This window comes from Microbacterium sp. MMO-10, assembly GCF_037148715.1.
In the GTDB taxonomy this organism is placed as follows: Bacteria; Actinomycetota; Actinomycetes; order Actinomycetales; family Microbacteriaceae; genus Microbacterium.
In genome coordinates this window covers 1-56,488 of the sequence record NZ_JBBCSV010000002.1, presented here as the reverse complement: position 1 = coordinate 56,488, position 56,488 = coordinate 1, and the positions used below count along the sequence as shown (strand labels likewise).

Annotated in this window: 53 protein-coding genes and 1 riboswitch (1 of these 54 cut by a window edge); of the genes, 34 read left to right on the top strand and 19 right to left on the bottom strand. The window is 71.1% G+C overall.

Annotation, left to right across the window (positions count from 1 at the left end; genetic code table 11):
- Together WFJ17_RS04810 and WFJ17_RS04805 are read left to right on the top strand one after the other, a co-directional pair.
- On the top strand, positions 1–200 hold the 3' end of the coding sequence (locus WFJ17_RS04810) for an acyl-CoA carboxylase subunit beta (protein WP_251438436.1). Its footprint begins 1,390 nt before the window's first position; only the last 200 of its 1,590 coding nucleotides appear in the window; its start codon lies off the left edge, out of view; its stop codon occupies positions 198–200.
- The gene (locus tag WFJ17_RS04805) at positions 197–421 is read left to right on the top strand and encodes an acyl-CoA carboxylase subunit epsilon (RefSeq protein WP_251438437.1); all 225 of its coding nucleotides are present in this window, start codon (positions 197–199) and stop codon (positions 419–421) included. Before WFJ17_RS04810 ends, WFJ17_RS04805 begins: the two co-directional genes overlap by 4 nt.
- 306 nt (positions 422–727) lie before the next feature.
- On the opposite strand, the gene WFJ17_RS04800 is transcribed toward WFJ17_RS04805, so the two are convergent.
- The 4 genes from WFJ17_RS04800 to WFJ17_RS04785 all read right to left on the bottom strand — a co-directional run bounded on the left by WFJ17_RS04800 (position 728) and on the right by WFJ17_RS04785 (position 5,003).
- Entirely contained in the window at positions 728–1,738 is a 1,011-nt protein-coding gene (locus WFJ17_RS04800) for a hypothetical protein (protein ID WP_336647812.1), read from the bottom strand.
- Positions 1,735–2,961 carry a sensor histidine kinase gene (locus WFJ17_RS04795; RefSeq protein WP_251438439.1) on the bottom strand — a complete coding sequence of 409 codons (1,227 nt, stop codon included), beginning with the start codon at positions 2,959–2,961 and terminating at the stop codon, positions 1,735–1,737. Before WFJ17_RS04795 ends, WFJ17_RS04800 begins: the two co-directional genes overlap by 4 nt.
- Before the next feature lie 43 nt (positions 2,962–3,004).
- On the bottom strand, positions 3,005–3,670 hold the full coding sequence (locus WFJ17_RS04790; protein ID WP_292881537.1) for a response regulator transcription factor: 666 nt from the start codon (positions 3,668–3,670) through the stop codon (positions 3,005–3,007).
- A 73-nt stretch (positions 3,671–3,743) separates the two neighbouring features.
- Entirely contained in the window at positions 3,744–5,003 is a 1,260-nt protein-coding gene (locus WFJ17_RS04785) for a class I SAM-dependent RNA methyltransferase (RefSeq protein ID WP_336647811.1), read from the bottom strand.
- A 56-nt stretch (positions 5,004–5,059) separates the two neighbouring features.
- On the opposite strand from WFJ17_RS04785, the gene WFJ17_RS04780 reads away from it, so the two are divergent.
- On the top strand, positions 5,060–5,719 hold the full coding sequence (locus WFJ17_RS04780; protein ID WP_336647810.1) for a Maf family protein: 660 nt from the start codon (positions 5,060–5,062) through the stop codon (positions 5,717–5,719).
- Between the two features lie 127 nt (positions 5,720–5,846).
- Positions 5,847–7,616, top strand: coding sequence for an acetyl/propionyl/methylcrotonyl-CoA carboxylase subunit alpha (locus WFJ17_RS04775; protein ID WP_336647809.1), 1,770 nt, complete (start codon positions 5,847–5,849; stop codon positions 7,614–7,616).
- Positions 7,617–7,701: 85 nt separating this feature from the next.
- Here WFJ17_RS04775 and WFJ17_RS04770 read toward each other — a convergent pair whose 3' ends face one another.
- Positions 7,702–9,150 (bottom strand): NAD(P)H-quinone dehydrogenase, encoded by a 1,449-nt coding sequence (locus WFJ17_RS04770; RefSeq protein WP_251438444.1) that lies wholly within the window; start codon positions 9,148–9,150, stop codon positions 7,702–7,704.
- A 95-nt stretch (positions 9,151–9,245) separates the two neighbouring features.
- Here WFJ17_RS04770 and WFJ17_RS04765 point away from each other — a divergent pair, with 95 nt between their 5' ends.
- Genes WFJ17_RS04765 through WFJ17_RS04755 form a run of 3 tightly spaced genes read left to right on the top strand, consistent with a single transcriptional unit; the run spans position 9,246 to position 12,024 of the window.
- Positions 9,246–10,076: a purine-nucleoside phosphorylase gene (locus tag WFJ17_RS04765; RefSeq protein WP_251438445.1), complete on the top strand. Its 831-nt coding sequence runs from the start codon at positions 9,246–9,248 to the stop codon at positions 10,074–10,076.
- Complete coding sequence (locus WFJ17_RS04760) at positions 10,073–11,767, top strand: phospho-sugar mutase (protein WP_336647808.1); 1,695 nt, start codon at positions 10,073–10,075, stop codon at positions 11,765–11,767. The genes WFJ17_RS04765 and WFJ17_RS04760 overlap by 4 nt, the downstream gene beginning before the upstream one ends.
- Before the next feature lie 2 nt (positions 11,768–11,769).
- The gene (locus WFJ17_RS04755; protein WP_292881552.1) at positions 11,770–12,024 is read left to right on the top strand and encodes an HPr family phosphocarrier protein; all 255 of its coding nucleotides are present in this window, start codon (positions 11,770–11,772) and stop codon (positions 12,022–12,024) included.
- Positions 12,025–12,031: 7 nt separating this feature from the next.
- Here WFJ17_RS04755 and WFJ17_RS04750 read toward each other — a convergent pair whose 3' ends face one another.
- Positions 12,032–13,966 (bottom strand): BglG family transcription antiterminator, encoded by a 1,935-nt coding sequence (locus tag WFJ17_RS04750; RefSeq protein ID WP_251438448.1) that lies wholly within the window; start codon positions 13,964–13,966, stop codon positions 12,032–12,034.
- Between the two features lie 158 nt (positions 13,967–14,124).
- Between WFJ17_RS04750 and WFJ17_RS04745 the strand changes: the two genes are divergently transcribed.
- The 10 genes from WFJ17_RS04745 (at position 14,125) to WFJ17_RS04700 (ending at position 23,622) form a co-directional block, all read left to right on the top strand.
- Positions 14,125–14,436 (top strand): PTS sugar transporter subunit IIB, encoded by a 312-nt coding sequence (locus WFJ17_RS04745; protein ID WP_292881558.1) that lies wholly within the window; start codon positions 14,125–14,127, stop codon positions 14,434–14,436.
- A complete protein-coding gene (locus WFJ17_RS04740) occupies positions 14,433–14,714 on the top strand; it encodes an HPr family phosphocarrier protein (RefSeq protein WP_336647807.1) in 282 nt (93 codons plus the stop codon). Before WFJ17_RS04745 ends, WFJ17_RS04740 begins: the two co-directional genes overlap by 4 nt.
- Positions 14,714–16,366, top strand: coding sequence for a phosphoenolpyruvate--protein phosphotransferase (ptsP, locus tag WFJ17_RS04735; RefSeq protein WP_336647806.1), 1,653 nt, complete (start codon positions 14,714–14,716; stop codon positions 16,364–16,366). Before WFJ17_RS04740 ends, ptsP begins: the two co-directional genes overlap by 1 nt.
- A gap of 77 nt (positions 16,367–16,443) precedes the next feature.
- On the top strand, positions 16,444–18,054 hold the full coding sequence (locus WFJ17_RS04730) for a PTS mannitol transporter subunit IICB (protein WP_336647805.1): 1,611 nt from the start codon (positions 16,444–16,446) through the stop codon (positions 18,052–18,054).
- Between the two features lie 24 nt (positions 18,055–18,078).
- Positions 18,079–18,510: a PTS sugar transporter subunit IIA gene (locus WFJ17_RS04725; RefSeq protein WP_336647804.1), complete on the top strand. Its 432-nt coding sequence runs from the start codon at positions 18,079–18,081 to the stop codon at positions 18,508–18,510.
- Entirely contained in the window at positions 18,510–19,661 is a 1,152-nt protein-coding gene (locus WFJ17_RS04720) for a mannitol-1-phosphate 5-dehydrogenase (RefSeq protein ID WP_336647803.1), read from the top strand. The genes WFJ17_RS04725 and WFJ17_RS04720 overlap by 1 nt, the downstream gene beginning before the upstream one ends.
- A gap of 50 nt (positions 19,662–19,711) precedes the next feature.
- Positions 19,712–20,299, top strand: coding sequence for a GNAT family N-acetyltransferase (locus WFJ17_RS04715; RefSeq protein ID WP_251438455.1), 588 nt, complete (start codon positions 19,712–19,714; stop codon positions 20,297–20,299).
- A gap of 97 nt (positions 20,300–20,396) precedes the next feature.
- Positions 20,397–21,722 (top strand): flavin-containing monooxygenase, encoded by a 1,326-nt coding sequence (locus WFJ17_RS04710; RefSeq protein ID WP_336647802.1) that lies wholly within the window; start codon positions 20,397–20,399, stop codon positions 21,720–21,722.
- Positions 21,719–22,672, top strand: coding sequence for a bile acid:sodium symporter family protein (locus tag WFJ17_RS04705; RefSeq protein ID WP_251438457.1), 954 nt, complete (start codon positions 21,719–21,721; stop codon positions 22,670–22,672). Before WFJ17_RS04710 ends, WFJ17_RS04705 begins: the two co-directional genes overlap by 4 nt.
- Positions 22,669–23,622 (top strand): SDR family oxidoreductase, encoded by a 954-nt coding sequence (locus tag WFJ17_RS04700; RefSeq protein WP_251438458.1) that lies wholly within the window; start codon positions 22,669–22,671, stop codon positions 23,620–23,622. The genes WFJ17_RS04705 and WFJ17_RS04700 overlap by 4 nt, the downstream gene beginning before the upstream one ends.
- A gap of 15 nt (positions 23,623–23,637) precedes the next feature.
- Here WFJ17_RS04700 and WFJ17_RS04695 read toward each other — a convergent pair whose 3' ends face one another.
- The 11 genes from WFJ17_RS04695 to WFJ17_RS04645 all read right to left on the bottom strand — a co-directional run bounded on the left by WFJ17_RS04695 (position 23,638) and on the right by WFJ17_RS04645 (position 34,426).
- Positions 23,638–24,075: a VOC family protein gene (locus WFJ17_RS04695; RefSeq protein WP_336647801.1), complete on the bottom strand. Its 438-nt coding sequence runs from the start codon at positions 24,073–24,075 to the stop codon at positions 23,638–23,640.
- A gap of 49 nt (positions 24,076–24,124) precedes the next feature.
- Positions 24,125–24,445 carry a DMT family transporter gene (locus WFJ17_RS04690; protein ID WP_336647800.1) on the bottom strand — a complete coding sequence of 107 codons (321 nt, stop codon included), beginning with the start codon at positions 24,443–24,445 and terminating at the stop codon, positions 24,125–24,127.
- Complete coding sequence (locus WFJ17_RS04685) at positions 24,442–24,828, bottom strand: DMT family transporter (protein WP_251438461.1); 387 nt, start codon at positions 24,826–24,828, stop codon at positions 24,442–24,444. Before WFJ17_RS04685 ends, WFJ17_RS04690 begins: the two co-directional genes overlap by 4 nt.
- Positions 24,829–24,866: 38 nt before the next feature.
- Positions 24,867–25,982 (bottom strand): adenosine deaminase, encoded by a 1,116-nt coding sequence (locus WFJ17_RS04680; protein ID WP_251438462.1) that lies wholly within the window; start codon positions 25,980–25,982, stop codon positions 24,867–24,869.
- Positions 25,983–26,069: 87 nt separating this feature from the next.
- Positions 26,070–27,362 carry a thymidine phosphorylase gene (locus tag WFJ17_RS04675; protein ID WP_251438463.1) on the bottom strand — a complete coding sequence of 431 codons (1,293 nt, stop codon included), beginning with the start codon at positions 27,360–27,362 and terminating at the stop codon, positions 26,070–26,072.
- A complete protein-coding gene (locus tag WFJ17_RS04670) occupies positions 27,359–27,754 on the bottom strand; it encodes a cytidine deaminase (RefSeq protein ID WP_251438464.1) in 396 nt (131 codons plus the stop codon). The genes WFJ17_RS04675 and WFJ17_RS04670 overlap by 4 nt, the downstream gene beginning before the upstream one ends.
- A 10-nt stretch (positions 27,755–27,764) precedes the next feature.
- Positions 27,765–29,051, bottom strand: a complete 1,287-nt coding sequence (locus tag WFJ17_RS04665) for an ABC transporter permease (RefSeq protein ID WP_251438465.1) — start codon at positions 29,049–29,051, stop codon at positions 27,765–27,767.
- Complete coding sequence (locus WFJ17_RS04660) at positions 29,048–30,355, bottom strand: ABC transporter permease (RefSeq protein WP_374208742.1); 1,308 nt, start codon at positions 30,353–30,355, stop codon at positions 29,048–29,050. The genes WFJ17_RS04665 and WFJ17_RS04660 overlap by 4 nt, the downstream gene beginning before the upstream one ends.
- The gene (locus tag WFJ17_RS04655; RefSeq protein WP_251438466.1) at positions 30,352–31,866 is read right to left on the bottom strand and encodes an ABC transporter ATP-binding protein; all 1,515 of its coding nucleotides are present in this window, start codon (positions 31,864–31,866) and stop codon (positions 30,352–30,354) included. Before WFJ17_RS04655 ends, WFJ17_RS04660 begins: the two co-directional genes overlap by 4 nt.
- Before the next feature lie 115 nt (positions 31,867–31,981).
- A complete protein-coding gene (locus tag WFJ17_RS04650) occupies positions 31,982–33,100 on the bottom strand; it encodes a BMP family lipoprotein (protein ID WP_251438467.1) in 1,119 nt (372 codons plus the stop codon).
- Between the two features lie 210 nt (positions 33,101–33,310).
- Entirely contained in the window at positions 33,311–34,426 is a 1,116-nt protein-coding gene (locus WFJ17_RS04645; RefSeq protein ID WP_251438468.1) for a mannose-1-phosphate guanylyltransferase, read from the bottom strand.
- 233 nt (positions 34,427–34,659) lie between these two features.
- On the opposite strand from WFJ17_RS04645, the gene sdhC reads away from it, so the two are divergent.
- From sdhC to trpS, 7 genes are all read left to right on the top strand, one after another.
- Entirely contained in the window at positions 34,660–35,094 is a 435-nt protein-coding gene (sdhC, locus tag WFJ17_RS04640) for a succinate dehydrogenase, cytochrome b556 subunit (protein WP_251438469.1), read from the top strand.
- Positions 35,094–35,549 (top strand): succinate dehydrogenase hydrophobic membrane anchor subunit, encoded by a 456-nt coding sequence (locus tag WFJ17_RS04635; protein WP_251438470.1) that lies wholly within the window; start codon positions 35,094–35,096, stop codon positions 35,547–35,549. Before sdhC ends, WFJ17_RS04635 begins: the two co-directional genes overlap by 1 nt.
- A 156-nt stretch (positions 35,550–35,705) precedes the next feature.
- On the top strand, positions 35,706–37,532 hold the full coding sequence (gene sdhA, locus WFJ17_RS04630; RefSeq protein WP_251438471.1) for a succinate dehydrogenase flavoprotein subunit: 1,827 nt from the start codon (positions 35,706–35,708) through the stop codon (positions 37,530–37,532).
- Positions 37,532–38,305, top strand: a complete 774-nt coding sequence (locus tag WFJ17_RS04625; RefSeq protein ID WP_251438472.1) for a succinate dehydrogenase iron-sulfur subunit — start codon at positions 37,532–37,534, stop codon at positions 38,303–38,305. Before sdhA ends, WFJ17_RS04625 begins: the two co-directional genes overlap by 1 nt.
- Positions 38,306–38,457: 152 nt before the next feature.
- Complete coding sequence (locus WFJ17_RS04620) at positions 38,458–39,675, top strand: YihY/virulence factor BrkB family protein (RefSeq protein ID WP_336647799.1); 1,218 nt, start codon at positions 38,458–38,460, stop codon at positions 39,673–39,675.
- Between the two features lie 9 nt (positions 39,676–39,684).
- Positions 39,685–40,578, top strand: coding sequence for an exodeoxyribonuclease III (locus WFJ17_RS04615; RefSeq protein ID WP_336629543.1), 894 nt, complete (start codon positions 39,685–39,687; stop codon positions 40,576–40,578).
- Between the two features lie 58 nt (positions 40,579–40,636).
- Entirely contained in the window at positions 40,637–41,641 is a 1,005-nt protein-coding gene (gene trpS, locus WFJ17_RS04610; protein ID WP_292881609.1) for a tryptophan--tRNA ligase, read from the top strand.
- A gap of 402 nt (positions 41,642–42,043) precedes the next feature.
- Here the strand turns inward: trpS and WFJ17_RS04605 are convergent, their stop codons facing one another.
- The gene (locus WFJ17_RS04605; RefSeq protein WP_251438475.1) at positions 42,044–42,826 is read right to left on the bottom strand and encodes a hypothetical protein; all 783 of its coding nucleotides are present in this window, start codon (positions 42,824–42,826) and stop codon (positions 42,044–42,046) included.
- A gap of 427 nt (positions 42,827–43,253) precedes the next feature.
- Here WFJ17_RS04605 and WFJ17_RS04600 point away from each other — a divergent pair, with 427 nt between their 5' ends.
- The 10 genes from WFJ17_RS04600 (at position 43,254) to WFJ17_RS04555 (ending at position 54,504) form a co-directional block, all read left to right on the top strand.
- The gene (locus WFJ17_RS04600) at positions 43,254–43,823 is read left to right on the top strand and encodes a GNAT family N-acetyltransferase (RefSeq protein ID WP_336647798.1); all 570 of its coding nucleotides are present in this window, start codon (positions 43,254–43,256) and stop codon (positions 43,821–43,823) included.
- A gap of 128 nt (positions 43,824–43,951) precedes the next feature.
- Positions 43,952–44,827, top strand: a complete 876-nt coding sequence (locus WFJ17_RS04595; RefSeq protein ID WP_251438477.1) for an Fpg/Nei family DNA glycosylase — start codon at positions 43,952–43,954, stop codon at positions 44,825–44,827.
- Positions 44,828–44,909: 82 nt separating this feature from the next.
- A riboswitch (FMN riboswitch) is annotated at positions 44,910–45,059 on the top strand.
- Positions 45,060–45,110: 51 nt separating this feature from the next.
- Positions 45,111–46,193 carry a bifunctional diaminohydroxyphosphoribosylaminopyrimidine deaminase/5-amino-6-(5-phosphoribosylamino)uracil reductase RibD gene (gene ribD / locus WFJ17_RS04590; protein WP_251438478.1) on the top strand — a complete coding sequence of 361 codons (1,083 nt, stop codon included), beginning with the start codon at positions 45,111–45,113 and terminating at the stop codon, positions 46,191–46,193.
- Positions 46,193–46,897: a riboflavin synthase gene (locus WFJ17_RS04585; protein ID WP_336647797.1), complete on the top strand. Its 705-nt coding sequence runs from the start codon at positions 46,193–46,195 to the stop codon at positions 46,895–46,897. Before ribD ends, WFJ17_RS04585 begins: the two co-directional genes overlap by 1 nt.
- A complete protein-coding gene (ribA, locus tag WFJ17_RS04580) occupies positions 46,894–48,183 on the top strand; it encodes a GTP cyclohydrolase II (RefSeq protein WP_336647796.1) in 1,290 nt (429 codons plus the stop codon). Before WFJ17_RS04585 ends, ribA begins: the two co-directional genes overlap by 4 nt.
- Positions 48,180–48,653: a 6,7-dimethyl-8-ribityllumazine synthase gene (ribH, locus tag WFJ17_RS04575; RefSeq protein ID WP_251438481.1), complete on the top strand. Its 474-nt coding sequence runs from the start codon at positions 48,180–48,182 to the stop codon at positions 48,651–48,653. The genes ribA and ribH overlap by 4 nt, the downstream gene beginning before the upstream one ends.
- A gap of 132 nt (positions 48,654–48,785) precedes the next feature.
- A complete protein-coding gene (locus WFJ17_RS04570) occupies positions 48,786–49,142 on the top strand; it encodes a Fe-S protein (protein ID WP_251438482.1) in 357 nt (118 codons plus the stop codon).
- A 215-nt stretch (positions 49,143–49,357) separates the two neighbouring features.
- Positions 49,358–50,815: an MFS transporter gene (locus tag WFJ17_RS04565; RefSeq protein ID WP_251438483.1), complete on the top strand. Its 1,458-nt coding sequence runs from the start codon at positions 49,358–49,360 to the stop codon at positions 50,813–50,815.
- 169 nt (positions 50,816–50,984) lie between these two features.
- Positions 50,985–52,532 (top strand): APC family permease, encoded by a 1,548-nt coding sequence (locus WFJ17_RS04560; RefSeq protein WP_336647795.1) that lies wholly within the window; start codon positions 50,985–50,987, stop codon positions 52,530–52,532.
- A gap of 25 nt (positions 52,533–52,557) precedes the next feature.
- On the top strand, positions 52,558–54,504 hold the full coding sequence (locus tag WFJ17_RS04555; RefSeq protein ID WP_336647794.1) for a primary-amine oxidase: 1,947 nt from the start codon (positions 52,558–52,560) through the stop codon (positions 54,502–54,504).
- Between the two features lie 323 nt (positions 54,505–54,827).
- Here the strand turns inward: WFJ17_RS04555 and WFJ17_RS04550 are convergent, their stop codons facing one another.
- Positions 54,828–56,171 (bottom strand): HNH endonuclease, encoded by a 1,344-nt coding sequence (locus WFJ17_RS04550; RefSeq protein WP_336647793.1) that lies wholly within the window; start codon positions 56,169–56,171, stop codon positions 54,828–54,830.
- Positions 56,172–56,488 lie beyond the last annotated feature (317 nt).

Genomic DNA, 56,488 nt, shown 5'->3' with positions numbered 1-56,488 from the left:
ACGTCGCCGCCGTGCGCACGCGCCTCGCGAACGAGTACACCTACAACGTCACCAGCCCGTTCCTGGCCGCCGAGCGCGGCGAGATCGACGGGATCATCGAGCCGGCGAACACCCGCGTCTCCATCGCGAAGGCGCTGCGCGCCCTGCGCGGAAAGCGCGCCGAGCTGCCCCCGAAGAAGCACGGGAACATCCCGCTGTGAGCGGCGAGGACGCGGCCGACGCGGTCGAGATCCAGGTGCTCCGCGGCTCCGCCACCGAGGAGGAGCTCGCGGCGCTCATCGCCGTGCTCTCCGAGGCCTTCGTGGCCGAGGAGGCCGATGCGGTGGCCGCCGAGAAGCCCGTCTCCGCCTGGGGGCGCACGCAGCGCGGTCTGCGCGCGCCGCTCCGGCGCGACATCCCCTGGGGACGCTTCGCGGGCTGAGCGGAGCCCGCGCGGAGGGGGTCCGCGCGCAGGATTTTCGCCTGCGTCTGGATTTGTCCCCCAAAATACCTACAGACATCCTGGGGACGACCCGGAAGACTCTTTCTTGCAACGCTTCGCGTTCGACCGGATCTCTGCCACAGGGTAGGTAGACGATCTCCGGTCTTTGCGGACGGTTTTCGGGTAACTGTTCCGCACTGGCGAGGGGTGTGCGGCTTCGCCGCCCCTCGCCCTTTCTTCTTCTCCGGCTCCCTCCGACGCACGCGCGCCCCTCTCGGGCTCTGCGCCCGCGGACCCCGGATCCGGTCAGTGCGCCGAGGAATCCCGCGGGATCTCGCGCCAGAGCTCGACCGAGTCCTCATCGGACGACTCCCCCGCCGCCGTGCGCCCGACCACGGTGACCGCGATCCGGGCGTCCTTGGGCGCGCGGATGATGAGCCGCGCCGAGGACGCGTCGGAGAGCACCTCGGCCAGCTCCTCCCTGATGCGGCTCTTGTCCTGATCGTCGAGCCCGTCCAGACCGCCGTCGTCGAAGACCGTGACCGACGCGCCCCGTGCGCGCGCCGACTCGATCGCGGCGCGGGCGCGCTCGTTCAGCAGATCGCCGCCGCGGATCTCGTCGCGCAGCCGCCCCTCGGCCAGGTGCGCGATGCGCCGCTCCTCGTCGGAGAGCTCGCCGCGGGTCTCGATGACGCGCGCCAGCACCGGTCCCGCCACGGTGAGGGCGTACTGCACGCGCTCGCGGCGCTCGCGCTGCCGCACGATCTGCGTCGCCTGCCAGGCGGAGGCCGCCTGCTGGATCCCCGCGAGGCGATCGGTGTCGCGCACCGCTCGCCGCCAGAACGCGACGAGCAGCTGGGCGATCACCATCCACACGGTCGATCCGACCAGCCCCAGGCCGAGGGCGTCGAAGAACCCGATCCAGGCCGTCGAGGCGATCGTGAGCAACAGCAGCACCAGCCATCCGGCCAGGGGCCGGCGCCGCACGATGCAGACGACGCCGGTCAGGCCGACGGATCCGATGTACCAGGTCGCGTAAGGCGCGCGCAGCGCGGCCGGATCCAGGCCGAGGTTGTTCAGCTGCGGGATCGCGATCGCGGACACCAGGGCCAGAGCGGCCGCCCACCGCGGCATCTGCGCCGAGCGCCCCGCGCCGACGAGGGCGATCACCGCGAAGGAGGCCAGGTAGATGGCGACCGCGAGCAGCACCAGCAGGGGGCGCGGCGGCGGCGCCGTCCACCACAGGGCGCGGGCGGCGAAGTAACAGGCGAACACGAGCGCGAGCCCGGTGGCGACGATGCGGACGGTGAGCCTCATGACTGCGACCACCCCAGCGTCACGACGGTGCCGCGGCGATCCGAGTCGATCGTGGCGACCCCGCCCACCGCCGCCATCCGCGCCACGATCGACGCGCGGATGCCGAGGCGATCCGCGCCGACCTGGGCCGGATCGAATCCGCCTCCGGTGTCGCTGACCTTGACGGTGAGCCCGGTGTCGCCGTGCCCCTCCACGACCACGGAGAGCCCGCGCCCGGCGGCGTGCGTGACGGCGTTGCCGATCGCCTGCCGTGCCGCGAGGGCCATCGCCCGCGCCACGCGATCGGGAACGGCGCCGTGCCCGAACTGCTCGACGTCGATCGCGAGTCCCATCTGCACCACCGCGCGGCGGAGATCCTCGGCGAGCAGCTCGACCTGCACGGGCTCCTCGCTGCCCTCCTGCGCCGGCGCCTCCGCGTTCGCGAGGCGGGTGAGCGCCTCCCGCGCCATGTCGACCGCGAGCGCGCGCGCCCGTTCCGTCTCCGCGCGCTCCGCGGCGATCAGGGCCGCCAGCACGCTGTCGTGCATGAGAGCGGCCACGGCGACGCGCTCATGCTCGGTGGCCTCCGCCGCAGCGGCCTCGGTGTACAGCGCGACCGCGCGTCCGCGTGCATCGTCGACGCCGTTGGCGACCGAGCGGAACATCCAGCCGAGGGCGACCAGCACCGCACCCAGGATCAGCGTGAACGACACGTCGAACGCGGTGACGATCCAGAAGTCGGGGGCGAAGTCGCCCTGGATCAGCCGCACGGTGCCGTAGAGCAGCGGCCCGATGAGCACCCAGGCCACCTGTACGCCGAGGGGGAACGCGACGACGGCGGCCACCCCGGCGACGTTGACGAGGAAGAAGATCCAGGGCTGGTCCGACGGGTCCAGATCCTTGTGGGCCGCGACGAACGGCCAGAGCCCGAGGTCGATGATGTAGGCGACGAAGAAGACGCCCGCCGCGATGCGCACGGCGCGTCCGATCGCGCAGCAGAGCAGCATCACGATCCACGGCACGAAGACGAGCGCCATCATGCCGATGTGCGGACCGTCGACGAGCCGCATCTTGATGATCGCGTTGACCAGCGCCTGGGTGCCGAGGGCGAGCGCGCCCACTCCGACGACGATGACGATGATGCGCTCGATGCGCCGTCCGGCGAAGCGCTCCAGCTCCTGCCCGACCTCGCCCGGCGTCGGGATCTTCTCCCACGCCTCCCTGAGTCCCTGAGCGCCCGACATGCTCTAGCCCTCCCGCCGCGGCGCCCTCCGCGGGACGCCGGAGTCAGCCGACACTCTGCGGGTCCTCCTGAGCGGTCTCCACGATGCCGTCCTCCATGGCGCGTCGCAGCAGGTCGACCTTGGTGGGCGCGGGGCGCCCCACCTCCACGTACTTCACCCGGATCCGGGTGATGTTCTCCTTGGCCGTCGAGTAGGCGACGCCGAGCCGCTCCGCCACGACCTTCAGCGGAAGGCCGGTCGCGTACAGGCGCAGCACCTCGCGCTCCCGCGTGGAGAGCTGCGCATCGGCGAACGCCGTGTCGCCGTCGACGGCGTTGGCCCACTCCACGTTGTTCAGCGCATCCCCGCGGGCGACCGTGCGCACGGCGGCGATCACGTCGTCCAGCGGAGAGGACTTGCTGATGACGCCGGCCGCCCCGGCGGCGAGGGCCTCGCGCACGGCGACCGGCCGATCGGCGACGCTGTGGATGACCACGCTGGATCCGTCGATGACGAGTCGCGTGACGTTCTCGGTCACCGTCGTCCCGTCGCCGAGGGTGAGATCGAGCAGCACCACGTCGGCCGGCACCGTCAGGGTGCGTCCGCGCGCTTCGAGGTACTCGGCGACGCCGGCGCCCGAGAACACGACGTCGAAGTCGGCCCGCTCGAGCGCGGCGGCGAGTCCCAGACGAACGGACTCGTGGTCGTCGATCAGGGCTACGCTGCTCACGGTCTCACCCTATCCCGTGCGGGCGCGCGGATCCGGCCACGCCGGAGCGCGGAACCGGCGGTGCCGGACCGGCCTATCGGGTGAGCAGCGCGACCGTCTCGAGGTGGTGCGAGTGCGGGAACAGATCGAAGGCCCGCATCCGGCGCGGTTCGAAGCCGAGCCCCCGGAACGTGGCGAGGTCGCGGGCGAGTGCGACCGGATCGCAGGCGACGTACACGATCGCGGCGGGGTCGAGCGCCGCGACGTCCTCGACCACGGCGCGCCCGGCCCCGGACCGCGGCGGGTCCAGCACGACCGCACCGCCGGCGACGTCGCGCAGGCCGGGGTCGTCCGCCTTCAGGAACCGGTCGACGCGCGCGGTCACTGCCCGCACGTCCAGGTCGCTCAGGTTCGCGGCCGCGTGCCGGGTGGCACGCGGGGAGGACTCGACGGTGGTGATGCGCCGCGCGCCGGCCCGCGCCAGCGTCGCCGAGAACAGCCCCACGCCGCCGTAGAGATCGAGGTGCGCGGCCTCGGCGTCGACCGCCCCTTCGAGCAGATCCGCGACCGCGCCGTCCAGCAGCCCTGCGGCGGCGGGGTGGATCTGCCAGAACCCGTCGGCATCGAGGGAGAACGAACGCCCGGCCGCCCGTTCGACGATCGTCTGCGGCGCGGCCCGTCGCGGACCGCGACGTCCGCTCCGGCCTCGCGCCTGGCGCTCCGACTCGGGCCGGAGCACCTGGCGCACTTCTCCGTCGGCGGGTTCGATGAGCTCGATCCGCCCCTCGGGCAGTCCACCGAGCCGGCGGGCCGCGGCGTCGATCGCGGGACGCGCGAGCACGTGCTCGGCGACGGGGACGACCCGGTGGCTGCGCGCCGCGAACGGCCCGATCCGCCCGGCATCGTCCACGTGCAGGGTGACGCGGGTGCGCCAGTTCTCGTCGACGCCGGTGGCCTCCACCTCGGGGGCGTCGATCCCTCCCCCGGCGAAGCGGTCCAGCGCCTCCTGCAGCACCCGGCGCTTCAGGACGCGCTGGTGCCCGATCTCGATGTGCCCGAGATCGGCGCCGCCCGGCCGCTGCTCCGGGGCGCGCGTCACGTCGGCCTCCGGCCAGACGTGGGGTCGCCGGTGCGGGGACGCGTCGAGCACCTCGACCGTCTCGGCGCGCCAGAACGAGCGCGTGTCGGCCCCGTCGGCCGGTGCGGCGAGCCGCGCACGCACCCGCTCGCCCGGGATCGCGTCGGAGACGAACACGACGCGGCCCTCGTGCCGGGCGATGAACACCCCGCCGTGCGCGATCGCGGTCACGTCGAGGTCGAGAAGGGCGCCCTCGGACGCGTCGGAATCGCTCACCCCTCGATCATCCCAGACCTCGGGGTCCGTGGATCCCGACCCGATAGCGTGGGTGCATGCGCGTGTGCCTCGCCTCCACCTCGCCCGCCCGGCTCGCCCTGCTGCGGCAGAGCGGCATCGAGCCGATCTGCGTGAGCCCCGACGTCGACGAGGACGCGGTCGCCGCCGCGGAGGCCGAGCGCCTCGGCCGGCCGCTCGCGCCGGAGGAGGTCGTGCTGCTCCTCGGGCGTGCGAAGGCGGCCGAGGTCGCCGGTCGCATCCACGAGCTGGATCCCGGTTTCGCGGGGATCGTGATCGGCGGCGACTCCATGTTCGAGATCGACGGCGCCGTGCACGGCAAGCCCCACGAGCCTGAGCGCGCGATCGCGCGCTGGCATGCGATGCGGGGCCGCACCGGCGTGCTGCACTCCGGGCACAGCGTGATCCTCGTGCGTCCCGATGCCCCCGCCGAGGAGGTGCACGCGGTCGCGGAGGCCGCGGTCACCTTCGCCGCCGACGTGGACGACGCCGAGATCGAGGCCTACGTCGCCACGGGGGAACCGCTGCTCGTCGCGGGAGCCTTCACGGTGGACAGCCTGGGCGGCGCGTTCATCGAGCGCGTCGAGGGCGACCCCTCCACGGTCGTCGGGATGTCGCTGTCGACCCTGCGTCGCCTCGCCGGCCGGCTCGGGATCCGCTGGACCGACCTCTGGAACGCGGTCCCTGGCGCCTCCTGAGCGCGACTCCCGCCGCGCGCCCGCCCGACGTCGGCCCGGCCCTTCGTAGGATCCAGGACGTGAATCCTCCGGATTCTTGTGGAGGGTCGTCAAAAATATCGGCGGCGCTGTCGATAGGCTGACACTCATGCCTGACATCGCCAAGGTGCTCGTCGCCAACCGCGGCGAGATCGCCGTCCGCATCATCCGCGCTGCGCGCGACTCCGGTCTCTCCTCCGTCGCCATCTATGCGGACCAGGACCGTGACGCCATGCACACCCGTCTCGCCGACGAGGCCTACGCCCTCGACGGATCCACGAGTGCGGAGACCTATCTGCAGATCGACAAGATCCTCTCGATCGCCCGGCGCGCGGGCGCGGACGCCGTGCATCCCGGTTACGGCTTCCTCGCCGAGAACGCCGAGTTCGCCCGTGCCGTCATCGGCGCGGGCATGGTCTGGATCGGCCCCTCCCCCGAGGCGATCGAGGCGCTCGGCGACAAGGTGACCGCGCGTCACGTCGCCGAGAAGGTCGGCGCCCCGCTCGCGCCGGGCACCCCCGGCCCCGTCGAGACGGCCGCCGAGGTGGTCGCCTTCGCCGAGCAGGTGGGCCTTCCGATCGCGATCAAGGCCGCATACGGCGGCGGCGGTCGCGGTCTCAAGGTCGCCCGCGAGCTCGACGAGGTCGCCGAGCTCTTCGAGTCCGCCACCCGCGAGGCCGTCGCCGCCTTCGGCCGCGGCGAGTGCTTCGTGGAGAAGTACCTCGACAAGCCGCGCCACGTCGAGACCCAGTGCCTCGCCGACGCCAAGGGCAACGTCGTCGTCATCTCCACGCGCGACTGCTCGCTGCAGCGCCGCCACCAGAAGCTTGTCGAGGAGGCCCCCGCGCCGTTCCTCACCGACGAGCAGAACGCGCTCCTGTACTCCGCGTCCAAGGCGATCCTCAAGGAGGTCGGCTACGTCGGCGCGGGGACCTGCGAGTTCCTCATCGGCGCCGACGGCACCGTCTCGTTCCTCGAGGTGAACACCCGCCTGCAGGTCGAGCACCCGGTCTCCGAGGAGGTCACCGGGATCGACCTCGTCCGCGAGCAGTTCCGCATCGCCGCCGGCGGCACCATCGACTACGACGACCCCGCCCCGCAGGGGCACTCGATCGAGTTCCGGATCAACGGCGAGGACCCCGGCCGGGGCTTCCTGCCGCAGCCGGGTCCCGTGCACGTGTTCAAGACGTTCGGCGGCCCCGGCATCCGCCTCGACTCCGGCGTCACCGCAGGCGATGTGGTCTCCGGCGCGTTCGACTCCCTGCTCGCGAAGATCATCGTGACCGGCAAGGACCGCGCCGAGGCGCTGGAGCGCTCGCGCCGCGCACTCGACGAGTTCGAGGTCTCCGGCCTGCCGACCGTCCTGCCGTTCCACCGCAAGGTCGTCAACGACCCCGCCTTCACGGCGGAGGACGGCACCTTCGGCGTGTACACGCGCTGGATCGAGACGGAGTTCGTCAACGACATCCCGGCGTGGGACGGCGAGCTCGAGGCCGCGGCCGAGCCGAAGGGCCGCCACACGGTCGTCGTCGAGGTCGCCGGCAAGCGCCTCGAGGTGAGCCTGCCCGACCGCGTCGCCGCGTCCGTCGTGGGCACGGGCGGACGCCCCGCGGCGGTGCCGCCGTCGCGTCGCAGCCACGCCAAGACGGTGAACGCCGGCGCCTCCGGCGATGCCGTGAAGTCGCCGATGCAGGCCACGGTCGTCAAGGTCGCGGTCGAGGAGGGGCAGCAGGTCGTCAAGGGCGATCTCGTCGTGGTCCTCGAGGCGATGAAGATGGAGCAGCCGCTGCAGGCGCACAAGGACGGCGTGATCGGCAACATCAACGCCGACGCCGGCGCGACCGTGTCGGCCGGCCACCAGCTCCTCACGATCAGCTGACCGGATCCGCAGGCCCGAAGGCCGCAGGACCGCGATACAACGAAGCGGCGCTCCCGGAAGGGGGCGCCGCTTCGTCGTGTCCGCGTCAGTTGGCGATGTACACCTGGTGCATCGCGCGGGTCGCGTCGGTGATGCTGCTCGTGATCGACGGGTAGGCCGCGAACACGCGGGACACCTGGTCGACGTTGAGGCGGCGCTCCACGGCGATCGCGAGCGGGTAGATCAGCTCCGAGGCGCGCGGGGCCACGATCACGGCGCCGATGACCGTGCCGGATCCCTTGCGGGCGATGATCTTCACGAAGCCGTCGCGGATCCCCTGCATCTTCGCGCGCGGGTTGGCGGCGAGCGGCAGCTTGTAGGCGATGCCGTCGGCCACGCCGTCCTCGATGTCCTTCTCGGAGAAGCCGATGGTCGCGATCTCGGGCGCGGTGAAGATGTTGGCGGTGATCTTCAGCTTCTCGAGCGGGATCACGATGTCGCCCAGGGCGTGGAAAACGGCTGTGCGGCCCTGCATCGAGGCGACGGAGGCGAGCGGGAAGAAGTTCGTGCAGTCGCCGACCGCGTAGATGTTGGAGACCGAGGTGCGAGCGACCCGGTTGACGCGGATGTGCCCCGAGGCGGTCAGCTCGACGCCGACGTCCTCCAGACCGATCCCCGCGGTGTTCGGGATGGATCCGACCGCCATCAGGCAGTGGCTGCCCTCGACCGTGCGCCCGTCCGAGAGCGTCACCATGACGCCGTCCGCCGTGCGCTCGACCTTGTCGGCGCGGGACTTGGACAGCACCCGCATCCCGCCGCGCTTGAAGACCTTCTCCAGCACGTGCGCCGCGTCCTGGTCCTCGCCGGGGAGCACCTGGTCGCGGCTGGAGATCAGGGTGACCTTGGCGCCCAGGTTCATGTACGCCGACGCGAACTCGGCGCCGGTGACGCCGGAGCCGACCACGATGAGGTGCTCGGGCAGCGTCTTCATGTCGTACAGCTGCGTCCAGGTGAGGATCCGCTCGCCGTCCGGCTTGGCGGAGTCGAGCTCGCGCGGGGACGCCCCGACGGCGACGATGAGGGTGTCGGCCTCGACCCGGTCGAAGTCGGTGCCGTCCACGGACGTGGACACGACGATCGCGTTCGGACCGTCCAGGCGGCCGTGGCCGGAGAGGATCGTCACCCCCGCGTCGAGCAGGGTGGTGCGCATGTCCTCGGACTGCTGGCCCGCGAGCGCCATCAGCCGCTTGTTCACGGCGGCGAGGTTGATCGCGACCTGCGGCTTGAGCGGCTTGCCCTCGGCGCCCTTCGCGTAGAACTGCACGCCGAGGTCGCTGGCCTCGCTGATCGCCACCGCGGCGTCGGCCGTGGCGATCAGGCTCTTCGAGGGCACCACGTCGGTGAGCACGGCGGATCCGCCCACGCCGACCCGTTCGACGAGCGTCACCTCCGCCCCGAGCTGTGCGGCGGCGAGCGCCGCCTCGTATCCGCCGGGACCGCCGCCGAGCACGGCGACACGCTGAGAGCGCTCGAACATCAAGGTCATGGGATCCATTCTTCCGCATCCGCACCGCGGGGACGATCCGAGCCCGCGCTGCTCTTCCGCGCCCTCCTCCCCCGCCGCGAGCGCGGGGCCGTATCCTCGTTCTCATGGCTGATCAGACCAACCCCCTCGACGACCCGAGCGCCGACCCCTTCGCGATCGCTGCGGAGGCGGCGTCCGACATCCATCGCCTGACCGGCGTCGAGCACCACGACATCGCCGTCACGCTCGGCTCAGGCTGGAGCAAGGCCGCCGAGCTCATCGGAGAGACCGTCGCCACGATCCCCGCCACCGAGGTCACGGGCTTCTCCAAGCCCGCCCTCGAGGGCCACGTCGGGACGCTGCGCAGCATCGTCACCCCGGACGGGAAGCACGTGCTCGTCATCGGCGCCCGCACGCACTACTACGAGCGGCACGGCGTCCGCCGCGTCGTGCACAGCGTGCGCACCGCGGCAGCCGCCGGGGCGAAGACGATGGTGCTCACGAACGGCGCGGGCGGGATCAAGGAGACCTGGAAGGCCGGCACTCCGGTCCTCATCAGCGACCACATCAACCTCACGGCCGACTCCCCGCTCGAGGGCGCCACCTTCGTGGACCTCACCGACCTGTACTCCCGCCGCCTGCGGGACCTGGCCCGCACCATCGACCCCACGCTCGACGAGGGCGTGTACTGCCAGTTCACCGGCCCGCACTACGAGACGCCCGCCGAGGTCCAGATGGCGAAGCACCTGGGGGGCCACATCGTCGGCATGTCCACGGCGCTCGAGGCGATCGCCGCCCGTCAGGCCGGCATGGAGGTCCTCGGCTTCTCCCTCATCACGAACCTCGCCGCCGGCATCCAGAAGACGCCGCTCAGCCACGCCGAGGTCATCGAGGCGGGACGCGAGGCCGAGCCGGTGATCTCCGGCCTGCTGGCCCGCGTGATCGGGGCGCTGTGAGCGGCCAGGAGGCGGCCCTGCTCGCGCAGGCGCGGGCCTGGCTGCGGCAGGATCCGGACCCGGAGACCCGCGACGAGCTCGCCGGCCTCATCACCCGGGCCGGATCCGGGGACGAGGCGGCCCTCGCCGACCTCGACGACCGCTTCTCCACCCGTCTCGCGTTCGGCACCGCCGGCCTGCGCGGCGAGATCGCGGCGGGATCCAACCGGATGAACCGCGTGCTCGTGGCGCAGGCGGCGGCCGGATTCGCCGCCTACCTGCACGAGAAGGCGGCCCCCGGCACGGCGCCGACCGTCGTCATCGGCTACGACGGCCGCAAGAACTCCCGCGTGTTCGCGAAGGACTCGGCGGAGATCTTCGCCGGCGCGGGGCTGCGGGCCGTCCTGCTGCCGCGCCTGCTGCCGACGCCCGTGCTCGCCTTCGCGGTGCGCCACCTCGGGGCCGACGCGGGCGTCATGGTGACCGCGAGCCACAACCCGCCCAACGACAACGGCTACAAGGTGTACCTCGGCGGCGCGGACCAGGGGTCGCAGATCGTGTCCCCGGCCGACGCCGAGATCGCCGCGCACATCCAGCGGGTGGCGGACCGCGGGGACGCCCTCGCGATCCCGCGCTCGGAGTCCTACGAGACCGCGGGCGAGGACGTCGTGGACGCGTATGTCGCCGCGACCGCCGCCGTGGCGCCCGCCCCGGTCGGGACCGCGGGCCTGCGCTGGGTCTACACCGCCATGCACGGCGTCGGGTGGGAGACGTTCTCCCGCATCATCGGCGAGGCCGGCTACCCCGCGCCCTGGACCGTGAGCGAGCAGCGGGACCCGGATCCGACGTTCCGCACGGTCTCGTTCCCCAATCCGGAGGAGCCGGGCGCGATGGACCTCGCCTTCGCGAAGGCGCGCACGCTGGGCGCCGAGCTCGTGATCGCGAACGATCCCGACGCCGACCGGCTCGCCGTGGGGATCCCCGACGAGACGGCCGAAGGAGGCTGGCGCCGGCTCACCGGCAACGAGGTCGGCCTGCTGCTCGGCTGGCGCGCCGCACGCGCCGCGACCGCGGACGGCCCCGCCGCCCCCGGCACCTCGCTCGCCTGCTCGCTCGTGTCCTCCCCCGCCCTCGGTGCGGTCGCGGAGCGCTACGGACTGGACTTCCACGAGACCCTGACCGGCTTCAAGTGGATCTCGCGCGCTCCCGGCATCGCCTTCGGCTACGAGGAGGCCCTGGGCTACCTCGTGAACCCGGACACGGTGCGCGACAAGGACGGCATCTCCGCCGCGGTGGCGCTGCTGGGCCTCGCCGCGCAGGCGCGGGCGCGCGAGGCGACGCTGGCCGACCTGCTCGAGGAGATCGCCGCGGAGGTCGGGCACTTCGCGAGCGGACAGGTGTCGATCCGCGTCGAGGACGTCGCCGTGATCGGCCGGATCATGGCCGCGCTGCGGCAGGATCCCCCCACGGCGTTCGGCGAGATCTCGATCTCTTCGGCCGAGGATCTGCTCGTCGCGACCTCGGGCGCCCCGGCCGGGGACGTGCTGCGCTACCGCCTCTCCGACGGGTCCCGCGTGATCGTGCGCCCGAGCGGCACCGAGCCCAAGCTCAAGGTCTACATCGACGCGCGGGCCGACTCCGGCGCGGCCGCACGCGATGCCGTCGCGGCGCTCGACGCCGCGATCAGGGACCTGCTGGCCCGGCTCGGCTGACGATGGCGAGCCGTACGGTCGTGATCCGCGCAGCGGGCGGCGCGCATGCGCGCCCCGTCGCGGAGCTCGTACGGCTCGCCCTCGCCCACGAGGGAGCCGTCGAGCTCACGACGTCCGCGGGCCGCACCGTCGATCTCCGCAGCGTCCTCGCGGTGATGGATCTGGCCCTCGGCGCGGGCGACGAGGTGGTGCTCACGGCGCAGGGCGCGGACGCGGAGGGGCTGCTGGACGCGCTCGCGCGGGTGCTGCAGGCCTGACCGCGCGTCAGCCGTCGATGACGGCGACGAGCTCGTCCAGGAAGCCGGCGAACGTCGCGCTCCTGCGGACGATGCGCTGCACGCTGTCGCCCTCGCCGAACACCTCCACGAGCTGCTCGAAGACGGTCTGGAACGCATCCCGGTCCTGCTCGCTGAAGGCGGCGAGTGCGACCACCCGTACGCGACCCGTCCCCCACGCCACCGAGCCCGCCGCGACCCCCACGGCGATCGCCGTGCGCTGCGCCGTCATCTGCAGCGCATGCGGCACCGCGAGCGCGTCGCTGAACGCCGTCGAGGAGAGCCGCTCGCGCTGGATCGTGTTCTCGATGTAGTCCTCGCCGATCAGGCCCGCCTGGAGCAGACGCCCGCCGAGGAGGCGGATGATCTCCTCCTCCCCCGCATCGGGCAGCGGGGACACGAAGGCGTCCGCGGACAGGTAGCGGGAGAGCTCCTCGCGCAGCCGGGTGAGCCGGCGGGCGCGCCGCAGCCGGGCCGCCGCCTGCTGCACCCGCTCGACGTCGGCCTCGGTGAGGAACGGCTGGATGAGCACGACCCGCTCCGCGGCCCCCGGCAGAGGGACCGTGCTGAGCACGAGGTCGGTGTCGATCTCGTCCTCGCCCGGATCCATCGCGGTGATGACGCGCACGACCTCGATGCCCTGCCCGAGCGAGTGGTCCACGCGGGAGCGGAGCACCTCGTGCAGCTCGTAGTAGCCGGGGCACACGATCGTCGCGGTGAGCAGGGTCTCGGCGCGGCGACTGCGCTCGAGCCGTCCCCCGATGTGCATCGCGACGTAGGCGATCTCGTCGTCGTCGGCGCGCAGGCCCAGTCGCTCCTGCAGGCCGCTCACCACCGACACCGCGACCTCGAAGAGCATCGGATAGGCCGACTTCAGCGAGCGCGTGAGCGGATTGCGGGTGCGCGACTCCTCCTGCACGCGCCGCAGCAGATTCTGCACGTGCAGCGCGAGCCGGAGCACGAAGGCGTCGTCGTCCAGGTCCACCTGATAGTCCGTCGACGCCTGCCGGACGACCCCGCGCACCGCGGCCTCGACGACGGGATCGAGCCCGGCCCGCGCCAGCGTCGCGGGATCCGTGCCGCCCGGCGTCACGATCCGCGTCAGCACCAGCCGGGCGAGATGCGCCAGGTCGCCCGCGCCGAGCTCGACCCCGAGCTGGGTGCGGGCGAGACGGCCGATCACCCCGGCGACCGGATCCTCGACGGGCTCCGCGCCCGCGTCGCCGCCGTCCAGCTCCCGCCCCGCCGCCACCCGATCGGCGGCGATCGCGATGTGCAGGAGGACGTCGGCGATCGCGAGCTCGTTGACGTAGTAGCCGAGGTCGCTCAGCGCCGCGACGAGCGCCGTGCGGAACGGCCCGACCGCCTCGGCCGGGATCGTCCCCCCGCCGAGGGCCAGCCGGAACGGATCCACCGGGAACTCCGCGGCGTCCATCTCGTCGTGCGCGAGCCGGCTCAGCAGCCGGCGCTGCTCCCGTTCGCCGCCGCGCAGGCGCACGATGTCGCGGTCGCGCTCCAGCACGAGCCCGCCGTCCGCGGACGCACCGTCCAGCAGCGAACGCACCTTCGCGAGATCCGCCTCGAGGGTCGCCTCGCTCACGTGCAGGCGCTCCGCGGTGTCGAAGACGTCGATGCCGTCCGCCTCGTCCAGGAGTGAGCGGACCAGGACGTGCAGGCGCGCCCGCGGCGTCGCGTCGTCCCCCGAGCGCGCGGCGAGGGCGGCGCGCGCGGACGCTCCGGCACGGTAGCCCGAGGCGCCGGACAGCACGGCGTCTCCTCCGGGCACCCGCGCGTTGAGCGCCGTGACGTAGGCACGGACGCTGCGCGGGGTCACCCCGAGCAGATCCGCCAGACGCGGGCCCGCGATCCACGCGTCCTCACGCAGCAGCGCGCTCAGCAGCCGGTCCTGCCGTCGAGTCGACACCCTTGTCCCTTCGCCTTCCCCGCGCTCCGCACGGCCCTCTTCATGATGTCAGGATCCGCGACGCCGAGGGGCGGAACCGTCGTTCCGCCGGGGCGGAAGAGATCCTGGTGGCCCCGGTCCCCCCTCCCTCCGAAGAATGGCCGGGAAGGGATGAATCGATGAGGATCCAGGTGATCTGCGGCGCCGGTGCCTCCAGCACCTTCGTCGCCGGACGGCTGCGCAGAGCAGCACAGGCGGACGGCCACGACTGGGAGGTCGCGGCCGCTTCGGTGGACCGCATCGACCCCTTCGCCGATGTGCTCCTCGTGGGCCCGCACATCGCCGGACGACGCGAGGAGATCGGCGCGCGAGCACCGCGCGCCCGCATCGCGGTGCTCCCGGAGGAGGCCTTCGCCGACCTCCAGGGCACACGCACGCTCGCCCTTGTCGTCGCCCTCCTCGACGAGAACGCATCGAAAGGAACGCCATGACCGCGCTCACCCGCACCGTCCGCATCGGATCCTCGCACGGGCTGCACGCCCGCCCCGCGAAGCTCTTCGCGCAGGCCGCCAAGGAGACCGGGATCCCCGTGACGATCGCGAAGGACTCGGGCAAGGCGGTGAACGCCGCGAGCATCCTCGGCGTCATCGCGCTCGGTCTCGAGCAGGGCGACTACGCGACCCTCACCGCCGAGGGCGACACCGCCGAGGCGACCCTCGACCTGCTCTCCGACCTGCTCTCGACCGACCACGACGAGGGCGCCGCCTGATGGCCGCGCTCAGAGGCGTCGGGATCGGGCAAGGCGTCGCGACCGGGCCCGTCCAGCGGATGGCGGAGGCGCTCCCCGCGCCGGAGCAGGCGCCGAGCACGGCGGGCGCCGCTGCCGAACGGGTGCGCGTGCAGGACGCGATCTCGCACGTGGCCGCCGATCTCACCCGGCGCGCCGGGGCCGTGGACGGTGCCGCGGCGGAGGTGCTCGAGGCGCAGGCCATGATCGCCGAGGACCCGACGCTCGCCGACGAGGTCGAGGAGCGGATCGCCGCGGGTTCCACCGCCGAGTGGGCCGTGCACGACGCCTTCGCCGGCTTCCGCGCCTCCCTCGAGGCGGTCGGAGGCTACCTCGGCGAGCGCGCCGCCGACCTCGACGACATCGCGCAGCGCGTGCTCGCGCGGCTCCGCGGCGTCCCCGCCCCCGGCGTCCCCGACCCGGGCCACCCGTTCGTGCTCGTCGCGCGCGACCTCGCGCCGGCGGACACCGCGCTGCTGGACCTCGACAAGGTGCTCGCGCTCGTCACGACCGACGGCGGGCCGACCTCGCACACCGCGATCCTGGCGCGGGAGAAGGGCATCATCGCGCTCGTCGGAGCCGGGGACGCGACGGTCCTCACCGACGGGGAGACCGTGATCGTCGACGCCGCGAGCGGCACGGTGACGACGGAGCCGACCGCGGAGGAGCTCGAGAGGGCCGCCGCGCGCGCCGCCGAACGCCGCGCCGCCGACGACGCCCCGCCGAGCCCCGGCGCGCTGGCGGACGGTACGCCGGTCGCCCTGCTCGCGAACCTCGGCAAGCCCGGCGACGCCGCCGACGCGGTCGCCCGCGGCGCCGAGGGCGTCGGCCTGTTCCGCACCGAGTTCCTGTTCCTGTCCGCGACGCACGCGCCGACCGTCTCCCAGCAGCGCGAGGCGTATCGGGAGCTGCTCTCCGCGTTCGCCGGCAGGAAGGTCGTCGTCCGCGTGCTCGACGCCGGCGCCGACAAGCCCCTCCCGTTCCTCAACGACGCGCACGAGGAGAACCCCGCGCTCGGGCTGCGCGGCCTGCGCGCGCTCCGGGCCAGCGAGGACATCCTGCGCGAGCAGCTCACCGCGCTCGCCGAAGCGGATGCGGAGACGGAGGCGGACCTGTGGGTCATGGCCCCCATGGTCGCCACGGTCGAGGAGACCGCGTACTTCACCGCCCTCGCCCGGGAGCACGGGCTGCGCACGGCCGGCATCATGGTCGAGGTCCCCGCGTCGGCGCTCCTCGCCGAGCGCCTGCTCGCGCACGCCGACTTCGCGTCGATCGGGACGAACGACCTCACCCAGTACACGATGGCCGCGGACCGCCTGCTCGGATCCGTCGCGTCCTTCCAGGATCCCTGGCACCCGGCGGTCCTGCGCCTGGTCGCCGAGGTGGCGCGGGCCGGCGGCGCGCTCGGCAAGCCCGTGGGCGTGTGCGGAGAGGCCGCCGCCGACCCGCTGCTGGCCGTCGTGCTCGCCGGGCTCGGCGTCGGCTCGCTCTCGATGGCGCCCGCCGCGCTGGCGGATGTGCGCCACGCCCTCGCCGCGCACACCCTCGACGACGCCCGGCGCATCGCCGCCGCCGCGCTCGACGCGGACGACGCCGCGGCGGCGCGCGCGGCCGCCCTGGATGCCGCCGGATAGTCCCGCCCCTCAACTCCGCACCCGAAAGAGCCGCCCCGGCGGCCGCACCGCACACCGAAAATCAGGAGAGAACCACCATGACGACGACGTCAGCAACCCCCTCCGGGGTGAACAGGGCCCGAGTCGGGGTCCAGCGCTTCGGAACCTTCCTCTCGGGCATGATCATGCCCAACATCGCCGCCTTCATCGCCTGGGGCTTCATCACGATGCTCTTCATCGCGGTGGGCTGGCTCGGCCAGTGGCATCCGGTCGCCGACCTGCTCGGCGGCTTCGGCAACGCCGACGCGGTCGGCTGGCAGGGCGCGATGACCGCGCTCGCGAAGGCCCCGGACGGCACCACCTTCCTGCAGTACGTCGGCCTCGTAGGGCCCATGGTGACGTACCTGCTCCCGCTGCTCATCGCCAACACCGGCGGTCGCATGGTGTACGGCGAGCGCGGTGGCGTGGTCGCGAGCATCGCGACGATGGGCGTCATCGTGGGCACCGACATCCCGATGTTCCTGGGCGCGATGATCATGGGCCCGCTCGCGGGTCTGCTCACCAAGTGGATGGACCGGATCTGGGACGGGAAGATCCGGCCCGGCTTCGAGATGCTCGTGAACAACTTCTCGGCCGGCATCCTGGGCATGCTGCTCGCGATCGTCGGATTCTTCGGATTCGGCCCCGTGATGCTCGGGATCAGCGCCGTGCTCGGCACCGTGGTCGCCTGGCTCGTGTCGATCCACCTGCTCCCCATCGTCTCGATCATCGTCGAGCCGGCCAAGGTGCTCTTCCTGAACAACGCGATCAACCACGGCGTGTTCACCCCGCTCGGCATCGAGCAGGCGACGAACGTCGGCAAGTCGATCCTGTTCCTCATCGAGGCGAACCCCGGACCCGGTCTCGGCCTGCTGCTCGCCTTCACCTTCTTCGGCATCGGCGAGGCGAAGGCCTCCGCGCCGGGAGCCATCATCATCCACTTCTTCGGCGGCATCCACGAGATCTACTTCCCCTACGCCCTGAGCAAGCCGATGACGGTCCTCGCTCTCATCGCGGGCGGCGCGACCGGCGTCACGACGAACATGATCCTCGGCGGGGGCCTGGCCTTCCCGGCCGCGCCCGGCAGCATCATCGCCGTCACCGCCGCCGCCCTCAGCCCCGCGGCCGGAGGCATCGGCAACCTGCTGATCGTGTACCTGTCCGTGCTGCTCGCCGCGACCGTCACGTTCCTCATCGCCGGTGTGATCCTGCGCGCCTCGCGCAAGCGCGACCTCGCCGCCGAGGCCGACACGTTCGGCGCGGCGATCGCGCAGACCGAGGCCAACAAGGGCAAGTCCTCCGCCGCGATGGACGCGCTGCGCGCGTCGACCGCCGGCGCCGCCTCCGCCACGGCGCCCGTCGCGACCGACCGGCGCATCTCGCGCATCGTCTTCGCGTGCGACGCCGGGATGGGCTCCTCCGCGATGGGGGCGAGCGTGCTGCGGAACAAGATCAAGAAGGCCGGCGTCGAGGGGATCGAGGTCACCAACCGCGCGATCGCGAACCTCGACGGCACGGAGGACCTGATCGTCACGCAGCAGCAGCTCACCGACCGCGCGAAGGCGCGCAACGGCGACGCGATCCACGTGTCGGTGGACAACTTCATGAACGCCCCCCAGTACGACGAGGTCGTCGAGATGGTCCGCCGTCAGAGCGACGGCGACGCCTGAGCCGAACCACGAGAGGAATCCGAGATGAGCATCCTGACCCCGGACCGCGTCCGCATCCATGCCGGCTCCGTCACACAGGACGAGGCGCTGCAGGAGGCGGCGGGCCTCCTCGTCGAGGCCGGCGCGGTGACCCCCGCCTACCTCGACGCGATGCGCCGGCGCGAGCAGACCGTGTCCACCTTCATGGGCAACGGCCTCGCGATCCCGCACGGCACGAACGAGGCGAAGGACGAGATCCTCGCCTCCGCCCTGTGCGTGATCCGCTACGACGGCGGCGTCGACTGGGCGGGCGACCCCGTCACGTTCGTGATCGGCATCGCCGGCAAGGGCGACGAGCACCTGGAGATCCTGTCGCAGATCGCGATCACGTTCTCCGAGGAGGACGACGTCGCCCGTCTCTCCGCCGCGGCCACCGCGGAGGAGCTGTACGCGCTGCTTTCGGCGGTGAACGACTGATGCCCATCGCGGTGCACTTCGGCGCGGGCAACATCGGACGCGGGTTCGTCGGCCTGCTGCTGCACGAGGCCGGCTACGACCTGGTGTTCTCCGATGTCGCCTCCGACCTCGTCGACGCCATCAACGCGGCGCCGGAGTACACCGTGCACGAGGCGGGGCCCGGCGGCCGCGACCACGTGGTGACGGGATTTCGGGCGGTCGACAGCCGCCGCGACCCCGAGGCGGCGGCCGACGCGGTCGCCTCGGCCGCCGTCGTCACCACGGCGGTCGGGCCGACCGTGCTCCGTTTCGTGGCTCCCGTGATCGTCGCGGGCCTCGAGCGCCGCGATCCGGACGCGCCCCCCGTCGCGATCATGGCGTGCGAGAACGCGATCGGCGCGACCGACCTGCTGCGGGACGAGATCGCCGCCGCCGCGGGCGACCGCGCCGCGCAGTTGCTCGCGAGGGCCGTGTTCGCCAACACCGCGGTCGATCGCATCGTCCCCGCGCCGCAGGCCTCCGCGGGCATCGACGTGACCGTGGAGCCGTACTGCGAGTGGGTGATCGAGGCCGCCCCGTTCGGAGGCACTCCCCCGCGGGTCCCGGGTGCCCGTTTCGTCGATGCGCTGGCGCCGTACATCGAGCGCAAGCTGTTCACGGTCAACACGGGTCACGCCGCCGCCGCCTACCTCGGCGCCGCGGCGGGGCACGCGACGATCGCGGAGTCGCTCGACGACCCGGCCATCGAGGCCGCGGTGAGCGCCGCCCTCGCCGAGACCGCTGCGGTGCTGGTCGTACGCCACGGCCTGGATCCGCAGGACCTCGCCGACTACCGCGCGAAGATCCTCGACCGGTTCCGCAACCCCGCGCTGCCCGACACCGTGCAGCGCGTGGGACGGCAGCCGCTGCGCAAGCTGTCGCGCCACGAGCGCTTCGTAGAACCCGCCGCGGAGGCCGCCGAGAGGGGACTCGGCACCGCCGCGCTGGTGGGGGCGATGGGCGCCGCGCTGGCGTTCGCGGATCCGGCCGATGAGGAGGCCGTGCGGTTGCAGGGGATGCTGCGCACGCTCTCCGCGGCGGAGCTGGTCACCGAGGTCACCGGCCTCGACCCGGACCACCCGCTGTTCCCGGCCGTGCGCGAGGCCGTCACGGCCCGCCAGGCCGCGCTCTGAGCCCCGTCGAGCGTATCGGGACGCCCCACGCGTCCCGATACGCTCGGTTCATGGACTTCCTCGCCCCCGTCACCCTCGAGAACGACTTCGTGCGGCTGGAACCGCTCGCGCCCGAGCACGCCGAGGATCTCGCCGCCGCGACCGCCGGCCTCGAAGACCGCTGGTACACGTCGGTGCCCGCGGCCGCGGGGGTTCCCGCCGAGATCGCGCGGCGGCGGGGGCTGCATGCCGAGGGATCCATGAACCCCTTCGCCGTCGTCCGTCTCGACACGGGGCGCGCGGTGGGGATGACGACGTTCTGCGACATCGACCAGCCCAACCGCACCGTCGAGATCGGCTACACCTGGCTGTCGCCCGAGGTGCACGGGACCGCGGTGAACCCGTCCGCCAAGCGGCTCCTGCTCGCCCACGCCTTCGAGACGTGCGACGCGATCCGCGTGCAGTTCTGCACGCACTTCCACAACCGGCAGTCCCGTGCCGCGATCGAACGGCTCGGCGCACGGCTCGACGGGATCCTGCGCAACGATCGCATCGGCGCCGACGGCGCCTACCGCGACACCGTCGTGTACTCGATCCTCCCGCACGAGTGGCCCGCGGTCCGCAACGGCCTGGACGCACGCCTCGACCGCCGCCGCTGACGTGCGCCCCTGCGTGGCCCTCGCCGCCGCCCGTGCCTGCGGATAGGATCGGGGCACCGCGCGCGGCGAGCCCCGACCGCGACCTGATGAGGAGAGCATGACGACGAGGTCATTTGCCGTGATCGGCGCGGGCCCCTCCGGTCTCGCCGTCATGCGCGCACTGCAGAAGGCCGGTGTCGAGGCCACCGGGTACGAGGCCTCGCACGACGTCGGCGGGCTCTGGGACATCACGAACCCGCGCAGCACGATGTACGCGTCCGCCCACCTCATCTCGTCCCGCACCACCACCGAGTTCGCCGAGTTCCCGATGGACAGCGACGTGGATTATCCCGGGCACCGCGTGCTCAAGCGCTACTTCGACGACTACGCCGACGCCTTCGGGCTGCGCGAGCGGTTCCGCTTCGGCACCCGCGTGGATCGCCTGGAGCCCGACGGCGAGGGCTGGATCCTGCGCGCGACCGCACGCGGCGCGGACGGGACCGAGACCTCCGTCGAGGAGCGCTACGACGGCGTCATCCTCGCGAACGGCACGCTCGCGGAGCCGAACGTGCCGACGTTCCCCGGCGACTTCGACGGGGAGATCCTGCACACCAGCGCGTACAAGGATCCGGCGCAGCTCGCGGGCCGGCGGGTGCTCATCATCGGCGCGGGCAACTCGGGCTGCGACATCGCCGTCGACGCCGTCCACCACGCCGCGAGCATCGAGATGAGCGTGCGCCGCGGCTACTACTTCGTGCCGCGCTACCTGTTCGGCCGGCCCAGCGACACCCTGAACCAGGGCCGCCCGCTGCCCGCCAGGATCAAGCAGGCGATCGACTCGCGGGTGCTGCGGGCGTTCACCGGCGACCCGGTGCGGTTCGGCTTCCCGAAGCCCGACTACCGCATCTACGAGGCGCACCCGATCGTCAACACGCTCGTGCTCAACCACCTCGGCCAGGGCGACCTGCGCATCCGCGCGGACGTCGATCGCTTCGACGGACCGGGCGTGCGGTTCCGTGATGGATCCCGCGGCGACTACGACCTGATCCTGCTCGCCACCGGCTACACGCTCGACTACCCCTTCGTCGACCGCGAGCATCTGAACTGGACCGGCTCGTCGCCGCGACTCTTCCTGAACGTCTTCCCGCCGTCCTTCAACGGCCTGTACATGATGGGGATGATCGAGGCGAGCGGCATCGGCTGGCAGGGCCGCTACGAGCAGGCCGAGCTGATCGCGGCGTATCTCGCGGCGCAGGAGGCGGAGCCCGCGCGCGCGAGACGGTTCCGCGAGCGCGTCTCCCGGCAGTCCTGGCCCGACCTCACCGGCGGGTACCGCTACCTCGGTCTCGCCCGCATGTCGTACTACGTCAACAAGGACGCGTACCGGCGTGCGGTGCGGCTCGAGAAGGAGGGCATCGCGGCGCCCGTGAGCGGAGCCTCATGAACGTCGACGACGTCGTCGTGCACTTCGCGCCGGGGATGCTCACGATCCTCAACGCCGTGCTGGGCCTCATCATGCTCGGGATCGCCCTGGACACCGCGCCGAAGGACTTCCGCGTCGTCCTGACGCACCCCAAGCCCTTCGTCGTCGCGATCCTCGCGCAGGTGCTCGTGCTGCCCGCGGTCACGTTCGGGCTGACCCTGATCCTGCCGGTGACGCCGTCGATGGCCCTCGGCATGATCCTCGTGGCCTGCTGCCCGCCCGGCAACATCTCGCAGGTGCTCACGCACCGCGCCGGGGGCAACACCGCGCTCTCGGTGTCGATGACGGCGGTGGGCAACCTCCTCTACATCGTCGTGATGCCGCTGAGCATCGCCTTCTGGGGCTCGGTGCATCCCACCGCGCACCGGCTGCTGCACGCCGTCGCGCTCAACCCGTGGCAGATGCTCTGGGAGATCCTGCTCATCATCGGCCTGCCGTTCGCCGTCGGCCTGCTGCTGCGCGCCCGGCTGCCGCGTCTCGCCGCCCGCGTGCAGCCGTTCGTGCGCTGGTTCAGCCTGCTCGCCCTCGTCGGCTTCATCGTGGGCGCACTCGCCGGCAACTGGGCGGTGTTCGTCAGCGTCATCGGATCGGTCCTGCTCGTCGTGGCGATCCACGACGCGGTCGCCCTCGCGATCGGGTACGGCACCGCCGTCGTCGGCGGGCTCGGCACCCGCGAGCGCAAGGCGATGACCTTCGAGGTCGGCATCCGCAACGCCGGCCTCGGCCTCGGCCTGGTCTTCACGTTCTTCGGCGGCCTCGGCGGCATGGCCGTCGTCGCGGGCTGGTGGGGCGTGTGGGACATCGTCGCCGGGCTCTGTGTCGCTACGCTCTGGGGCATGCACACCTCGCGCCGCACCGGTTCGCGCACGTCCGACGCCTCCCGTCACGCGCGATCGGGCCAGGCCCGATGAAGCGGGTGCTGGTCACGGGCGGCGCGGGCTTCCTCGGCAGCAGGGTCACCGCTCTGCTGTCGGATCACCCCGACGTCGATGTGGTCCTCTGCGGCGATCTGCGCGAGTCGGACGTTCCCGGCGTGGTGTCGGTGCCCGTGGACGTCACGGATCCGCTCGGCCTGCCCGACGTGCTCCGACGACACCGCATCGACACCGTCGTGCACCTGGCGGCGATCGTCAATCCCGGCCGCGACGTGCAGGGCGAGTTCCGCGTCGATGTGCAGGGCTCCTCCCACGTGCTGGCCGCGTGCGTCGAGGCCGGGGTGCGACGCCTGGTGGTCTCGAGCTCGGGCGCCGCTTACGGGTACCACCCGGACAACCCGGAGTGGATCGTCGAGACGGATCCGTTGCGGGGCAACGACGAGTTCCCGTACTCCCGCCACAAGAGGATGGTCGAGGAGATGCTCGCGGCGGCGCGCAGCACCCACCCCGCCCTCGAGCAGGTGGTCTTCCGGATCGGCACGATCCTCGGCCCCACCGTGCACAACCAGATCACCGCGCTCTGGGACGGCAAGCGGATCCTGCACATCGCCGGATCCGACTCCCCCTTCGTGTTCGTCTGGGTCGACGACGTGGCGGCCGCGATGGTGCGTGCGGCGCTCGGCGAGGGCCCCGCGGGGATCTACAACGTCGCCGGAGACGGCGCCCTGACAGTGCCGGAGATCGCGCGACGGCTGCACAAGCCGCTGCTGACGATCCCGGCGCCGCTGCTGACGATCGCCCTCGCGGTCGGCAGCGCGCTGCGGCTCACGGAGCACGGCCCCGAGAAGGTCCGCTTCCTGCGCTACCGGCCCGTGCTGCGCAACGACCGGCTCAAGGAGCGGTTCGGCTATGTCCCGCGGCTCACCTCGGCGCAGGCGTTCGAGGAGTACCTCCGGACCCATCCGGACGTCGTCGGCTCCGATTGAGCGGACAGGATCGGCTCAGGTGGCGCGCAGGTCCTGGGCGAACATGACGATGATGCCGCTCGGCCCGCGCACGTACGAGAGCTTGTAGACGTCCTGGTAGTTCGCGACGCCGCGCAGCGGGAAGCAGTCGTGACGCGCGGCGATCGCGAGCGCGTCATCGATGTCGTCGACGGCGAAGGCGACCCGGTGCATGCCGATCTCGTGCGGGAGCGTCGGCGAGGTCTCGATCGCGTCGGGATGGATGTACTCGAAGAGCTCCAGCCTTCCCTGTCCGTCGGGGGTCTGCAGCATCGCGATGCGGGCGTGATTGCCGTCGAGTCCGACCGCGGTGTCCGCCCATTCGCCCGAGACCGTGTCCCGGCCGAGCACCGTGAGCCCGAGGTCCGTGAAGAAGGAGATGGTCGCGTCGAGGTCGCGGACGGCGATGCCCACGTTTTCCATGCGGATGGCCATGTTCGCACTCTACGCCGCCCGTCCCCGGGCGCCCAGCGGCGCGACGGCGTCAGTGCGTCCCGGCCTGCACCAGGATCACGCCGCCGACGATGACGGCGAGCCCGATCGCGGTCATGAGCGAGATGCGGTCGTGGAACAGCACGCGCCCGAGCACCGCGGTGGCGGCGACGCCGAGAGCGGCCCAGACCGCGTAGGCGATGCCGACCGGCATCCCGAGCGCCAGCACGGCTCCCAGCAGCACGTAGGAGACCAGGTACCCGAGGACGATCGCGGGGATGTGCCGGCGGCGCCGGAAGCCCTCCGAGGCGCGCAGGCTCAGCGTCGCCGTCACCTCCGACGCGATCGCGCCGATCAGCAGCAGCCAGGTCATCCGGCACTCCCCCGCTCGCCCCGGACGTGCCGCGTCCCGAGCTCGGCGAGCAGCACCCCGGCGATGATCACGCCGAGCCCCAGGAGCGAGAGCGGGCTCAGCGCCTCCGCGAACAGCGCCGCCGCCGCGAGCGCGGTGAGCGCAACCCCGATGGCCGACCAGATCCCGTACGCGACGCCCACCGGCATCCCGCGGGTGAGCACGATCCCGAGCAGCCAGAACGACCCGCCGTAGCCGATCACGACCACGCAGAGCCACCACCAGGATCCGCCCGTCGACACCGCGCGCAGGCTCAGCGTCGCGCTGACCTCCAGCACGATGGCCAGCAGCAGGGGCGGCCACGCGCCGCGCCGGCGCGTCGCCGCGCCGGAGTCAGCCGGCATCCACGCCGTCCCCGTGCCGCTTCCCGACTGCGGGGGCGTCACTCATCGAAGCCCTCGGCGATCAGCTCGACGAGTTCCTCCCGCTCCTCGACCGGCAGGAACGCGCCGGCCGCAGCGTTGAACTGGAAGGACTCCAGATCCTCGAGGTCGTAGCCGAACGCGTCCACGAGCAGCGCCATCTCGCGCGTCAGCGAGGTGGCGCTCATCGTGCGGTTGTCCACGTTCACGGTCACCGCGAAGCCGAGCTGGTAGAGCAGGTCGAACGGATGGTCGGCGAACTCGGTGCCCCAGGCGGCGATCGCTCCGGTCTGCAGGTTCGACGACGGCGACAGCTCGAGCGGGATCTCCCGGTCGCGCACCCAGCGGGCGAGATCGCCGAAGCGCACCTGCACCTCCTCGCCGTCGCGGTTCACGATCTCCAGGTCCTCCGCGATGCGCACCCCGTGGCCGAGCCGGAGGGCGCGGCCGTCGACGAGGGCGGAGCGGATCGAGTCCGGCCCCGCCGCCTCGCCCGCGTGCACGGTGGCGGGGAACATCTGACGGGCGAGGTAGTCGAAGGTCTCCCGGTAGCGCGACGACGGGAAGCCCGCCTCGGGACCGGCGGTGTCGAAGCCGACCACTCCGCGGTCGCGATGGGCGACGGCGAGCTCGGCGATCTCGCGGACGCGGTCGGTCTGGCGCATCGCCGAGAGCAGCTGCCCGACCCGGATGCTCTTGCCCCGGCCCTCCGCGGCGTCCTCCGCCTCGTCGATGCCGTCCTGCACGGCCTCGACCGCCTGCTGCAGGCTCAGCCCGCCCGTGAGGTGCAGCTCGGGCGCCCAGCGCACCTCGCCGTACACGACGCCGTCGTGCACCAGGTCCTCGACGAATTCGCGCGCGATGCGCCGGAGGTTCTCCGCGCTCTGCATGACCGAGAGGGAGACGTCGAAGGTCTTCAGGTAGTCGACCAGGGATCCGGCCGACGCCTGGGTGCGGAACCACATCGCGAGCCCGGTCGGGTCGGTGTGCGGCAGCTCGATGCCCGCCGCATCGGCGAGCTCGATGATCGTGGCCGGACGCACCCCGCCGTCGAGGTGATCGTGCAGCGAGACCTTGGGGAGGCTCCGGAGGGACAGGCCCTCGACCTCCAGGTCGCCGTTCGCGTCGATGGGCATGACAGATCCTTCCTCAGCGGTCGATCGATGGAATCGTCAGAGATGTTCCGAGAGGAACCGGACACGGGCGCCGCGCCCGGATTCAGCCTAGGCGGTGATGCGCTCGCGCACGAGGGGCGCGCGCTCGATCCGCGTCGCGCCGATCTCCCATGCCCCGTCCACGGCCTCCAGCGCCCGGTCGAAGCGCGCCGCGTCGTCGGCGGACAGCGTGAACACGGGATCCCCGGCGCGCACGGCGTCGCCGGGCTTCACGTGCAGGTCGATGCCGGCGGCGAACACCACCGCGTCCTCGGCGCGGGCGCGGCCCGCTCCCAGGCGCCAGGCGCCGATGCCGAAGGGCAGCGCGTCCATGCGCGTGATGAAGCCGTCGGAGGCCGCCGTGACGGTGTGCGTCTCGCGGGCGACGGGGAGCGCCGCATCCGGGTCGCCGTCCTGCGCGCGGATCATCGCCTTCCACGAGTCCATCGCGCGGCCGTCGTCGAGCGCCTTCTCCACGTCCGCATCCGGCTGGCCGCTGAGCGCCAGCATCTCGCGGGCGAGGGCCAGCGTGAGCTCGCGCACGTCGGCGGGGCCGCCGCCGGCGAGCACCTCGACCGACTCGCGCACCTCGTTCGCGTTCCCGATCGCGAGCCCCAGGGGCACGTTCATGTCGGTGAGCAGGGCGGTCGTGGACACGCCGGAGTCGGTGCCGAGCGCGACCATGGTGCGGGCGAGCTCGCGGGCGCGGTCGATGTCCTGCATGAAGGCACCGGATCCGAACTTCACGTCCAGCACGAGCGCGTCGGTGCCCTCGGCGATCTTCTTCGACATGATGCTCGACGCGATCAGCGGGATCGCCTCGACTGTGCCGGTGACGTCGCGCAGCGCGTAGAGCTTCTTGTCGGCGGGGGCCAGGCCGGAGCCGGCCGCGCAGATCACCGCGCCCACGTCGCCCTGCAGCTGCGCGAACATCTCCTCGTTGCTCAGCGCGGCGCGCCAGCCGGGGATCGACTCGAGCTTGTCGAGGGTGCCGCCGGTGTGGCCGAGACCGCGGCCGCTCAGCTGAGGAACCGCGACGCCGAAGCTCGCGACGAGCGGAGCCAGCGGCAGGGTGATCTTGTCGCCGACCCCGCCGGTGGAGTGCTTGTCGACGGTCCTCTTGCCGAGGGCCGCGAAGCTCATCCGCTCCCCCGATGCGATCATCGCGTCGGTGAGCACGCGGATCTCGTCGCGCTCCATGCCGCGCTGGAAGATCGCCATCGCGAAGGAGGCCATCTGCGGATCCGTGACGTAGCCGCGGGTGTAGGCGTCGACCATCCAGCGCAGCGCCGGCTCGGGGACGACCCCGCCGTCGCGCTTGGCGCGGATCACGTCCACCGCGTCGAACGGTTCCACACTCATCGCACGTTCTCCAGATCCCTCGGCCCGAACGCGTCGGGCAGCACTTCGTCGATCGTCCTGATCCCGGACACGGTCTCCAGCAGCATGCCGGGCGCGGAGTGCTCGAAGAGCAGCTGCCGGCAGCGGCCGCACGGCATGATCGTCTCCCCCTCGCCGTTCACGCAGAGGAAGGCGACCAGGCGCCCGCCGCCGGACATGAAGAGGTCGCCCACCATCGCGCACTCGGCGCACAGCGTCACGCCGTAGGACGCGTTCTCGACGTTGCAGCCGGAAACGATCCGGCCGTCGTCGACGAGCGCGGCGGCGCCGACACGGTAGTGCGAGTACGGCGCATACGCCTTCTGCTGAGCCTCGTCGGCGACGCGACGCAGCTCATCCCAGTCGATGTCCACTCCAGCCCTCCTAGGACTTGATGTAGGGCTTGCCGTCGGCCGCCGGCGCCTTGATCTGTCCGACGAAGCCCACGACCGCGAGGATCGTCACGACGTACGGCAGCATCAGCATGAACTCGCCGGGGATCGGCGTGCGCAGCACGACGAGCAGGTTCTGCAGGTTCGTCGCGAAGCCGAACAGCAGGGCGGCGAGCGCCGCGCGCACCGGGTCCCAGCGCCCGAAGATCACCGCGGCCAGCGCGATGAAGCCGAGGCCCGCCGTCATGTCCTTGGTGAACTGCGGCACCGAGACCAGCGTGAAGTAGGCGCCGCCGATGCCGGCGATCGCGCCCGCGAGCTGCAGGTTCCAGAACCGCGTCGGGTTGACCTTGATGCCGACCGTGTCGGCGGCGTGCGGGTGCTCGCCGACGGCGCGGACGCGGAGTCCCCAGCGGGTGCGGTACATCGCCCAGGCGACGAGCGCGACCACCACGTACATCAGGTAGACGAGGAAGGTCTGGTTGAACAGCGCCGGGCCGATCACCGGGATGTCCCCGAGGATCGGGATCTTGATGAGCGTGAACCGGGTGGGGCTGTTCAGGGCCTGGGCGTTCGGGGCGAGCACGCCCTGGTACAGGAAGCCGGTCAGGCCCGAGGCGAACACGTTCAGCACGACGCCGACGATGACCTGGTCGACCAGGTACTTGATCGCGAAGGCGCCGAGCACGAGCGAGATGAGGATGCCTCCGAACATCGCGCCGATCAGGCCCACGAACGGGTTGTGCGTGAGGGATCCGAGGATCGTCGCGGTGAACGCGCCGAGCAGGAACTGGCCCTCGATCGCGACGTTGACGACGCCGGCGCGCTCCCCGATGACGCCGGCGAGGGCGCCGAACACGAGAGGGACCGCGAGCGAGATCGATCCGCCGAGCAGGCCCGTCAGCGTGATCGCCCCGGCGGCTCCGGCGCCGGCCCAGGTGAGGAACGCGGTCATCGCGAGCACCGCGTACACGATCGGCAGCCACAGCGGGATCCGGCGGTATTGCAGGGCGACGAGCAGCGCCAGAACGCCCAGCGCCGCGGCGAGGGCCCAGGTGACCCAGAGCACGGGACCCGCGGGGATCCCGATGTCGCCCAGATGGATCGCGGCGCTCGCCTCGGAGAGGCGGAACGTCGTGGTCCCGTAACGCGGCGCGAGCAGGAAGAGCAGGCCGAGGAGGACGACGATCGCCAGCAGGGTGATCGGCACCTTCAGCGAGCGGACCTTGACGACGGTCGGCGCCTCGATCGCCGGGGCGGAGGTGAGGGAGGTGCTCATGCTGCCGCCGCCTTCGTGTCGGAGGAATCGGTGTTCTTGCCCGCCCGGCGCGCGATCCGCGCCTTGGAGCGCTGCGAGCGCTCGGAGTCGTCCTTGGGCAGGAAGAAGATGGTGCGGATCAGCGGGGGCGCCGCGATGAACAGCACGATGAGCGACTGCACCACGAGCACGATGTCGACCGGGATCGACTGGAGGGCCTGCATCGGGAACGACCCGGCCTTGAGGGCGCCGAACAGGAGTCCCGCCCAGAACGTGCCCCAGGCGCGGCTGCGACCGAGGAGCGCCACCGTGATGGCCGTGAACCCGATGCCGGCGTCGATGCCGCCGTCGAACCCGCTCGTGATCGTGCTCTGGATCTGGAACATTCCGGCCAGACCCGCGAGACCTCCGGCGAACAGCATCGCGTAGATGTAGACCCGCGGCACGCTGATCCCCGCAGCCCGTGCCGCGCTGGGGTTCTCCCCCACGGCGCGCATCCGGAACCCGAGGCTGGAGCGCTCGACGAGCCACCAGACGAACAGCGTCGCGACGATCACGATCGGGAAGCTCCAGTCGATCAGGTCGAGACCCGGGAGCTTGGGAAGGACGGCGTTCGGCGGCGTCGGCCGCGAGATCGGCTGGATCTGGCCGGGGCGCTGCAGCAGCTGCGGCACCTGCACCATCCACGTCACGAGGTAGAACGCGACGTAGTTGAGCATGATCGTGAGGATGACCTCGTGGGCGCCGGTCCGCGCCTTGAGCAGTCCGACCAGACCGCCCCAGAGCGCACCCGCGGCGATGCCGACGATGAGGGTGAGCGGGATCTGGATGATCGGGGGCAGGTTCAGCTGGAACGTGACCAGCGCCGCCGCCGCGCAGGCGATGAGCATCTGGCCGCGCGCGCCGATGTTGAACAGTCCCACGCGGAAGGCGACGGCGATGCCGAGACCGGCCGCGATGAGGGGGCCGGCGAACCCGATCGTGTTGCCCAGGGGCTTCACCGCGGACCAGAAGTCGGGGGCGCTGAAGTCGATGACGGATCCGTTGAACAGCGCCGCGTAGGCGCCGGAAACGACCGTCCACGCCGCACCCAGGGTGTCGCCGGGGCGCGCGAAGAAGTATCCCGCCGCGGCCTGCACATCGGGACTGGTGGCGGCGATCAGCACGCCACCCACGACGAGGGCCAGCACGATCGCGAGCACGGTGGTGACCGCGCTTCCGCGCAGGATCTCCCGCAGCACCCGGTTCGAGACCGGGATCTCCTGGATGTTGCGGGTCATCGGCGGCTCCGGGGCCGGAGCCTGAGGTTCGGTCGCGGTGCTCATGCGGCTGCCTCCGTCGGGTTCTCGCCGGCCATCATCAGGCCGAGCACGTCGCGGGGGGTGTTCCCCGGGACGATCCCGACGATGCGGCCGCGGTACATGACCGCGATGCGGTCGGCGAGGGCGGTGACCTCGTCCAGCTCGGTCGACACCACGATCACCGGGATCCCGGAGTCGCGCGTCGCGACGATGCGCTTGTGGATGAACTCGATGGATCCGACGTCCACGCCGCGGGTGGGCTGCGACGCGAGCAGCAGCTTGAGGTCGCGGTTGAGCTCGCGCGCGATCACCACCTTCTGCTGGTTTCCACCGGAGAGGGATCCCGCGGCCTGGCCCGGGCCCTGCGTGCGGATGTCGAACTCGGCGATGCGCTCCTTCGCGAACGTGTCGAGCACGCCCCGCAGGATGGTGCCGAACCGGCTGAACGCCGGGTCGTCCGAGCGGTCGAGGATGAGGTTCTCGGCGACCGAGAAGGCGCCGACCAGGCCGTCCTCGTTGCGGTCCTCCGGCACGAAGCCGACGCCCGCGTCGAGCACCTGGTGCACGTTGCGCCCGATCAGCTCGACGCCGTTCAGCGAGATGGAGCCGGTGCTGCGCGCCCCGAGCCCCATGATCGCCTCGGCCAGCTCGGTCTGCCCGTTGCCCTGCACGCCCGCGATCGCGAGCACCTCTCCGGGACGCACCTCGAAGCTGATGTCGTCCACCACGACGACGCCGTCCGGCGCGATGACGCGCAGATCCTTCACGCGCAGGCCGCCCTCGCCGATGGTGGGCGGGCCCTTGTGCACCGTGAGCTCGACCGCGCGGCCGACCATCATCGAGGCGAGCTCGGTGTTGGAGGACTTGGGGTCGGCCTCGCCGACGACCTTGCCGAGACGGATCACCGTGATCTTGTCGGCGATCGCCCGCACCTCCCGCAGCTTGTGCGTGATGAACACGATCGCCGTGCCCTCGTCGCGCAGCTGCTTCATGATCTCCATGAGCTCGTCGGTCTCCTGCGGGGTGAGCACCGCGGTGGGCTCGTCGAACACGAGGACCTTCGCGTCGCGGCTCAGCGCCTTGATGATCTCCACGCGCTGCTGGACGCCGACGGGGAGGTCGCCGACGATCGCGTCGGGGTCGACCTCGAACCCGAACCGCGAGGCGACCTCGCGGACGTGCTCGCGCGCGGCGGCGATGTCGAGCACGCCGAGCGCCTTGGACTGCTCGTGGCCGAGCATCACGTTCTCGGCGACCGTGAACACCGGGATCAGCATGAAGTGCTGGTGCACCATGCCGATGCCGGCGGCCATCGCGTCGCCGGGGCCGCGGAAGTGCTGCGGCACCCCGTCGAGCAGGATCTCGCCCTCATCGGCCTGGTAGAGGCCGTAGAGCACGTTCATCAGGGTCGACTTGCCGGCCCCGTTCTCGCCCAGCAGGGCGTGGATCTCGCCGGGTTCGACGACCACATCGATGTGGTCGTTGGCGACCAGGGATCCGAAGCGTTTGGTGATGCCGCGGAGCTCGAGCTTCATAACTGTTGACCCTATCCGGGAAGGGGTGACTCAAGAAGAAGAGCGCGGGACGCCCTGCCCGTCCGCTGAGCCCTGGGGCTCGGCGGACGGACCGGGACGTCCCGCGTCGAAGGGATTACTTCGGGGAGCTGGGCGAGTCGACCTTGATCTCGCCCTTGACGATCTTCTCCTGCAGCGCCTTCAGCTCGTCCGTCAGGCCCTTCGGGAGCTTGCTCTCGAAGTCGTGGAAGGACGACAGGCCCACGCCGTTGTTCTCCAGCGTGCCGACGTACGGGGTCGCGTCGAACGAGCCCTTGGCCGTCTCGGTCACCGTCGTGTACACGGCGTCGTCGATGCGCTTCATGATCGAGACGAGGATCTGGTCGGCGACCGACGGGTCGGCCACGGCGAGGTCGGAGTCGACGCCGAGCATGACCGTCTTCTTGCCGCTGTCCTTGATCGCCGCGCTCGCGGAGAGGTAGATCGGACCGCCGACGGGGAGGATCGGGTCGACGCCCTGGTCGAGAACCGAGTTCGCGGTCTGCTTGGCGACGTCGTTCGCCTGGAAGGCTCCGGTGAAGGATCCGTCCTGCTTGTCCTTGTCCCAGCCGACGACCGCGACGTTCGCGCCCTTGTCCTCGTTGTACTTCTTGACGCCGTCGACGTAGCCGTCCATGAAGATCGTCACCGGCGGGATCTTCATGCCGCCGAAGGTGCCGACCTTGTTCGCGCCGGACTGCGCCGACCATGCGGCCGCGGCGTAGCCGCCGAGGTACGCGGCCTGAGCCGTGTCGAAGAGCAGGGGCTTGATGTTGGTCGAGGCCGGCTTGCCGGTGTTGTCCGGGTCCGCCATCGAGTCGATGATGCCGAAGTTGAGCTTCGGGTTGGCGATCGCGGCCTTCGCGATCGCGGCGTCGAGCTTGAAGCCGACGCCGATGATCAGCGTGCACTTGCCGCTGATGAGCGACGAGATGTTGTTCTCGTAGTCGTTGTCGGACTTGGACTCGACCGTGATCGGCTTGACGCCGAGGTCCTTGCCCGCCTTCTCGATGCCGTTCTTGGCGGACTCGTTGAAGGACTTGTCGTTGAAGCCGCCGCTGTCGGAGACGAGGCAGGGCTTGAAGTTCGCGTCCGCGGGCTTCGCCCCGCCGCTCGTGCTCGCAGGGGCAGGAGCGGAACCGCAACCTGCCAGGGCGACGATGACACCGGCCGCGACGGTCGCGCCGATCAGCTTCTTGGTGAGGGAGATGGTCACTCGGGCCTCCAGAAAACGAGCCCGCGGCGATCGCGGGTCACTTGAAAGTTACCGACTATGACGAAGATCGGGCATCCTCGTCCGTGTCGCTGGAGTCAATGGTTACAAACATGAGATCACATGCGCTCGTCCGTGCTCATATGAGCAGTGCCATCGGGCGTTCCCCGCTTTCGTGCACCTCCGTGCGCATCTGCGGGCGACGACGGGGCGTCAGAGGACGTCGTCGCGGCCGTTGAGCTTGAGCGACTCCACGACGCCCTTCACCCGCTGCGCGTGCTCGGTCGTCGTCACGAGGAGCGCGTCCGGGGTGTCGACGACCACGATGTCCTGCACGCCGACCAGGCTGATCACCCGCGAGGTCTGGCTGACCAGGATCCCGCTCGCGGCGTCCGAGAGCACGCGCGCAGACGGGCCCAGCACGGCGAGGTCGTTCTTGCGGCCGTTCAGGATGAGCTTCGTCAGCGACGCGAAGTCGCCCACGTCGTCCCAGTCGAAATGGCCCGGCACCACGGCGAGGCGCCCGCTCTCGGCCGCCGGCTCCGCGACGGCGTAGTCGATCGCGATCTTCGGGAGCGCGGGCCAGACCCGGTCCACGACCGGACCGCGGCGCTCCCGGTCGTCCCAGGCCTCGGCCAGCTCGAGCAGACCCGCGTGCAGCTCGGGCTGGTGGCGCTCGAGCTCGGCCAGGAGCACGTCGGCCCGGCTGATGAACATGCCCGCGTTCCAGAGGTAGCTGCGGTCGTCGTAGTAGGTCTTCGCGGTGGCGAGATCCGGCTTCTCCACGAAGCGCTCGACCAGGGAGGCCTCGCGCACCCCGTCCACCTCGAGCTCCTCGCCCTGCTTGATGTACCCGAACCCGACGGCCGGCTCGGTCGGCGTGATCCCGATCGTGACGATGTATCCCTGCCGGGCCACCTCGACGGCGTCGCGCACGGCGAACTCGAACTTGCGGGTGCTGCGGATGACGTGGTCGGCGCTGAAGGAGCCGATGATCACGTCCGGATCGCGCCGGTGCAGGATCGCCGCGGCGAGCCCGATCGCGGCCGCCGACTCGCGCGGCTCCGACTCCAGGAACACGTTCCCGTCGTGTATCCCGGGAAGCTGCCCCTCGACCGCGGCGCGATGCGCCCGCCCCGTGACCACGGCGATCCGGTCCGGCCCGGTCAGCGGCTCGATCCGGTCCCAGGTGTCGCGCAGCAGGGACTGCCCGGATCCGGTGAGATCGTGCAGGAACTTGGGCGCATCGGCGCGGGACAGCGGCCACAGTCGGCTCCCGATGCCTCCGGCGGGGATGACGGCGTAGAAGTCGGGGATCGGCTCGCGCATGCGTTCAGGCTATCGGTGCCGTCCCCGGCGCATCTCGAGCGGCGCCGGGCGGACGCCGCGGGCCGGGCCGTGGCGGACGCGTCCCGCCGATCGCGAATCCGCATGGTCTCGATCGCCGATGCGCATCGTGCTAAGGGTGCCCTTCGTCGCTCCCAGCGAGCTGACAGGAATAGGATGAGGGAGATCGGACGCCTGCGCGCCTCGATCCGCCGCTTAGATCAGGGAGGACGACTGTGTCCGCGAGCACGCGCTTGACACCTTCGACTGCGGAAACCACGTCCAAGACACCGCGCGGCACCCTCTACCGGGGTCGCGAAGGCATGTGGTCGTGGGTTCTGCATCGCATCACCGGTATCGCCATCTTCTTCTTCCTCCTGGTGCACGTGCTCGACACGTCGCTCATCCGGGTCTCGCCGGAGGCGTACAACGCCGTCCTCGGCACGTACAAGAACCCGATCATGGGCCTCGGCGAGACGGTCCTCGTCGCGGCGATCGTGTTCCACGCGATGAACGGACTGCGGATCATCCTCGTCGACGTGTGGTCGAAGGGCGCGCGCTACCAGCGGCAGATGTTCTGGTGCGTGATCGGGGTGTGGGCCGTGCTCATGCTCGGCTTCGCGCCGCGCCACCTGATCAACGTGTTCTCGAACGTGGGAGGCGGGCACTGATGGCCACCGACGTCTTCACCACGCAGCACCTCGCCGAGCCGCGCCGCAACAAGGGCGTGAACCTGGAGAAGTGGGGCTGGATCTACATGCGCGTGTCGGGCGTCGTGCTCGTCGTGCTGATCTTCGGCCACCTCTTCGTGAACCTCATGCTGGGCGAGGGCATCCACGCCCTCGACTTCGCCTTCGTCTCCGGCAAGTACGCCACCCCGTTCTGGCAGTGGTGGGACGTGCTGATGCTGTGGCTGGCCCTCATCCACGGCGCGAACGGCATGCGCACGGTCGTCAACGACTACGTCGGCCACGCCGGCGTCCGCAAGACGCTGCTCGTCGTGCTGGGACTCGCCACCGCGCTGCTGATCCTCCTCGGCACCCTCGTGGTGTTCACCTTCGACCCCTGCAACGGCGTGTTCGAGAGCGGCGCCATGTGGGACACCTGCAAGGCGCTGGGCAAGTAGCCGGCGGATCCGGACGATCAGTGGCAGAGACGACCACCCTCCGGCACCGGCGGTGAGATCGGGCTCCATCGGCCCCGGGATCACACCTCCGGGACGAGCGGCGATCGGCCTCCGGCGACAGCGGCGAGATCATAGAGAGAGTTAGGGCAGATTCCAGTGACTACTGAGACCCAGGATTCCGTCGTCAAGAACGGCGTGCACCACCACCAGTTCGACATCGTGATCGTCGGCGCCGGCGGCGCCGGCATGCGCGCGGCCATCGAGGCGGGTCCGGGCGCGAAGACCGCCGTGATCTCCAAGCTCTACCCGACGCGCTCCCACACCGGCGCGGCGCAGGGCGGCATGGCCGCGGCGCTCGCGAACGTCGAGGAGGACAGCTGGGAGTGGCACACCTTCGACACCGTCAAGGGCGGTGACTACCTCGTCGACCAGGACGCCGCGGAGATCCTGGCCAAGGAGGCCATCGACGCGGTCATCGACCTCGAGAACATGGGCCTGCCGTTCAACCGCACGCCCGAGGGCAAGATCGACCAGCGCCGTTTCGGCGGCCACACGGCCGAGCACGGCAAGACCCCGGTCCGCCGCGCCTGCTACGCCGCCGACCGCACCGGGCACATGATCCTGCAGACGCTGTTCCAGAACTGCGTGAAGCTCGGCATCAACTTCTTCAACGAGTTCTACGTGCTCGACCTCATCACCGTGAAGAACGACGAGGGCAAGACCGGGATCGCCGGCGTGGTGGCCTACGAGCTGGCCACCGGCGAGCTGCACGTGTTCCACGCCAAGGCCGTGATCTTCGCGACCGGCGGCTTCGGCAAGGTCTTCAAGACCACCTCGAACGCGCACACCCTCACGGGCGACGGCGTCGGCATCGTGTGGCGCAAGGGCCTGCCCCTGGAGGACCTCGAGTTCTTCCAGTTCCACCCGACCGGCCTCGCCGGCCTCGGCATCCTCCTCACCGAGGGCGCCCGCGGCGAGGGAGCGATCCTGCGCAACGCCTCGGGCGAGCGGTTCATGGAGCGCTACGCCCCCACCATCAAGGACCTCGCGCCCCGCGACATCGTCGCGCGATGCATGGTGCAGGAGGTCGCGGAGGGCCGCGGCGCCGGCCCGCACAAGGACTACGTGCTGCTGGACTGCACGCACCTCGGCGCCGAGGTGCTGGAGACCAAGCTGCCGGACATCACCGAGTTCGCGCGCACCTACCTGGGCGTCGACCCGGTCGTCGAGCCGGTCCCCGTGATGCCGACCGCGCACTACGCGATGGGCGGCATCCCCACCAACAACAGCGGCGAGGTGCTCGCCGACAACGACACGATCGTTCCCGGCCTGTACGCGGCGGGCGAGTGCGCGTGCGTCTCGGTGCACGGCGCCAACCGCCTCGGCACCAACTCGCTGCTGGACATCAACGTGTTCGGCAAGCGCTCGGGCCGCAACGCGGTCGAGTACGTCAAGACCGCCGAGTTCCTGCCCCTCCCCGAGGCGCCGGAGACCGCGGTCAAGGAGATGCTCGAGGGCCTGCGCAACAACACCGGCACCGAGCGCATCGCCGTCCTCCGCAAGAAGCTGCAGGAGGAGATGGACAAGGGCGCGCAGGTGTTCCGCACGCACGACTCCCTCCAGCACGTGCTCGGCGTCATCGAGGAGCTGCGCGAGCGCTACAAGAACGTGCACGTCGACGACAAGGGCAGCCGGTTCAACACCGACCTGCTCGAGGCCGTCGAGCTGGGCTTCCTGCTCGACATCGCCGAGGTCGTCGTCTACGCCGCGCAGAACCGCGAGGAGAGCCGCGGCGGCCACATGCGCGACGACTTCCCGAAGCGCGACGACGAGAAGTACATGAAGCACACGATGGCGTACCTCGTGGGCGACCCGCACTCGTCCGACGCCAGCGACCACATCAAGCTGGACTGGAAGCCCGTCGTGTTCACCAAGAACGAGCAGGGCGAGTTGAACTACCCGCCGATGGAGAGGAAGTACTGATGTCCGCTCAGGTCGTGGAGGAAGTCGTCGCCGAGTCCGTCGTCGAGGACACCGGCGTGCAGTCGTTCCTGGTCACGTTCAACATCCGCCGCTTCGACCCCGAGGTCGACAGCGAGCCGCACTGGGTCGACTACGACGTGGAGCTCTACTCCACGGACCGCGTGCTCGACGCCCTGCACAAGATCAAGTGGGAGGTCGACGGATCCCTCACCTTCCGGCGCTCCTGCGCGCACGGGATCTGCGGATCCGACGCGATGCGCATCAACGGTCGCAACCGCCTCGCCTGCAAGACGCTGATCAAGGACCTGGACATCTCCAAGCCGATCTACGTCGAGGCGATCAAGGGCCTGCCGCTGGAGAAGGACCTCGTCGTCGACATGGATCCGTTCTTCGCGGCCTACCGCGAGGTCAAGCCGTTCCTGCTCGCCAAGAGCGAGCCGGAGAAGGGCAAGGAGCGCGTGCAGTCGATCGCCGACCGCGCGGTCTTCGACGACACCACCAAGTGCATCCTGTGCGCCGCGTGCACCTCGTCCTGCCCCGTGTTCTGGACCGACGGCCAGTACTTCGGCCCCGCCGCGATCGTGAACGCGCACCGCTTCATCTTCGACTCGCGCGACGACGGCGCCGACGTGCGCCTGGACATCCTCAACGACAAGGAGGGCGTGTGGCGCTGCCGCACGACCTTCAATTGCACCGAGGCGTGCCCCCGCGGCATCGAGGTCACGAAGGCGATCGCCGAGGTCAAGCAGGCGATCCTGCGCGGTCGCCCCTGATCCGCTCCCCGTCGACGACGGCCGCCCCGCATCCGCGAGGCGGCCGTCGTCGTCCCGGCGCGGGGATCCGCTCGCGGCGCGGGATGCACGCGCCGGATCCCGTCCGTCCGGGACGGACATCGCCCGCCGAACGCAGTCGCTAGGGTGAGAGCGTGGTGGATTCCGGGCCCGACCTGCGTGCGCGCCTCGAGGCGCCGATCGGGCGCGCCGCCGCGATCACCCGGCGCACGATGCGCGCCTTCCCCATCCGCGTGTGGCGGCATTTCCTGCAGAACAACGGCTTCCTGCTGGCCGCCAGTCTGAGCTATCAGTCGCTGTTCACCGTGTTCGCCGTCCTCTACACGGCCTTCGCGATCGTGGGGCTCTGGCTGGGCGCCAGCGACGCGGCCATCGCGCACATGATCGACCTGATCAACGGCGCGATCCCCCACCTCATCAGCGAGCACGGTCTCGCCACTCCCGAGGCCGTGGCCGACATCGCCACCAAGAACGCCAGCGTGCTGCTCGCGACAGGTGCGGTGGCCCTGCTCGTCGCACTGTGGACAGCGATCGGATTCGTCACCTTCGCCCGCCGGGCGGTGCGCGACATCTTCGGACTGCCGTTCGACCGGCGCAACTACGTGCTGCTCAAGGCGAGGGACCTGGTCGCGGCGCTGCTGTTCGGTCTGGCGCAGATCCTCGCCGCCGCGCTCGGCGCGATCGGCACCGGCGCGCTGCGACGCATCCTGCGGCTGGTCGGCGCCCAGGACGGGTCGATGTGGGTCAACGTGCTCAGTCAGGCCGGGTCGCTGCTCTTCTCCTTTGGCGTGAACGCCGCGGCGCTCGCCATGCTGGTGCGCTTCCTCACCGGCACGAGACTGCCCTGGCGCACGATCTGGCCCGGGGCGCTCCTGGGCGGCGCGGCTCTCGCGATCCTCCAGGTCGGCGCCGGGCTGCTCTTCCTCTACTCCCCCACGAACCCGCTGCTGGCCACGTTCTCCGTCATCATCGGCTTCCTGCTGTGGTTCCGCCTCGTCGCGATCGTGATCCTCGTCGCCGCCGCCTGGATCGCGGTGACCGCATCGGACCGGGATCAGGCGCTGGTGCCGGAGGACGAGTTCGCGCGTCGTCTCGGGGAGCTGGCGGAGGCTCAGGCCGACGCGGCGATCCGCGTGCGCGAGGCGACCGCGGTGCTGGGCGCCACGCCCTGGTACCGCCGGCGGCGCGCCGCCCGCGCGCTGCAGGACGCCGAGGACGACCTGGCGATCGCCGCCCGCCGTCGCGCCGAGGTCGAGGCCGAACGCGCCGCGAGCGCGGAGACCCCGATCGCGCGGCGGCTGCGCGCATTGGCCGCGCCGGGCCCGGAAACCGATGTCGGAGACGCTCGTTAGGCTGGATCCATGCCTCACCTGCGTATCGCCACGGTCAACGTCAACGGGATCCGCGCCGCGGTCCGCAACGGGATGCACGGCTGGCTCGACGATGCCGGAGTCGACGTCCTCACCCTTCAAGAGGTGCGCGCGCAGGACGCGCACCTCGAGGAGGCGTTCCCCGGCTGGTCGATCCTGCACGATGAGGCGACCGCGAAGGGGCGCGCGGGCGTCGCCGTGCTGAGCCGTGAGCCCGCGGTCGCGTCCCGCACCGCACTCGGCCCCGATGACTTCGACTCGAAGGGCCGCTGGCTCGAGGCCGACTTCTCCCTCGGCGGGACTCCGCTCACGGTCGTCAGCGCCTACGTGCACAGCGGCGAGGCCGATACGCCCAAGCAGGACGAGAAGTGGAAGTTCCTCGATGCGATGACCCTCCGGATGCGCGAGCTCGGCGCCGACGGCGCGATGGCGCTGGTCACCGGCGATCTCAACGTCGGCCATCGCCCGCTCGACATCCTGAACTGGAAGGGCAACGTCAAGAAGTCCGGCTTCCTGGCGCGGGAGCGCGCCTACTTCGATCGGTTCCTCGGCGCCGCGGGCGAACCCGTCGTCGGCCAGGAGGGCATTGGCCGGGGCATGGTCGGCCAGCTCAGCGACACGCGCCCCTATGCGGCGGAGGGCGACGGCACGGGCCTCGGGTGGGTCGACGTCGGACGCGCGGCGGCCGGGGAGGTCGCCGGCCCCTACACCTGGTGGACCATGCGCGGCCAGGCGTTCGACAACGACTCGGGCTGGCGGATCGACTACCACCTCGCCACGGCCCCGCTCGCCGAGCGGGCCACGAACTACCGCGTCGCCCGCGCCGCGACCTATGCCGAGCGCTGGAGCGACCACACCCCGGTGATCGTCGACTACACGTTCTGATCGGCTCCCGCCGGCCGCTCGAGTCGGGGGCGGTGCTCCGCCCCCGTAGGATTGACGCGTGACGAAACCCCGCCTCTACTCCGGAATGCAGCCCTCCGCCGACTCCCTCCAGGCCGGCAACTACATCGGAGCGCTGCTGCAGTGGCGGGACCTGCAGAACTCCTACGACGCGTTCTTCTCCGTGGTCGACCTGCACGCCATCACCGTTCCCCAGGATCCGGCCGAGCTGCGCGAGAAGACCCGTCGCACCGCGGCGCAGTACATCGCCGCGGGCATCGAGCCCTCCCAGTCGACGCTGTACGTGCAGTCGCACGTGCGCGCGCACGCCGAGCTCGCCTGGATCCTCAGCACGATCACGGGCTTCGGCGAGGCCGGCCGGATGACCCAGTTCAAGGACAAGTCCTCGCGCTTCGGCGCGGACGCGACGTCGGTCGGGCTGTTCACCTACCCGGTACTGATGGCGGCCGACATCCTGCTCTACCAGACCGACGTCGTGCCGGTCGGCGACGACCAGAAGCAGCACGTCGAGCTGACCCGCGATCTCGCGGAGCGATTCAACTCGCGCTTCGGCGAGACGTTCGTCGTGCCGATCCCGGTGATCCAGAAGGACACCGCGCGGATCTACGACCTGCAGAACCCGACCTCCAAGATGTCTAAGTCGGCCGAAACGGATGCGGGCGTGCTGTGGCTGCTGGACGACCCGGCGAAGTCGGCGAAGAAGATCATGCGCGCCGTGACCGACAATGAGGGATCCGTCCGGTACGACCGCGAGAACAAGCCCGGCGTCTCGAACCTGCTGACGATCTACGCCGCGCTCACGGGCCGCCAGATCCCGGCGATCGAGGACGAGTACGCGGGCCGCGGCTACGGCGACTTCAAGAAGGGGCTCGCCGAAGTCGTGGTGGACGAGTTCGGCCCGGTTCGCGAGCGCGCGAACGAGCTGCTCGCCGATCCCGCCGAGCTGGATCGGATCCTGGCGGCCAACGCCGCCCGTGCCGACGAGGTCGCCGACAAGACCCTCGCCGACGTGTACGACCGGGTCGGCCTGCTCCGCCGGGTCTGACACGCGGCGCCGCCGGTCTGAGTCGACGACGCGGGCCCGACGCGGCGCGGGTCGCGACTGCGGCGCGGGTCTGGGTCGACGACGCGGGCCCGACCCGGCGCGGGTCCGACGCGGCGGGGAACGATGCGGGTCGCGACCGCGGCGCGGGTCTGGGTCGACGACGCGGGCCCGACCCGGCGCGGGTCCGACGCGGCGCGAGTCGCGACGGCGGCGCGAGTCGCGACGGCGGCGCGAGTCGCGACGGCGGCGCGAGTCGCGACCCGAGAGCCATGGCGGGCCGACGTCGTGGTGCCCGATCCCGCGGGTTGCACCCCGCGCACCGACACAACGCAGGAGAATCCGCTCCCCTCGGGCGTCCCCGGCCCTTTCGGTGCCGTTTCTCCTGCGTTCTGTCTCTCCGCCTCAGCGGCGAAGGGCCAGAAGAGCCCGGACGGCATCTGTGAGCACACGCGGTGTGGTGAGGATCATGTTGGCGGTGGGACGAATGCTGACATACCCGCGCGCAGCGAGTGCGAGGTCGCGAAATCGGTCCTGCTCCTGCTGGGTCCACCCGGAGTGATGCGCGCGGCTGTCGCATTCGATCACGATCCAGCCATCGACGACCAGGTCCACCCGCCCGACTCCCGCGATCGTCTTCTGCACCTCGACGGACCGGCCGAACTGCCGCACCAGCAGGCGCGCCAGTGTCTCCGGGCCGGATTCCGCACGCCCGTCCACGAGGCGTCGAAGACGTCGGAAGCGGCGAGGGACGCGTGCGAAGATCTCGTCGAGGTCGTCCTGGTCGATGATCCCGAGGTGCAAGGCGCTGTCGATGGATGCGACGACGTGCCGCGGCTCCTGGCAGCCGAAGGACTGCACGATCGCGCTGACGGGATCGACCGTGTGCGCGTCGCCGCGCACGTCGCGCCAATGAACGACAGCGCTCGCACCGTCGCTGCCCAGCCTCTTCGCACGTGACACGGGCGAGCGGAGCCGGGCATGCCGCGGGTCCACCTGGACGTGCAGGCGGAATCTCTCGTGCACGTACACGCCCATCAGCTCGAGGGCGGAGACGCAATCGAGCCGCCCGCCGACCCGCTGTGCGCGGAACACCGATTCCGGCACGTCAGCCGAGAGGTACACGTCGCGACGCGCATGCCTCAGCCAGCCCTCGCGCACCGCGTCCCGGATCTGGACGCGCGTCATCCCCGCTCCCCTGAGCTCCTGGAAGGAGACGGAGCGATCCAGCGGAATCCCAAACGCGTCGACGACAGCCATACGGCGATCGTTCCCGCGGGCGCACCGCCTCGGAGGCGCCTCCGCGTGATCGGTGCACAGATGCTCCGTTGCATGTCCTGTGCAGGAAGTCGTGGTCAGGTTTCCCGCGCGAACACAACGCAGGAGAACAGGCCGCTGCCCGGGCTCATCGGGGATCTGGACCCTTCTTCTCCTGCGTTGTGTATGGGGGCGGGGCGGCAGAGCCACCCGTGGAGAGCCGGCGCGGTGGGCAGCCCCCCGGCGTCGCCCTGGGCTGAGACCGTCGCCCTGGGCTGAGACCGTCGCCTAGGCTGAGACCGTCGCCCTGGGCTGAGACCGTCGCCCTGGGCTGAGACCGTCGCCCTAGGCTGAGACGATGGAACCGGTCGAGCTGCGCACGCCCCGCCTGATCCTGCGCGCCCCGACGTCCGCCGACGTCGACGCGATCACCGAGGCGTGCCAGGATCCGGAGATCCCCCGCTGGACGACCGTTCCGAGTCCCTACGCCCGCACGGACGCCGCGGACTTCGTCCGGCTCATCGGCGAGTGGTGGGCGGACGGATCCCAGACCGTGTGGGCGATCTACGCGGACGAGCTCCTCGTCGGCGCGATCGGGCTGCACCACATCACCGATCACCCGACGGGCGGCGACGCCGAACTCGGTTACTGGGTCGCCGCGCCGGCCCGGGGGAACGGCTACATCACGGAGGCCGCCCGCGCCGTGATCGAGTGGGGCTTCGCCGAGCTCGGGCTCGCGCGTCTCACCTGGCGGGCCGTGGTGGGCAACGTCCCGTCGGCGCGGAGCGCCCGCGGGCTCGGCTTCCGGTTCGAGGGCACGCAGCGCCGATTCCTCACCAGCCCGCGTGGGCGGGACGACGGATGGATCGCGGGGCTCCTGCGCACGGACGACCGCGCCCCGGTCGCCTGGCCGATCGACCTCGGCTGATTCCCCTCCTCGACGCCGATCGCGGCCCGCGCGCGCCTCGGCGGCGGCGCGAGTCCGGCGGCCCGAGCCCGGCGGCCCGAGTCCGGCGGCCCTGTCCCGATGTCGGGCACGGGTGGCAGGATGAACCCATGCCGGAGATGCCTGAGGTGCAGGGGCTGGTCGACTTCCTCGGCGAGCGCGCGGTCGGCCTGACGATCACGCGCGCGTCGGTATCGGCCATCTCGGCGCTCAAGACCTATGACCCGCCGGTCACCGCGCTGCCCGGATCCACGATCCGCGGCGCGACGAGGCGCGGGAAGTTCCTGGATCTGACGCTGCGGAGCGAAGCCGAGCCGCGCCTGCACCTCGTGTTCCACCTCGCGAAGGCCGGATGGCTGCGCTGGTACGACGCGCTTCCCACGACGCTGATCCGGCCGGGCAAGTCGCCGATCGCCCTGCGGATCGCGTTCGACGACGGCAGCGGATTCGACCTCACCGAGGCCGGCACCAAGAAGTCGCTGGCGGTGTACGTCGTCCGCGATCCCGACGACGTGCCGGGAATCGCGCGGCTCGGACCCGATCCCCTCGACCCCGCGTTCACCCGGGGGGCGTTCGCGGCGCTGCTCACGGGCCGGCGCACGCAGATCAAGGGGCTGCTGCGCGACCAGGCCGTCATCGGCGGGATCGGCAACGCCTACTCGGACGAGATCCTGCACGCGGCCCGGATGTCGCCCTACGCACCCGCCGGCGGACTCGACGAGGACGACGTGACCCGGCTGTACGACGCGATGCAGACCACCTTGCGCGAAGCGGTGGCGGCCGCGAGCGGCAAGCCCCCCGCCGACCTGAAGGACGCGAAGCGGCGCGGCATGCAGGTGCACGCCCGCCGCGGCGAGCCCTGCCCGGTCTGCGGCGACACCGTGCGCAGCGTGTTCTTCGCCGACCGCTCCCTGGAGTACTGCCCGACGTGTCAGACCGGCGGCAAGGTGCTGGCCGACCGCCGGCTGTCCCGGCTGCTCAAGTGACCTCGGCCCGACATGAGCAGTCACAGACGCATCCATCGGAATGAAACCGGCATCCGCGCGTTGACTAAGCTGAGAGCAACACAACGTGCTCCGGGGTCGGTGAGAATCCGAACCGGCGGTGACAGTCCGCGAACCGAGGATCCGATACGGATCCGAGGCCGATCCGGTGGAATTCCGGGACCGACGGTGATGCGAGCGAAGGCTTGCGAGTCCGGATGAGAGGCAGCACGCACGATCGTCGTGCGCCCGCCCCCGGCATCTGGACCAGGACGAAGAAGGCGACATGACGGCGACAGCGGCGGAGCGGGCGGCGATGACCCATGCGCTCGAGATCGCCCGCCGCGGGCCCCGGGGGCTGAACCCCCAGGTCGGCGCCGTCATCCTCTCCCCCGCAGGCGACGTGCTCGCCGAGGGCTGGCACCGCGGCGCGGGAACCCCGCACGCCGAGGTCGACGCGCTCTCGAAGCTCACCCCGGACCAGTTGCGCGGCGCGACCGCCGTGGTCACGCTCGAGCCGTGCAACCACACCGGGCGCACCGGCCCCTGCGCGCAGGCGCTCATCGACGCCGGCGTGGCGCGCGTGCTCTACGCACTGGACGACCCTGGGGCGGTCTCCGGCGGAGGCGCGGAGCGGATGCGCGCCGCGGGGATCGACGTCGTGGCCGGCGAGCAGGCCGCGTCCGCGCACGCCCTGATCGACGACTGGCTGACGGTGCAGCGGCTGGGCCGACCGCACATCACCGTGAAGTGGGCGCAGAGCCTGGACGGCCGCGCCGCCGCCGCAGACGGATCGAGTCAGTGGATCACCGGTCCCGAGGCGCGGGCCGACGTGCACCGCCGTCGTGCCGCTGCGGACGCGATCGTGGTCGGCACGGGGACGGTGCTCGCGGACGACCCCGCTCTCACCGCGCGCGACGGCGCCGCACTGCATCCCCACCAGCCGGTTCCCGTGGTGATCGGCGCACGGGAGACCCCGTCGGACGCCGCCGTGCGACGGCATCCGCAGGCGCCGCTCTTCTACCCCGGCCACGACCTCGACGGCGTCCTCGCGGACCTCCGGGATCGCGGGATCCAGCGCGTGTTCATCGAGGGCGGCCCCACGCTCGCCAGCGCTTTCCTCGCGGCCGGCCTCGCCGACGAGGTCCTGGCGTATGTGGCCCCTGTGCTGCTCGGCGGTCCGAAGCTCGCACTCGGCGACATCGGCGTGACCACGATCGATGAGGCCCGGCGCCTGATCGTCGACCGGTGGCTGCCGCTCGGGGCGGATCTGCTGGCGGTCGCCCGTCCGGCCGGTGCCGCGGAGGACACGGCCGGGTCGACCCTCCCCGCAGACGAGTACATCTCCCGGAACGAAGGAGCTGCCTGATGTTCACCGGAATCATCGAGGAGATCGGCGAGATCACCGCGATCGCGCCCGCGGGCGACGGTTGGCGGCTGACCGTGCGTGCGCCGAAGGCCGCGTCCGACGCGGTGCACGGCGAGTCGATCGCCGTGAGCGGCGTGTGCCTGACCGTGGTCGGATCCACCGCCGACACGTTCGACACCGACGTCATGAAGCAGACGCTCGACGTCGCCGCGATCGGCGGCGCGACCGTGGGCACGCGCGTGAACATCGAGAAGGCGATGCCGGTCGGCGCGCGCCTGGGCGGCCACATCGTGCAGGGCCACGTCGACGGTGTCGGCGAGGTGCTCGAGGTACGCCCGGGAGCGCAGTGGAGCGTCCTGCGGATCTCCCTGCCGCACGACCTCGCCCCCCTGGTCGTCGACAAGGGATCCATCTCGGTCGACGGCACGTCGCTCACCGTGAGCAGCGTGAGCGCGCCTCCCGCGCCCGGCGCGCAGACGGGTGCGAAAGCGGCGGACTGGTTCGAGGTCTCCCTGATCCCGGAGACGCTCGCCGCGACCACGCTCGGATCCCGCGTCGCCGGCGACCGCGTGAACCTCGAGACCGACATCCTCGCCCGGCACGTCGAGCGTCTGCTCGCCTTCCGTGCCGCCGGCATCACCGAAGACACGGCCGCAGGCCCCGGCACCGACCGCGCCGCCACCACGGAAGGAGGCTCCCGATGAGCCTTTCCACCATCGAAGAGGCGCTGGAGTCGCTCCGCGCCGGCCGCCCCGTGCTGGTCGCGGACGACGAGAACCGCGAGAACGAGGGGGACGTCATCCTCTCCGCCGAGCTCGCGACTCCCGAATGGATCGCCTGGACCGTGCGCTGGACCTCCGGATACCTGTGCGCGCCGATGCCCGCGGACATCGCCGACGCGCTGAACCTCCCGCCCATGGTCGAGGCCAACGAGGACGCCCGCGGCACGGCGTACACGATCAGCGTCGACGCCGCCTCCGGCGTCACCACGGGCATCAGCGCGGCCGACCGCGCCCGCACGCTGAACGTGCTGGCCGATGCCTCCTCCACCCCGTCCGACCTCATCCGCCCGGGCCATGTGCTGCCGCTGCGTGCGGTCGACGGCGGTGTGCGTCAGCGCGGCGGGCACACCGAGGCGGCCGTCGAGCTCCTGCGTCTCGCGGGCCTGCGCCCGGTCGGCGCGATCGCCGAGGTCGTCGCCGAGGACGGCAGCATGATGCGCCTGCCCGGACTGCTGGAGCTCGGCGAGCGCGACGGGATCCCGGTGATCACGATCGAGCAGCTCGTCGCGCATCTCAACGAGGTCGATCCGCGCGACGAGGCCGACTGCGTCGCGAGCAACACCCGCCGCAGGGTGAGCCTGCGCGCCGACGCGACCGTGCCGACCACGCACGGCGTGTTCCGCTTCCTCGCGTACAAGGACCGCATCACCGGCACCGACCACATCGCGGTCGTCTCGGGCGAGCCCACGGAGACGGCCCTCGTGCGGGTGCACTCCGAGTGCCTGACCGGCGAGGCGTTCGGATCCCTCAAGTGCGAGTGCGGTCCTCAGCTCGAAGCGGCCCTCGACGCCATCGAGCAGGACGGCGGCATCGTCATCTACATGCGGGGCCACGAGGGACGCGGGATCGGTCTCATCAACAAGCTGCGCGCCTACGCCCTGCAGGAGGAGGGTCTCGACACGGTCGATGCGAACCTCGCGCTGGGCCTGCCCGCGGATGCCCGCGACTACGCGGCGGCGGCCGGGATCCTGACCGATCTGGGCGTCAGGAAGGTGCGCCTGCTCACGAACAACACCGACAAGGTGGCGCAACTGCGCGACCTCGGCCTGGATGTGATCGAGCAGGTTCCGCTGATCGTCGGCGTCGGCCCCAACAACCACCAGTACCTCGAGACCAAGCGCGACCGCATGGGTCACATCATCGGCGAGTCCGAACTCGCCGCCGCCCTGGCCGCGAACGGTACGGACAACGGAGAGGACCGCGCATGAGCGGCGCAGGAGCACCCGAGACCGGCGGATTCGACGCGAGCGGCCTGAACGTCGTGATCGTCGCCGGCACCTGGCACGAGACGATCACGAACGGTCTCATCGCGGGCGCGCAGCGCGTGCTCGAGGAGACCGGGGCGAACCACCGCCTGGTGCGTGTGCCCGGCTCGTTCGAACTCGCGGTCGCCGCGCAGGCGGCGTTCGCCGGCGGCGCCGATGCCGTGGTCGCACTCGGAGTGATCATCCGGGGCGGGACTCCGCACTTCGAGTACGTCTCGGCCGCCACGACCGACGGTCTCACGCGGGTCGCCCTCGACGCCGGCAAGCCCGTCGGCTTCGGCGTGCTCACCCTGGACGACGAGCAGCAGGGACTCGATCGCGCGGGCCTTCCGGGCTCCAAGGAGGACAAGGGCGCCGAGGCGGCCGACGCCGCGCTGCGCACGGCCCAGGTCATCCGCTCCCTGCGCGGCTGACCGCCGCGACTCTTGAGTCGTCCCCCTGAGCACGGTCTATCGGTCGTGCTCAGGGGGACGACTCGCAGTTGGAGACGGTGGGAGAGGTGCACCTTCCTGGCGCCGGAACCCGCCCGGGCCTAGCCTGAGGTCATGGAAACCCTGCGCCACATCGTGCTGTTCGTCCATCTCCTCGGCTTCGCCACGCTGTTCGGCGCCTGGGCCGTGCAGGCCTTCGGCGGCAAGAAGCAGATGACCAGCCTGATGAACACCGGCCTCGCGATCGCCGGTGTCGCCGGGCTCGCCCTCGCCGCGCCCTGGGGCCTCCCCGAAGGCGTGAGCATGAACTACGCCAAGATCGGCACCAAGCTCGTGATCCTGCTGATCATCGGCGCCCTGATCGGCATCGGCTCGGCCCGCCAGAAGCGCGGCCAGGCCGTCCCGCCGGCGATGTTCTGGCTCGTCGGCATCCTGACCGCCGCGAACGCGGGCATCGCCGCCATCTGGTGACGCCGCACTGACCTCCGCAGAGACAGCGAGAACGCGGGATCCGATCCGTCGGATCCCGCGTTCTCGCGTTTCCGGATCCCGGCGGCGGCGTCACACTCCGCCGTGCGCGCGTGTCCGCCTGTGGATCCGCTGAACGCCGGGCGTAGACTCCCCCGTGCTCGTCGTGCGGTTGGGGGCCTGACGGGCACTGACCGACGCACCGACCGGAGGACCGCATGAGCACCGAGACGACCGCACCCGCGAATCCCCGATCGAGGGTGATCCTCGCCAGCCTCATCGGCACCACGATCGAGTTCTACGACTTCTACGTGTACGCGACCGCGGCGGTCCTGGTCTTCCCGATCCTGTTCTTCCCGACCGGGAACGACACGACGGCGCTGCTCGCGTCGTTCGGCGTCTTCGGCGCCGCGATGATCGCCCGCCCGATCGGCGCCATGGTGTTCGGGCACTTCGGCGACCGGTACGGGCGCAAGGCCACGCTCGTCGCCTCGCTGCTGACCATGGGCATCGCGACGTTCCTGATCGGGGTGCTGCCGACCTTCCAGCAGATCAACTGGTGGGCGGCGCTGCTGCTGCTCATCCTGCGGCTCGCGCAGGGGTTCGCCCTCGGCGGTGAGTGGTCGGGCGCGGCCCTGGTCGCGACCGAGAACGCTCCCGAGGGCAAGCGCGCCTGGTACGGCTCGTTCCCGCAGCTGGGCGCACCGCTCGGGTTCATCATCGCCAACGGCCTGTTCCTCATCATCAACGCGCTCCTGCCGCACGCCACGGATCCGACGCAGAAGTCCGAGGCCTTCCTGAGCTGGGGCTGGCGGGTGCCGTTCCTGTTCTCCGCGGTCATGGTCGTGATCGGCCTGTGGGTGCGGCTCCGCCTCGTCGAGTCGCAGACGTTCAAGAAGGCCGAGGACACCGGCGCGATCCGCAAGCTCCCGCTGGCGACGGTGTTCCGCCACCACGGGAAGCACCTCGTGCTGGGCACGTTCGTGATGCTCGCCACCTACGTGCTGTTCTACCTGATGACGAACTTCACGCTCTCGTTCGGCACCAAGCCGTCGTCGGTGGAGGTCGCCTCGGCCGCCGCGCAGAAGGCAGCCGAAGCCAAGGGCGCCCCGTTCGATGCGGCCGCGTTCGCCGCGCAGTTCTATCCGGGCCAGGGCTTCGGCTACACCGATTTCGTGGTGATGCAGATCGTCGGCGTGGTCTTCTTCGGCATCTTCACCCTGCTGTCCGGCCCCTGGGCGGACCGGATCGGCCGCCGGAAGCTCCTGATCTGGACCACGGTCGCGATCATCCTGTTCGGCTTCACGTTCCCGCTGTTCCTCGGCCGGCATGCCGGCGAGCCCTTCGCGGTGGTCCTCACGCAGTCGTTCCTCATCCTGGGCTTCCTGCTCATGGGCACGACCTTCGGCCCGATGGGCGCCCTGCTGCCCGAGCTGTTCCCCACCAACGTCCGCTACACGGGGTCCGCCGTCGCCTACAACGTGTCCTCGATCCTGGGCGCGGCCGTCGCGCCGCTGATCGCGGTGTGGCTCTGGCAGCTGGCCGACGGCTCCCCCGTGCTCGTCGGGATCTACCTCTCGGCGATGGCGGTGCTGACGCTGATCGCGCTCATCCTCATCCCGGAGACCAAGGACCACGCGTACGAGGACGACCTCGGCGCCCCCGCTCTGCTCTGAGCCCGGGGCATCGGCAGCGCTGCATCATTTCAATTGATGCAGCGCCGCTTTACTGTGTATTGGCGCGATCGAACCCGGGCGGGGTTGACTGGCTCCATCACCCGAAGAGCACCGTCGCAGCCCTGCACGGCGCCGCGCAGATCCGCACGAGACGGACAGAGGAGTCCTGATGAGCGTTGAGATCGCCACATCCGCCATACGCACCGAGAACTTCCGCAAGACGCTGGGCCGACTCGACATCATCTTCCTGTCGATCGCAGCCATCATCTCGATCGACACGGTCGCCCAGATCGCCGCGGGAGGCGGGGCGCAGGCGTTCACCTGGACGCTGGTGATCGGTGTGACGTTCCTGCTCCCCTATGCCTTCGTCGTCTCCGAGCTCGGCAGCGCCTTCCATGAGGAGGGCGGCCCGTTCGTCTGGGTCCGCCTGGCCTTCGGCAAGCTCGCCGCCTCGATCGCCACGATGTTCTACTGGATCACCAACCCGCTCTGGATGGGCGGCTCGCTCGTGTTCATCTCGGCGGCCACCTGGGACGCCTACATCTCTCCTCTGCCCTCGGGCAGCATCGGCGACTACGCCTTCAAGATCGGGTTCATCTGGCTCGCGATCCTCGTCGCGATCATCGGACTGCGCTACGGCAAGATCATCGTCGCCGTCGGTGGCATCGCGAAGGTGGCGCTCCTGGCGATCTTCGTCGTCACGGTGGTGATCTACGCCCTCCAGAACGGCGTGCACGGCTACGCGGCCGGCGAGTTCTCTCCCACCCTCGGCGGCTTCCTCGCCGTGACTCCCGTGATCCTGTTCGCGGTCGTCGGCTTCGAGGCCCCCAACGGCGCCGCCGAGGAGATGCGCGACCCGCAGAAGGACGTGCCCAAGGCGGTGGCCTCCTCGGGCCTGATCTCGATCCTGTGCTACCTGGTGCCGATCTTCGCCATCCTCGCCGTGCTCCCCGCCGACAAGGTGCAGGGCGCCACCGGCCTGCTGGACGCCTTCAAGGAGGTGTTCCGGGTCTACGGCCCCGCGGCGGGCCCGCTCATGTGGCTCGCGGCGATCGTCTTCGTCTTCGTCGTGCTCACGCAGGCGAGCGCCTGGATGATCGCGTCCGACCGGGTGCAGGCCGCGGCGGGCGCCGACGGGGCCTTCTTCCGCTACTTCGGCCGGTTCTCGCCGCGCCTGGGCACCCCGGTGCGGATGAACATGCTCTCCGGCATCGTCGCCACCGTCTTCTGCATCGCCGCGACCGTGCTGCTCAGCGGCAGCGCCGCCGCCGCGTTCACGGTCGTGCTGACGGTGGCGATCTCCACCCTGCTGCTGTCGTACCTGGTGATCTTCCCCACGGTCATCGCGCTGCGCCGGAAGCACCCCGACGTCCCGCGCCCGTTCCGCGTGCCGGGCGGCACCGCGGGGCTGTGGATCTGCACGGTCGTCATCTACGCCTGGGTCGTGCTGGGATCCTGGGTCGCCGTCTTCCCCGGCACGCTGGAGGCCCTCTTCGGCGTCGATTACGACTTCCACGACGTGTGGGGGGTCGATCGCCTCACCTTCGAGGGCTTCACGATCAGCACCCTCGTCGTGATCGCCCTGCTCGCCCTCGTCGGCTACCTGTACGAACGGCGCCGCCCGGGATACTCTCCCGACGATCCCGCCGCCGAGTCGGCCGCGGAGGTCGACGCGCTCGCGGCCCACGAGAACCGCCCCGCCACCCGCATCCCGTGACCCCGGTCCGCCAGAAGGAGACACCGTGACCATTCCCGAGACCGCGACGAGCGTCGCCACCCACCCGCTGGATCCGCTGAGTGCCACCGAGATCACCGCCGCGCGCGACCACCTCGTCGCCGAGGGCCGCCTCGGCGAGAGCGTGCGTGTCGCGTACCTCTCGCTCCGCGAGCCGGCGAAGTCCGTGCTCCGCTCCGGCGGGCCGGTGCCGCGCGAGGCCAGGGCCATCCTGCTCGACACCGCGACCGGCGCGACCACCGACGTGCTGATCGACCTCCGCGCCGGCACCACGATCTCGGCGGTCGACGTCGACCCCGCCCTGAGCGGTCAGGCCCCCGTGCTGTTCGAGGAGTTCGACGCGATCGAGGGGATCCTCAAGGCCGACGAGGGCTGGCGGTCCGCGCTCGCCTCCCGCGGACTCACCCCGGATGATGTGCGAGTGGCTCCGCTGAGCGCGGGCATCTTCGACTACGACGGCGAGGAGGGCAGGCGCCTGCTGCGCGGCCTCGCCTTCGTGCAGCGGGACGAGCACGACTACGCCTGGGGCCACCCGGTGGATCAGCTGGTCGCCTTCGTCGACATGATCGAGCGGAAAGTCGTGCGGATCATCGACGACGGTCCGGCGGCGATCCCGATGGCGAACGACAACTTCGAGGATCCGGAGATCACCGGTCCCCTCCGCACCGATCTGAAGCCCCTGCACATCACCCAGCCGGAGGGCCCGAGCTTCACCCTCGACGGCAACGTGCTGCGCTGGCAGAAGTGGGACCTGCACGTCGGCTTCGATGCGCGGGAGGGGCTCGTGCTCGGCCAGATCGGGTTCGACGACCACGGCACCCGTCGCTCCATCGTCGAGCGCGCCTCGATCGCGGAGATGGTCGTGCCCTACGGGGATCCCGCTCCGTACCGCTCCTGGCAGAACTACTTCGACACCGGCGAGTACCTCGTCGGCCGCGACGCGAACTCGCTCGAGCTCGGCTGCGACTGCCTCGGTGAGATCACCTACCTCTCCCCCGTGGTCGCGGACGACTTCGGCAATCCCCGGGAGATCCCGCAGGGCATCTGCATCCACGAGGAGGACTTCGGACTGCTCTGGAAGCACACCGACGAGTGGGCGCAGCACCGCTCGTCGCGCCGCCAGCGCCGGCTCGTGGTGAGCTTCTTCACCACCGTCGGCAACTACGACTACGGCTTCTACTGGTACTTCTCCCTGGACGGCACGATCCAGTTCGAGGCCAAGGCGACGGGCATCGTGTTCACCGCGCGCTACCCCGGCGAGGGCTACCCCTACGCCTCGCAGATCGCTCCGGGGCTTGCGGCGCCCTATCACCAGCACCTCTTCTGCGCGCGGCTCGACATGGCCGTCGACGGCGAGCGCAACGCCGTTCACGAGCTCGATCTGAAGCGGGTGCCGCAGGGCGAGGGCAACCCGCACGGCAACGCGTTCACCCGGTCCCGTCGGGTGCTGGGCACCGAGTCGGAGGCCCGGCGCCGCGCCGACGGCTCCCTCGGCCGGGTATGGGAGGTCGTCAACACCGAGAAGCGCAACGTCGTGGGCGAGCCCGTCGCCTACACGCTGTTCCCCGAGGGCCAGCCCACGCTCGCCGCCGCCGACGGCTCGTCGATCAGCAGGCGGGCGGCCTTCGCGACCGAGCACCTGTGGGTCACCCGCTACGCGGAGGGCGAGCGCTACCCCGCCGGGGACTTCGTGAACCAGAGCGTCGGATCCCCGGGCCTGCCGGAGTTCCAGAAGGCGGACCGCGGGATCGACGGCGAGGACATCGTGCTCTGGCACAGCTTCGGCCTGACGCACTTCCCGCGCACCGAGGACTGGCCGATCATGCCCGTGGACTACACCGGCTTCACGCTCAAGCCGACCGGGTTCTTCGACAAGAACCCCGCACTCGACGTGCCGCCGTCGCCGAGCGGTCACGCCTGCGCGCACTGCCCCGACGGCGAGTGCCGCTGCTGACCTCCTGGGGTCGTTGAGCGCGCGCCGGCGCAGCCGGACCGAGACGAAACGCGGTGCTCTCGTGAGGGCACCGCGTTTCGTCTCGGTCGCCTTCGGCGTCCTCGCTCAACGACCCCGGTGGGGCCCCGGCACGCCCTCGTTCGCCGACCCCGGCGGGGCCCCGGCACGCCCTCGCTCGCCGACCCGAGGGAACCCCACACGCCCCTCGCTCAACGACCCCGGCGGGGCCCCCGGCACGCCCTCGCTCCCCGACCCCGGGGGAACCCCACACGCCCCTCGCTCAACGACCGCCGGCGGTGGCATCAGCGCGTGCGACCGGACCGTCAGGCCACGATCTCCGTGCGTGCTCGTCCGCCGAGGCGCGGTGTTCGATTCGGGTCGGTCGACGGTGGCGGCAGGAACCAGACCTTCGCGCGTACGCCGACCCCTTCGATGCGAATACCCCAGCCGTTGTCGTGGATCAGATGATGACACGTCTCGCACAACAACACCCCGTTGTTCAGATCCGTGCGCCCGCGGTCGCGTTTCCACCACTCGATGTGATGCGCCTTCGTCATCCCCGGCGGCAGGCCGCAGAACGCGCATCCGCCGTCCCGTTCGGCCAGGGCAAGACGCTGGGCGCGGCTGAACAGGCGCCGGTCCCGACCCCAGTTCAGGACCTCCCCGTCCTCCCCGCACACCCACCGGATGGTCCCGCCTCCGCCGGCCATGCGCCGGACGGTGTCGATGCTGACAGGCTGCTCGATCCCGTCGACGAGTCCGGATCCGGTCCCGGCCTCCAGATCCGCGGCGTTCACTCTGACGATCACCGTCGCCCCGTTCAACGTCTTGTTCTTCAGACACGACAAGGCATGCTCCGCGAGGTGCACGAGCGCGTCCGCCTGGATCGCGGTCACCGGGCGCCGATCCGCATCGAGAGCCTGCGGATCACGGCCGTCTCGTTTCGCGGCGAACTCCGCCGACACGAATCCCTGGATCGCCGTCTTCACCGCCGCGCCCCGGGCCGGGTCCAGAGTCGCGGTCAGGTGCAGCATCCCGTCCCGCTCGAACATCGACAGCGAGGCCCTCGCCCGCAGCTCGTCCTCCCGCGGGGCCAGCCCGTCCGGATCCAGATGCGCCTCCAGGCGAGTGATCATCCGCCGTACCTCGTCGTGCGAGAGGCCCGGAGCCCTCGCGGTGAGGAATTCCTCGGCCTCACCACCGCACGCAGCGCCCACGGTCCGTCGGACCCGCTCCAGGAAAGTCACGATGGTGCTCGCAACGGCCGCGCCGATCCGGCCCGCCGACAGCGCCTCCCGTACGGCCGGGAACTTCGCGGGCAACGACTCCCCGATCAGGTTCGTGCGTGGCGCCGTCGCCTCTCCCACCCGCACCAGCCGGGCGGCGTCGCCGGTGGTCGCGCCCGTGGTCGTCGCGATCAACTGCGCTGTGGTCCGGAACCCCTGCTGCTTCGCCAACGACTCCGGCCCCAGCTCCGGGCGTGACTCGTGGGCGATGCCCGCCGCGACCTCCGCATGCACCGCGTCCAGACACCGTCTCGCCGACCCGATCGCCTCATTCACGACGACCAGCTGCGCCCGCGACAACCCTGCACCAGAGGACGCATCACCCCACGCCGCAGCCAGAAGCCGGGTGGCCTCCAGGAGCGGATCAAGGGTGCTGGTCATGCCTCGATCCTACCAGGTATCGAAGAGATCTTCGAAAGTTATCCACAGCCGGATTCACGCGCTGAACAGGCATTCTCCGGAACACGGGCGACGCTTGGCGGAGATCTGCGGGAAGCCGCGTTTCGTCTCGGTCGCCTTCGGCGTCCTCGCTCAACGACCCCGGAAGGATCCCCCACACGCCCCTCACCCAACGACCCCGGAAGGAACCCCCACACGCCCCTCACCCAACGACCCCGGAAGGAACCCCCACACGCCCCTCACCCAACGACCCCGGAAGGAACCCCCACACGCCCCTCACCCAACGACCCCGGAAGGAA

Excerpts from the sequence above, each read along its gene's own strand:
- WFJ17_RS04800 (WP_336647812.1), bottom strand. The coding sequence starts at position 1,738 with ATGAGGCTCACCGTCCGCATCGTCGCCACCGGGCTCGCGCTCGTGTTC.
- WFJ17_RS04795 (WP_251438439.1), bottom strand. The coding sequence starts at position 2,961 with ATGTCGGGCGCTCAGGGACTCAGGGAGGCGTGGGAGAAGATCCCGACG.
- WFJ17_RS04780 (WP_336647810.1), top strand. The coding sequence starts at position 5,060 with ATGCGCGTGTGCCTCGCCTCCACCTCGCCCGCCCGGCTCGCCCTGCTG.
- WFJ17_RS04775 (WP_336647809.1), top strand. The coding sequence starts at position 5,847 with ATGCCTGACATCGCCAAGGTGCTCGTCGCCAACCGCGGCGAGATCGCC.
- WFJ17_RS04770 (WP_251438444.1), bottom strand. The coding sequence starts at position 9,150 with ATGGATCCCATGACCTTGATGTTCGAGCGCTCTCAGCGTGTCGCCGTG.
- WFJ17_RS04765 (WP_251438445.1), top strand. The coding sequence starts at position 9,246 with ATGGCTGATCAGACCAACCCCCTCGACGACCCGAGCGCCGACCCCTTC.
- WFJ17_RS04755 (WP_292881552.1), top strand. The coding sequence starts at position 11,770 with ATGGCGAGCCGTACGGTCGTGATCCGCGCAGCGGGCGGCGCGCATGCG.
- WFJ17_RS04745 (WP_292881558.1), top strand. The coding sequence starts at position 14,125 with ATGAGGATCCAGGTGATCTGCGGCGCCGGTGCCTCCAGCACCTTCGTC.
- WFJ17_RS04740 (WP_336647807.1), top strand. The coding sequence starts at position 14,433 with ATGACCGCGCTCACCCGCACCGTCCGCATCGGATCCTCGCACGGGCTG.
- ptsP (WP_336647806.1), top strand. The coding sequence starts at position 14,714 with ATGGCCGCGCTCAGAGGCGTCGGGATCGGGCAAGGCGTCGCGACCGGG.
- WFJ17_RS04730 (WP_336647805.1), top strand. The coding sequence starts at position 16,444 with ATGACGACGACGTCAGCAACCCCCTCCGGGGTGAACAGGGCCCGAGTC.
- WFJ17_RS04725 (WP_336647804.1), top strand. The coding sequence starts at position 18,079 with ATGAGCATCCTGACCCCGGACCGCGTCCGCATCCATGCCGGCTCCGTC.
- WFJ17_RS04720 (WP_336647803.1), top strand. The coding sequence starts at position 18,510 with ATGCCCATCGCGGTGCACTTCGGCGCGGGCAACATCGGACGCGGGTTC.
- WFJ17_RS04715 (WP_251438455.1), top strand. The coding sequence starts at position 19,712 with ATGGACTTCCTCGCCCCCGTCACCCTCGAGAACGACTTCGTGCGGCTG.
- WFJ17_RS04710 (WP_336647802.1), top strand. The coding sequence starts at position 20,397 with ATGACGACGAGGTCATTTGCCGTGATCGGCGCGGGCCCCTCCGGTCTC.
- WFJ17_RS04705 (WP_251438457.1), top strand. The coding sequence starts at position 21,719 with ATGAACGTCGACGACGTCGTCGTGCACTTCGCGCCGGGGATGCTCACG.
- WFJ17_RS04700 (WP_251438458.1), top strand. The coding sequence starts at position 22,669 with ATGAAGCGGGTGCTGGTCACGGGCGGCGCGGGCTTCCTCGGCAGCAGG.
- WFJ17_RS04695 (WP_336647801.1), bottom strand. The coding sequence starts at position 24,075 with ATGGCCATCCGCATGGAAAACGTGGGCATCGCCGTCCGCGACCTCGAC.
- WFJ17_RS04690 (WP_336647800.1), bottom strand. The coding sequence starts at position 24,445 with ATGACCTGGCTGCTGCTGATCGGCGCGATCGCGTCGGAGGTGACGGCG.
- WFJ17_RS04685 (WP_251438461.1), bottom strand. The coding sequence starts at position 24,828 with ATGCCGGCTGACTCCGGCGCGGCGACGCGCCGGCGCGGCGCGTGGCCG.
- WFJ17_RS04680 (WP_251438462.1), bottom strand. The coding sequence starts at position 25,982 with ATGCCCATCGACGCGAACGGCGACCTGGAGGTCGAGGGCCTGTCCCTC.
- WFJ17_RS04675 (WP_251438463.1), bottom strand. The coding sequence starts at position 27,362 with ATGAGTGTGGAACCGTTCGACGCGGTGGACGTGATCCGCGCCAAGCGC.
- WFJ17_RS04665 (WP_251438465.1), bottom strand. The coding sequence starts at position 29,051 with ATGAGCACCTCCCTCACCTCCGCCCCGGCGATCGAGGCGCCGACCGTC.
- WFJ17_RS04660 (WP_374208742.1), bottom strand. The coding sequence starts at position 30,355 with ATGAGCACCGCGACCGAACCTCAGGCTCCGGCCCCGGAGCCGCCGATG.
- WFJ17_RS04655 (WP_251438466.1), bottom strand. The coding sequence starts at position 31,866 with ATGAAGCTCGAGCTCCGCGGCATCACCAAACGCTTCGGATCCCTGGTC.
- WFJ17_RS04645 (WP_251438468.1), bottom strand. The coding sequence starts at position 34,426 with ATGCGCGAGCCGATCCCCGACTTCTACGCCGTCATCCCCGCCGGAGGC.
- WFJ17_RS04635 (WP_251438470.1), top strand. The coding sequence starts at position 35,094 with ATGGCCACCGACGTCTTCACCACGCAGCACCTCGCCGAGCCGCGCCGC.
- WFJ17_RS04625 (WP_251438472.1), top strand. The coding sequence starts at position 37,532 with ATGTCCGCTCAGGTCGTGGAGGAAGTCGTCGCCGAGTCCGTCGTCGAG.
- WFJ17_RS04615 (WP_336629543.1), top strand. The coding sequence starts at position 39,685 with ATGCCTCACCTGCGTATCGCCACGGTCAACGTCAACGGGATCCGCGCC.
- WFJ17_RS04605 (WP_251438475.1), bottom strand. The coding sequence starts at position 42,826 with ATGACGCGCGTCCAGATCCGGGACGCGGTGCGCGAGGGCTGGCTGAGG.
- WFJ17_RS04600 (WP_336647798.1), top strand. The coding sequence starts at position 43,254 with ATGGAACCGGTCGAGCTGCGCACGCCCCGCCTGATCCTGCGCGCCCCG.
- WFJ17_RS04595 (WP_251438477.1), top strand. The coding sequence starts at position 43,952 with ATGCCGGAGATGCCTGAGGTGCAGGGGCTGGTCGACTTCCTCGGCGAG.
- ribD (WP_251438478.1), top strand. The coding sequence starts at position 45,111 with ATGACGGCGACAGCGGCGGAGCGGGCGGCGATGACCCATGCGCTCGAG.
- WFJ17_RS04585 (WP_336647797.1), top strand. The coding sequence starts at position 46,193 with ATGTTCACCGGAATCATCGAGGAGATCGGCGAGATCACCGCGATCGCG.
- ribA (WP_336647796.1), top strand. The coding sequence starts at position 46,894 with ATGAGCCTTTCCACCATCGAAGAGGCGCTGGAGTCGCTCCGCGCCGGC.
- ribH (WP_251438481.1), top strand. The coding sequence starts at position 48,180 with ATGAGCGGCGCAGGAGCACCCGAGACCGGCGGATTCGACGCGAGCGGC.
- WFJ17_RS04570 (WP_251438482.1), top strand. The coding sequence starts at position 48,786 with ATGGAAACCCTGCGCCACATCGTGCTGTTCGTCCATCTCCTCGGCTTC.
- WFJ17_RS04565 (WP_251438483.1), top strand. The coding sequence starts at position 49,358 with ATGAGCACCGAGACGACCGCACCCGCGAATCCCCGATCGAGGGTGATC.
- WFJ17_RS04560 (WP_336647795.1), top strand. The coding sequence starts at position 50,985 with ATGAGCGTTGAGATCGCCACATCCGCCATACGCACCGAGAACTTCCGC.
- WFJ17_RS04550 (WP_336647793.1), bottom strand. The coding sequence starts at position 56,171 with ATGACCAGCACCCTTGATCCGCTCCTGGAGGCCACCCGGCTTCTGGCT.